This window comes from Arthrobacter yangruifuii (assembly GCF_009192775.1).
In the GTDB taxonomy this organism is placed as follows: Bacteria; Actinomycetota; Actinomycetes; order Actinomycetales; family Micrococcaceae; genus Arthrobacter_B; species Arthrobacter_B yangruifuii.
Genome location: NZ_VTFX01000005.1, coordinates 170137 through 227807, shown reverse-complemented (window position 1 = coordinate 227807; position 57671 = coordinate 170137). Strand labels below are relative to the sequence as shown.

Sequence of the window (57671 nt, the reverse complement as noted above, 5' to 3'; positions counted from 1 at the left end):
CGTGCTGTCGATGCCAGTCCGACCCTGCGCAACAAGAAGGACCTGGTCGAAGCCTTCATTGACCGTGTTTCGATTACCGGGGAAATCGATGAAGAGTGGCGGGCTTTCATCGAGGAGCGCCGCGAAAGTGAGCTCGAGAAGATCATCGAGGCGGAGAACCTGCGCCCGGATGCCACCCGCCTGTTCGTAGGGCGTGCCTTCAGCGACGGGAGCATTCGGGTGGCTGGGCCGGCTATCACCAGGGTGTTGCCTCCGGTGTCACGCTTCAGCCCCACCGGAGGGCTCGGCGAGAAGAAGCAGCGGGTGCTCGAGAGGCTCAGCGAGTACTTCGATCGGTTCTTTGGGCTTAGCTCGGCCAGAAGCGAGTAGCCATGGCGTCGCCCGTGTCCACGGATTGAAGGAGCCCGGCGGTAGTACCGCCGGGCTCCTCTCGCACTAACTGGTTCCGATCGCGGAAACCCAAAGCGCTACGGGGTCTTACGGCTCCCGTCCTACTCGACTCGCAAGGCACCCTCGCCTACGGCGTCAACCACTAAACCCCGAAGTTCCTCGGCCAAGTTGGACGCACGACGGATTTGATCCCGGATGCCGTCAATGCGTGCCACATATTCTTCGATGCTCTTTTGTTCCTCCAAGGTCACCACAGGAACTTCGAAGTCACGAAGATTGGGCCGCTGAACGGTGGTCCCCCGCAGGAAACGCGAGTTGTACCCACTCGCCAGACACACTGCCAAGTACTCCGGCAGGTACGAGCCATCAATAACCCTGATGATTTGGACTTGTGTGCTTGGGACAGCACCGCCATCCGCGAGCACCCTGACCCGAATGGCCTCCCCGGCCATCCACACTGCTACATCGCCCGCTTTGGTTAGCTGTTGATTCGTTTCGGCCCAGGAATCCGCATATTTCTGCCCCGCTGTGTAGCCACTGAGCACCGCAGGGGTAAGCACAGGGATAGTGCCTACGTCCTGTTGCGCACTCGAGGGAAGCGCCCTGGTACGAACGAGTTTGACGGATCGGTTGGATACAAGCTCTCCGACCTTCACCCGAGAACCATCTCGCTCCGCAAGAGATACATGTGGCAGTGGCCCCACGACCGACAACGAGGCAACTGCAGCTTCGACGTCGCGCAATTTCTCCTCGAGTGTTCCCTGGCTGGGAAGTAAGCTCTCAGCCAACCAACGAGACGGAAGCAAATTGGCGCCATCCATGAGAACGTCCAGGCTAGAAACTGCGCGTGCTCGAGGGATGCCAACGGACAATTCGTGCCCGTTCCGGAATTCCCTAACCGTCTCGCTAACCCAGTCCAGTGAGCCGGGATCGCGGTGCTCGACTGACGATGCGTCAATCAGCAGGACGCGGCTCGTTTCCGCCCCCGCCTTTGGCTTGTGCAAAGCCCAGAGCGCCGGAGCGCCTGACCTTCCTGGGTACGAGCCACGGGGCAAGAGGACTACTGCCTCAACCGCAGAACTCTTCAGGAGCTCGGTACGTATCATCTGACCAGCACCTGATGAGAGGTCCGCTTCCGGCAACGCCACAACAGCCCTCCCAGCATCGTTCAGGCGTGCTATCGCGTGCTGAAGCCAGCCAAAGTCGTAGTTCATCGTCGGTGTCCCAAAAACCCAACGCGGGTCACCAACAATGCTGCCCTGATCGCTGATGCGCACGTTGAAAGGGGGGTCAATAAAGACCCTGTCTGCGCGCAGTGAGCTGGCGGGGTCATGATGTAGGGAGTCTCCATGCCGCAGATCCAGGGGCAGCCCTGCGATGAGCGCGCAAAGGGCCGCAGCTCGAAGCTGATTCATATCGATCTCAACTCCGATGCACGTCGCGTCCGGACATATCCGCGCTGCTTGAAGCAGGAAACCTCCCGTCCCGCAGGCGGCATCCAAGACAGTATTCTCGGCATCTATGTCCAGCAGGGCCGTAGCCAAGGAACGAAGACCTGGATCGGTGCGCGCTACCAGGTCTTGGGACCCTGTGCGATCGAGCATGTCGTCCAGGGCATTTTCTAGCTCTCTCGCACTCCCCGGAACAGTCACAACCGAATTTAGAAGAAGCACGAAGAAAGAAGCTGTGTTGTCTGCAATGGCTAGACCACGCCGCCAGCCGAAGTTGCCCGCCCAAGCGGAACATCCTCATGGTAGTGAGGTCACCCCCTTGAGCGCCGGGTCTAGGTGTGCGCGATCCGAAGAGCAGCTATATGAATGATCTACAAGGAAACGGTGCCTCCTAGCAATGGCGGGACCGGAACAGGTAGCCCAGGCGTATAGCAAGAATCCGCAGTTCGTCTCGGCGGGGCGAATTGATGGCCGACGGTGGCGACAACCGACAGCAGAATCGTTCCATCCCGGAGATCAGCATGGTACTGGTTGCCCCACTTGTTACGGCTTGTCCAGTGCACGCCGAACATGGGTTGCAATCGCGTGCGCAAGACCAACGGGTACCGCATTGCCGATTTGCCTAGCTATCTCTATCTTGGTTCCACACCATTCGAACGTCTCGGGGAAGTCCTGTAGAAGCGCCGCCTCAAGATGAGTAATCGGTCGATTCACACGATGGTTTCCAGCCTCGTCCCATTGCGGATGCAGGTAGGAACCCTTCTCAGGCTTGAAAAACTCAGTGCGAATCGTGTGGGAAGGCAAATCCCATCGCATCCTTCCCATGACATCGGTAGTGCCCGTGGTCTTCTCCCTCCAGCACCGAGGCAACAAGTCACGTGGGACATCAAACCGACCCCCACCTGGTGGTACATAGTCGTACCGCTGGAGGGACAGATCCGTAGGGTTTCTACCAATATGAAGATCCTTGGCTTTAAAAGGTCCCGGGATCTGCACTCCGAAGTATTCGGTCTGACTTTCAGGAAGCATAGTTGTCACCGGCTTTTCGGGGAGCCCCCAGATTCTTTCCTTTGTTCCCACCCACGGCAGTAGGTCAGACCCCTCACCAGGATTTCGTGTATGGGTGGGGGTCGGAAGGTCAATCTTCCCTACGCGCGAACCGATAACTATCGTCCTAATTCGGCGCTGCGCAACGCCATAGTCAGCCGCATTCAAATGGCCATAGGACAGTTCATAGTCTTGCAAGCTACCCGATTCAACTTCAGTCAAAAGTAGTTGAAACTCTGACGACTTCATAAACCGGTCTACATTTTCAAGGACAAACACCTTGGGTGATGATGCCTGTACAACGCGAACATACTGTTTCCAAAGCTGGTTTCTGGGGTCGTCAATGTCTTTTGACCCTAGATTCGAGAACCCCTGACACGGAGGACCGCCTATGACCAGGTCCGCTTTAGGTATATCTTCTGTTTTCAGATCGGCGATGTCCCCGTAGAACGTGTGGCTCTCTCCAAAATTAGCGGCGTAGGTCGCAGCGGCCCAGAGATTGAACTCTACGGCCAGCGCCGGCTTGAAGCCGGCTTCTGTGAACCCCTGCGTCATGCCGCCACAGCCAGCGAACAGGTCAATCATCGTATGCATGTAACCATGCTAGGTCCATGAGGTGACATTTTCGGCATCCATGCCGCCATCCGGAGACACTGCCAGTAGGTCCCGCGTTGGGTACAACACGCCAACCACAGTTCACATGAGATTGATTACACATTTTAGTGTGCCGCCATGGAAAACAAGCAATCATTTTCAGTTGCCAGCGCAGTTGCGCGGGTCGCCAATTTCCCGTGCCCAAGTACCTCAACCACCTCTGGTGACACCGGGGCAACCTCACAAACAGCTGACAACACGGCCCGCGAGTCTCCTCTTCTCGGGTTCCAATCTCTCACGTAACTCTGGCTTCACCAGAATGCCAGCGTCTTCGCAAGGTCAGAATACGGTCTCACCCGCCCTTGCTCAGTTACCTCTTCCCAAGCATCCTTCTGATCCCGGGTCAGAAAACCGGCTTCTGCGATAGCTCCGTCCAAGGCATCGTATGCGACATGGTAGACGGCATCTACTTCGCCAGTTCCTCTGGCAATCGCTGCCAGGCGAGTAGGCAACGGTTCCGCAGTAACCGTAACCAGGTGCGGGAGTCGCTCCCTCCGATGCCTGATCATTTGATTGTTTTCATGACGAATATTCTGAACTCGGTCGCTTCGAATCGTCCATTTGCATGAGACCGCAGCATGCAGAAAACGCGGTTCCCATTCGTGCCTGGCAGGAAGGCTTACAGTCACGTCCGGCTTTATTAGATAATCGGTCCCCAAAGTCGTTCTGAGCTCGGCGTACTGAGTTACCAGCTGGTCTACCTTCTCCAAGTGCTTATATTGTAAGAAATCCGAGATCTTTTCTGAGCCAGTGCCGAACATCCAGGTACGGCTCGGGTCGAGTTTCGGCAAGTCATATTCCAGAGAAGCTGCCACTGCCTTTTCGAGGGGGCGGCCAGTGCCGAGACCAATCACGGCGCTATGAGACGAGGCAATGAGGTTGTCGATTACGAGTTCGGACAGCTGACATGAAGGTGAGTTGTCCGAATCTGCAATATTTACTACCCTTCTCCCGCCCCTCAGGGTTTTCCACCCAATTAGTGCACTTGCAAATGGCGCATTTCCATCAGTGCCGTCGTAAGGTCCCGTTCCAACATCCCAAAGCGTCATCTGATAATAATCCTGTTCCTCGAAGAACAAATGAGAGGTCAACGTGAATGCAACGGCCAAGCGCTTTTATGCGTTTGGCCAACTAACAACGATCGATGGGAAAGCGGGAAAGTGACCCTAATCTTCAGGACTATCGGGTTGAATTGCGAACCGCTTTCAGCACGTCTTCCAACAAACCAGGAACCTCGCTGCCACCGAGCACTAACTGACGATCCAGGAGCCGGTTACCCGTCTCACACGAGGTTTCACTGATGAGGGCGCAACCATGGCAGGCAGAGAGGTTAAGCTGCGACGCCCCTTGCCGGTCGCTTTCGATGCAGACGGGATCGTTCGAACACACGTCGGCATCGTCCAGTGCAGCCACCAGCAGAGGGAATAGATGCCGCGGGTTGCCTAATCGTACAAGCCCGCCTAGCGTTCCTTGAGCATCTCCGGCGGCGGTATAGATGAGGATTCCCGCGGTCTTGTCCGATCGTTCGGAGTTGGCGTAGACCCGCTCCTGCAGGGCCGCTGATGAGTAACCGCTAGCGAATGCCAGCCGCCGTACGAGAAGGTGCGCAATGGTATGGAGCGCTACAAACCGAGGTTCCGGAACATCAAGCCGGTGTGCCCACTCAGATTGGGAACGTCGGTCCGCCAGGATCCGGGCGCGAGCTTTCACGGCTGGCTGCGCCTCCCAGTTGGAAAGCACCGACTCGTCGAATCGAAGGAATATACCCTCCCCAAACAATTCCAGGGCAGGATAGACGGGGCGATGCTTAGGGTCGCGGTCTAGATCCGCGCGAACGAAATCCGATTCAGGGGTGTGCCGACGGAATCCCTTGAGCGCTCGCACTTCGCGCACCCGCCGTACCTGCCCGATACCGGACAGAACAGGGTGGATTTCCGTGTGTAAACGTGGGTAATCGTTTGGTGTCCAGCCATCCACGATGAAGTTGCCTTGGGCCAGGTCGCGCCTTTGCTTCATCTTTTTTGTAAATGCGGCCCATTCACCGTCCTTTAGGCTATGGACTTGTGTTTCAGACGCACCATCGTTGGCAAACGCGGCGGCGAGGACGTCGTTGATTCCAGTATCGAGTTCTTCCGCGATCCAGCCGGCGATCTGCTCTGATTTTGGACCACCGTTGTCCTCGACCAGTCGTGTGTATAGATCGTGGGTCCGCACCTGTTCAACTATCTGCAGGGAGCGGGGTCTTTCCTCCGGGATATCTAAGGCCGAAACCCGTTCGGCGATGTAGTTTCCATTGGCTCCTCGTTGCACGGCAATGAGAGAGGCCTCGCAGGGTTTCGTAGTCGCGTCTTCTGACTCCCACGGCTGTCTCCCGTCGCACTTGATACCATCGCGGATGAGCGAGTCGCTGCCCACCAGCTCTGAGAGTGGGCGGGACCTTTTGCATTTCCCGCACTCGACCCGGAGGGATGCAAGACCCTCGCCGCGTTTGCTGGATCTCACGAAGCGGAGTTCCGCGTAGGCCCGGCAGAAGCGAACCTCTTCTGTTACGCCCTTGTCATATCCGCGGTGTGACCATTTAAACCAGGGAACATCCTGTATATGGCTCCCTGTCTTGCACACTGCTACGTATCGCATTGGGACGAGGGCCCCGCCGCAGTCGCATGCGTTGCGGAATTTGCCCTTGTCGATTCCTGTCAGTTTCGACAGCTTCAAACATCTTTCACAGAACCGCCATGCCGGAAAGCGCCAATATAGAAGGCTTGGTGTGTCGTTGCCCGCGGTACCGGAATGTGTCGGGGCCTGTTTGAGGATACCCCCGCCTAGCTGGGCGACCAACCGGTCACAGTGGATCTCCGGCGATATTCTCCGATTCCACCAGGACGTGTCGGGGGCTATCAGCGATTCACCGCGCACGTCCACTATCGCACCGACACCGAACGGCGAAACCGTCTCGGAAAGTCGTAGGTCATGCTTAATGTTTTGCACGTTGCACTTCTCTTTCGGGTTCCTGAACCTCGACCGACACGTTCGGCTCCACCGAACGCATTGAATCACCAACCACCCACTCGTCTCCTGGTTCTCCGTAGCGCTTCACGAGTGCCAGTTGTCCCGCCTTCCGACGCTCATAGCGAAGCGGCTGCCCCTCGGCACGTGCGGCATCCGCCTTGCGGTCCCACTCCCGCAGGATCTTCCACAGTTGATCCGACGCCTCGTCCATCTCTTCAGGGTCTGCGTTGGTGACGTACTTTAGAAAAGTGGCGATCAGTGGGTCGAGCGCTGCCCGGAATCGCGTGTCCGCGAGATTGAAGGCCCCAGCAGCAGCGTCTCCCGCCAGGGCAGGGAAAGAATGGCGGATTAGGGCAATTGTTGCCCCGGCGAGAGACCGGTCGCGAGATGATAAGGACCAGGGTGTGACGCTTGTGGGTTCCACACTTCGGTATAGGGCATCGTGGTATCCGCGGAAGGTTTCGAAGTGCGAGCGGTCCCGGGCCCGGTTCGATCGAAACAAGGTCACAACAATTCCATGAATGTCGCCTCGTCCAACACGGCTGGTTGCCTGGATGTATTCGGCGGTCGTCTTCGGCTGCCCCACCATGAGCATCAGGGCAAGGCGCTGTACGTCGATTCCGACCGACAGCATATTTGAAGACAGCACCACGTCCACCGCTTCGGCCGATTCATCGGCGTCTACTCTGAGCTGCCTCAAGTCTTTAGGAAGTTCCTCCGGTCCGCGCCGACTCGTGAGTTCGAGGATATGTGCCGCCCGAACGGATCGGAGTCGCCGTCCGAGGCGCTCCGCACGCGTTTCCAGCCGCCCATTGATATCGTCCAACAAAAGTGCACCGGTGCGGCCCAGCTCGCGAAGACTGTTGTGGTACGTTACCAGGCTCCAGTATGGGTCGAGGCGCCCACCAACCCCCTCAACGTCGTTCAGTACGTGCGGCAGTTCGAGCATCGGAGATGCTGCCGCTATCAACGCCGTCGCCTGGGACACGCTTTGCGGCATTAGACCAATGTACAGCCTCCCCTCCCCATTGCTTACGGGGCGTGCAAAAAACGTGGTGTCACCGTCTATACTCGCCGGCGGGTAAAGGGCAACTTCTCGTCCATAAAGGCCTCGTACCTGCTCGCCAGACGCCCGGATGGTTGCAGTCGAAGCGACAATTTTTGGTCGTGTACCGGATCGGCTGAGGAGGAGCTGAATAACGGCGTCGAAGACGGCGACAGTTGTTCCAAGTGGTCCGGAGAGAAGATGCAGTTCGTCCTGGATAATCAACGAGGGCTGCTTAAAAATGGTGCCAATCCCGAGCAGACGTCCTGCTTCTTCCTTAAACTGAAGCCGAGCGAATTTATCGACCGTAGCGAGCAGAAAAGTTGGCGGTTCATCGTAGAGAACCTCATCCACTACATTCATGGGAAGTTCCCGCGAGGAAAACTCGCACGAAACATTAACGCACCGGAAAACTACGTCCCTGCCAACTAGCTGAGCACCGTATTCCGTGCTCTTATCACTCTTACGGTCGGGAACAAGCTCTGCCAGGCACCAGGGACATTCGGTGATTTGGAACTTGTTAGCATCCTGGGGATGCTGAGCCTTGTAAAGTCGCTTCAGCGCATATTTAGCGTCCTCACGTGTTCCCGGAGTTACCTCGTTCCCTACCCACAAACCGATAGAAAAACGCGCCATTCCTCGGACACGCTCATCCGTCTGGCGTAGAAGCTCCATCGCACATATCAACGATGCTGACCGTTGGAACTGTTGAGATGTGAGCAGCCGCAGGGTATACCGCGTGATAATAGCTGTGCCACCACCCTTCGTTCCGTATACCAGGCGGCGAAGGAAGATTATGACAGCAGCTAAGGCAAGGTAAGCCTCTGTCTTTCCACCGCCTGTTGGGAACCAGATCAGATCAACGAGTTCGCGGTCGTCGTGGTCTTCATCTACCGTCGATGCAAGCGCAACGAGTAGGAACCCGAGCTGGAAAGGACGCCAGGCCGGTTTTGTCTCTGTTTTGCCGCGGCCCAAGTCAGCTTGACTCATTTGGAGTCTCATTGCCGCCATGCCGAGGGAGAACGCCCGTCGCACCTGTGGCTGAGCAGGATCTGCAAGCAAAGAGACTCCAGCTTTCATCCGCCCCAGTGCAATATCAGAACGGAGTGCAATCCCCTGAGCATCCTCGCCAAGCGGGCACGCCGCCAGCTTTTGGCCATCCACCCACACACCGAAAGACTCTACAAAGGCTTCCAAAGCAGCAACAACTGGCTGAGCGTCCCGGTCAATGCTCTCGAGGAAACCCAGGTCTAGAGACTTTCGTGCAGCCTCACCCAAGTCGTTTCCTCCGGCCTGTTCAATACTGGGAACCACAAAATGGGGCACAGGATCAAGAAACACACGCGTACAGTTGCCGGATTCGTCAACATCCCAGCCTGCAGCCATCCCGTGCCCGATACCGAAGATTTTCCGGTCACGGTACCGCAATCGAAGCTCTCGTGACTCTCGATCGACGTCGATCGCGCTTCCGACGTCGTATTCTACGATCTGTCCCCCTCCGCTAGCTGAGGCTTGGAGTTCCACCTGGAAGAGCATCCGGCTAATGTCCTCGCGGTCGTCGCCAGTTGTATGAGCCAGCAGCCGGACATGTACCGTTACGAGCCACGCATCACCGTACGGGCGCCAACGAGACCCGATCTCCGCCGGCAACCCTCCGACATCAATCGGATGTTGGGAGGTCGCGCCCCGAATGAGTTTGACATCGGGGGCAGCGTGTCCGGTCCGTTGCCAGCGCAGTGGACCCTCATCCAGTACGGCCTCGTAGGTGGCAGCCGAGAAGTCACAGATGATTGCTTCCCCTGTGGTAACGAAGGAGAGAGCCACAGAGGAAGGGCGCCAGTCTTCAGCCAAGGGGGGGGCCGCTGCGATCTCTTCGAGGTCACCCTCACCCACGTCCGCTAGAAGGAAATCCTGTGCGTCGACCGTCTTTGGCGTGCTGTCTGAGCTGTCATCCATCGGGAACAACATGCCAACTGCGTACTGAAGGGAGGGCCTGTTGAAAAGGACTTCATCCGCGCCCTCTTCGGGCCCGACATACGCCCTTCGCAGGTGGCCAAGAGCCTCAGTTTGACGAGGAGTCAGAGTCATGACTCAACCCCAGACATACGCCCCAACGCTTGGAGGCGCTTCTTATCCGCATGAGTTGCCACGATGTGCAACGTCACCCTCGCGCGTGTTACTGCGACGTATAGCGCGGAAAGCTGCTCATCGCCGTACTCGGATGGGAGATCACAAACGATGACGTGCTCGGCTTCCAGCCCCTTCGCAACACGTGGGCTTAGCACGCGGAAGCCGTCTCGAGCCTCATCTAGCGCACGTTCCGCCACCACCGGGATAACCCAGATGTCAGTGGCCCGCGAGCCGCCTTCTTTGAGCTGTTTCGCCAGATTAAGCGCGAAATCGAGTGCTTCGCCCTCCTGCACCCATTTCCACTGGATTCGTTCACCGTTGACGATGCCTGGATCACCAACGTCTGCTCCAAGGTACTCCTGGACGACGTGGACGATCGATCTGGTGTTTCGCACGTTCTTGCTTAGCTCGTACTCCATGGCATCCGAACTGACGAGTTCCAATACTTCGGCGTCGAAGCGCCCGTCGACATGAGCCTGGTTGTTCGGGTCCAGGAACATACGCCAACGTCCCCCCGTGCGGCCGCCCACGACAATCCGGTCAAGAAGATCCATCGCGTCGTCGGACATGAGATCCTGTGCCTCATCAACCAGGACCACATCGAATTGCTTAGTCCCATCCAGCTGATCAAACTCGAGGAGTTCCACGTCAGATCCGCTAAGAAGCGGTTCAAAGAAATTGCGGAGACCAGGTGAACGAAATGTCACCAGCACTGAACGGCCAGCATCTGCCTCCTGTCTGGCTGCCTCGGCAAGAACCACTGATTTGCCAGTGCCCGCACCCCCGAGGACCATAATCCTCCGATTTTTGGCAAGACCTGCGAGAACATTGGCCTGTTGCTCGGTGGCAAGGCTTTGTTCTTCGAGCACCGCACCCCGCTGCGCATCAATAACAGGCATCCGCGAGAACTCCCCAAACAACCGCGCCCGGAGTTCATCAACGCGAGCCTTACGCACTCCGGAACGCGCGGTCGGCGCGGATTTCGCGATCACATCTAATGCACCAGCGAGGGACGCCGCGGACATTGTTTCTTTTGCCAGCCAGTGTGTTGACTTCCACTCTGTTGAGGAAGGAGGTGCATTCGTATCGGGGGTAATTACCCCAGCCTCGGCGGGGAACCAACCGAGTCTGTCCTGTTCGAGGATGTCCTTGAGCGCAAACATCGCTGTCCGTGCCTGCTCCATCGGCGAGGAGCTGAGGCGATGGGAGTCACCAAACCTGTCGGTCGAGTACCAAACCCCTTGAAACTTCTTAACGCCACCACCCTTGACCTCAATGACTATGGCAACTCCCTTCCATAGGATCACGAAATCTGCTTCGGCCATCTGCTTGTACTGGTGAGAGCGAAGTTTTACCGAGTGGAAGGCGACCGCGTCCTCAGAAGGAATCAAGTGGAGCAAGCGTGCCACTCGGCGTTCGGCTTCGCTTTGGGCCGTTTGCGTGATCGTCGGTAGGTCGGGGACAAGAATCATGACTGCTGCTCCTGCCATAGTGCTTCGTATTCACGGAAACCAAGCAACTGATTGATGTCTGCGCTTCCGAAGTTGTCCGCCATATCCACAATCAGACACTTTTCTTTTCCGCCGTTTCGTGGTCCGCGCAGACCACGACCGGCCATTTGGATGTATGCGTTGGGGCTGAACGTCGGACGTGCGATGTAGAGGGAGGTTACTCCGGGTGCGTCGAAACCCTGTGTTAGCAAATCGCAGTTGGTGAGGACCTGGATGTCTCCATCTTTGAATCTCCTGATTAAATCTCGGCGCTCTTGTCGGCCGGTTTGGCCACTAACAGAGGCCGCTTCAATTCCACGGAATCGCAACGTCGCAGCTAACACCTGGGCTGAAAGCACGTTGGGCGTGAACGCGAGAACTGACCTACCCCAATCCGGTTCGAGACCCATGATGCTATTCACAAGAACCGACATACGTGCATGATTTGTTGCAACCCGGTCCAGGACCGAGTTGCTGATGCGGTTGGTTCGTTTTGCCTCACTCTCCTCCGCACCCGTCAACTCGATTTCGGCCCCCTCCAGCACCCGGTGCTCTACCTTGGCGAGGACGCCGAGTGCGACCAACTCCTGATAAGGGTTTTCGGGAAACGCAACCAGCTTCCGCCGACCGAAACGAGCAGCTAGCTGATCCGTGGCTTGCGCGGAGGTGCCCTTGAAGGGGGTTGCTGAAAGGCCGACAAGTGGACGCTCCCAACTTCGGCCATCAACCCCCAGCCAACTTAGGATTCTCGTGTATCGGGTGGAAGTTCCCGCTACATGGCCTTCATCCACGAAGACAGCATTTGCACTGCGGAGCCATTCGTATTCAGTGCGCCCGATAATAACTTCAAGCTTTGCATCAGTCGCAACAACTACGCTCAGGTCTGTATCGGGCTCATGCACCTCATTGCTCTCCCACAGGCGTCCTACAGTGAGTGGGAGGTCGATTCCTTGCTCTGTGCAAAGACCTCTCCATACTTCGCTAAACGTTTGAACCGCTTGTTCGCAAAGTTCCTGAGACTGGGCAATCCACAGAATGGGTCCTTGAAGTTTGCCGTCTACAAAAAGCTGCAGGATTGTCTGCGTCGCTACGCGGGTTTTCCCAGCGCCGGTAGGCAATTCGACCATCGCCTTTGAACGCTTTCCACCTTCACCAACTTCCAGTAACACGGTAGCCAGCTCATCGCTTATTTGCGTCTGGTAGCTGTGCAGGCCGGGAAGGATGGTCGCACCCGGTACGACAAACTCTGCCTCCTGCCGTTGACCTCTCTGCCCTGCGAATTCTGTGCCGAACCCCATCTTCCTCAGCCACGAAATGGTTGCGGCTCCGCCGGCCCACTGAGTCGGTACATCGGGGAACCCTTCTCGACGGAAGAGATCAGCCAGTTTGCTGACAGAGTCCTTACCGTAAACTGACAAGAACAGCTCTGCAATAGATGTATCCCGGTTCACTAACTTCTGAGCTTTAAGTCCATGCCACAGTCCCGTTGGCAGTTCCTCTCGAAGATCATCGGCACCGAAATATACCTCCAACCGATCGACGTCCGTCGGTGCTGCCAGCGCTTCCTGGCGCATCATTTCGAGGCGGTAGTCAACTCCCTGTTTGAGAATGCTTTCGATGTCCGAATTGTTGAGACCCAGATCGAGGGACTTACTGACGATGCGGAGAGTCTCGCGCTCGTCAATGTTCGTCCGTACAGTCAGTTTGAAACCTTCATGGTAATAGTCCAGCGACTGAGTTTCGACCCCATCCTTGGTCGTCACCCATTTGGCGACAGACTCTGCCCGAGCAATGGCCACATTGCTCAGGTCCGTCATCGTCGGCCAACTGCGTAACCCAGTGAACACATCGAGAAGCGGCTCATAGTCCTGCTCGCCGTCAATACGTGTAGAGAACGAGAAGCTGTCTTCGAAACGAAGACAGCCAACTTCGTTCACCAGCCGTTCCGCCTGGGACTCGTCGGCAAACAAAAAGGGTCTCTGATGCGCGGCGAGGTATTGCCGCTGTTCATCGGTGACTGCAACATATACAGCTCCAGCTGGGCAGGACTCCACTATTTGGCCTACACGAGCTGGGATTCTTGATGGCTTGCTGGCCGGGTAGGCACGGCTAGTCGCTTCCAAAATAAATTCGACCAGCAAGTCGTTAGAGAACTTGGGCGGCAGAAGATCGACGTTGAGCGCGTCCCGAAGGACGAAGTCCGGGACCAGTCGAAGCTCGCCAGGGAGCCGAAGGGCATCAACAATTGCCCTAGGGCCCTCGTATAGAGGAAGGAGCTCTCTGTACTGTACGAGAGATGGTGCTACGAGATCGGCAATCGGACGATATCCCCTAGAACTGCGGAGCAGACCGGCACGTTCCACCGCCCACCTGACAGGAGATTTAACCCGATAGGAAACCCCGGTTGCTGTATCCTCACAGTCCCACGGTGTATCTCCAAACTCCAGGAGCTGGCGTGTCCACGACTCTCGCATCTGGTCACTTGCGCCCGACTTCTCAAACAAAAACAACGCTGAAAAGGGACCCGGCGAATGCGAGCCGGTCGGGTACAGAGAAATGCGTTCGATCGGCCTGTCACCATGGGTGAGTCTGCTATTGAGCTCTTCCAAAACCCAATCCTGATAGTCCTGAGCGGCCGATTCGTCCTCAAGCGAGAAGTCAGCAAGGGGGCGATTTGCTACACCCAGCTCATGTGCCAACGTCGGAAGACAACGCTGCCGGTCGAGCAATAGGCCTGGATCAGCCGCCGGAAGTTCGCCATCGACATCCAATACCTGCTGGGGCCAGCGCCATTCGCCATCTTTTGTGGGAACTAGGATACGTGCCGTCGGATTCGCTCTGACGACTCTGACGGCGTCCCGCAGAGTGACCCCAAGAGCCGAATCCCAGAATTTTGATTGCAGTTCATCGCTTGCCATCGAGGTCAAGCGGCTCAAGCGGGCCGTGAAAATAGCCTCCGGATCAAGATCCCGAAATCCAGCGGACTTAAGGATCTTCTCCACATCGGGCAAGCTGAGGAACTCGGGCGTTACGAATACGGCACCATCGATTTCAAGATCATCAACCTTCCGGAGGAACACGACGCTCCGGTCGGTTAAAGATCGCAATCCATCGTTGGTGGGAATGACGCGGGCCTTTTCCGCCTCATCTCGTCCTCGGTTCTTCAGTACAACACGCAAGGCATTCGCCGCTGACCGTGGATCAGAGCCGTCTGCCCATTCTCTCAACCAAGACTGAATACCTCTTTTAGGCACAAGCTCTAATGCACGCTTTTTGCTGCGGCTCTCTTCGTCGTACAGGTTTGGATATACGCTTGCAAGGAAGAGGTCCTCCAGCCTTTTGGCACGCTGACCCGTGCTATAACAACGCCAGTGCGGGACATCTTTCACGGTGTTCGGAGAGATTATCCACCCTTGATGTGCTGCCTCAGGAATGTCCCAGTCGCAGGAAAAATCAAGCGGTCTAAGTTCCCCGGGTTCACAGAGATCTCCGGATCCGTCCGGGATCAACGCCGCGGCAACAGCGAGCGGGGGTACCAGCGCGCCCAGAACCTGATCACCGAAGTAAATCGCTTCGCGTCCTCGCGCAGGAAGGTAGTCAAAATGGGCGGCAGGGTCTTCCTTGGTACTCAGACGAGGGAGAAGTTCAACAAATAATTCGGCTAACGTCGCCAGAATCTCGCGGTTATAACCGTTTTTTAGCAGTGTCGTCCGGTCGTCGTTGACGCTCCAAGGAGCATTGAAAAACCCCGTTGCTGAGGTCTTGTCCTGGAGTGGGAAGTAACTCCAAAATTGACCGACTTGGGTACCGAGATCACCCGTCTCTGCGTTTGCCCTTCGCCGCTTTAAAGGCACAGCAACGCTGACTTTGATTTCATCCCTTGATACCGCTTCCCCCACCTCACGGCGCGCAAGAATACTTGGGGCATGCATACCATTATTGACGAGCCATTCATCGCCAGTACCATCGGGCCGCTCGATTTTGAAGTGACCATCACCCAGATTCCGCGAAACGTGACTGGTCGTGAAACCGTCATCGCCAATAACGCTCAGCCGAACCTCGCGGACCGCCCCGACAAACAGCAGAAACTCAGATGAAAACGTCTCCATTTCTCGACGCAGCCGGTCTAGTCCGGTCACCCTGGGAAGACGTACAATAGTAGTCGCCCATTTCGCCAGGTCCTCCGTGATTGGGTCGGAAGAAATCTCGGCCGCTGCGTCAATGAGGGTAGCGGTCCTAAGCACGGGCAAATGCCTCGTAGGAGCTCCGATTCCCCTAAGCGCAGCGTTCGCTTCCTCTGAGTTGAACTCAAATGCAACGGATCGGCTCAAAACCTGCGGCCTGTCGCTCACGGCGAGAACGGATTTGAACCCCAAACCGAATCGACCGATCTCGTCGCCGCGTTTTCCACTCAAGTGGGCGTGTGTTATTGCCACGAGACCGCTTTTCGAGAACGGGCGCCCCGAGTTTGCACAGTATAGGACCTGGGATACGGGGTCGAGAACAATCTCCACTCTGCCTATGTCGTCAGCGTCTTCACTGCCGGCCATTGCATCTGCCGCGTTTTGAACGAGTTCCAGAAGAGTGCGGCTTGCGTATCCACCTGTGCGAATGGATTCCTCGTGGTTCGCATGCTCAGTTATGAGCGTCGGTCTGGCCGTGTATGCGTTTATCGCACTACGGAACTGTTCTTCGACCTCATGGTTGAGCGCCTTATCCGGCACCCAATCCTCTGTCACCATCGACATTTCTTACCCCCAGCTTTTCTGTGTCCTATGCACCCACCATATCCGCGCACCAGTACATGGGATTGAGGACACACAGGTAGCCCTTTAGGACTTTCACTATTCCCGAGGACATGGCCTAGCTTGTGAACTCTGACCGGGGACTAATTCCGCTGATTCGCACCCGAAGGTTTATCTGGGGCGTTGCCCATCCTGCGGATGGTTACGCTCTCAGGAACTGCGAGGTACAGCGGAATAGTCATACGGCCGCAAGACACAGCTTTCCTCAAGGGACCCTCGGAGGGTATAAAACGCCTGCTTTGGCTTGCCGAACTGGAACAATCTATATAAGTAGTAGTTCGTTGGCTCTTCCCTGCTGAACCTCAACTCGTTGCGGCTCACGAAAAAGGGCCACTCCTTTGACCTGCGAGTTGTCTTGACCTCGATGAACCTGCTGCTTCCGTCGGTATTGAACGAACGAATGTCGTACCCCAGACCGTCTCCTTCAGACAGGGAAACATGCTGAACTTTCTTCGCCAGATCCTTGCGCCCAGCGGCATGTAACCGGAGCTGCTCAAACTCCACCGTTGATTCTTCTCCAGCAAGTCCTAACGCGCGCTTCATCGCTTCAACTCTCGGGAAATCGATCCGTCCAACGGAATGCCCCTGAAAAACTTTTTCGGAGACTTCGATCACCGGCGCTGTTTCCTCTGCCAACACGTAGTCCGTTGGCCCGATCTCCGGTGCATCGATCACCTTCAGCATGAGGGAGTCGAGGTCGTCATTGCTCTGGCGTTCCGCTTGCACGGCATTGCGCAGCGCTTCCTGAACATTACTTCGTGGTTTGTATCCCTCGATATACAGCGAGCCCATTTCACGCAGTACGTGACTTATGTTGCTGTGCTTGAACTCAATAGCTCCAGGGCTTCTGCCGATCTGTTCCTGGAGCTTTCGATTGGCCGCGCGCTTGTTATACGGCTCGCCCTCCAACTCAGAGCGAAGCATCCGGAAATACGCCTCAATGGTCAGAGCGATCTCTGCGTCGCTCCACGATTTACCTGTTTCCCCCAGTGTCATTTACTGAGCATAACCGTGCGATGAAATCCACCCCGTAGGGGCGCAGCGACAAACACTCTCCTCCCGCGGTTCGCCATGCCCCGTCGGTAAGGGACACGTCCGACTACCAGGACTCGTCAGTACCTGCTGGTACGTTGAGTGCACTTAATAACAAGGGGGAGTTCATTGAGTATAGATTCATCCGGTGCTGATTCAGCACCGGGCCCAGACGTTCGGCCGCGGGCGTACGCCAGCACACCGAAGGCGCTGCAGGCCTTAGCCGAGGCCGTCGCCCAGGCCCAGCAGGGCCGGCCGCTGCAGCCGGTCACGGTGATCGCGCCCAGCCATGCCTCCGCCCTGGACCTGGCCCATTATCTGGGCCGAATCCTCAACGACGGCCGCGGCAGCGCCGCCGTCCGCACCACCACGCTGGACGATCTGGCCGAGGAACTAGTAGCCGCCGACTGCCAGTTGTCAGGCCGCGCCCCGCTCCCGGCCATGGTCCGCGAAGGCGCCGTCACCGCAGTGCTGGCCGACACACCCGGACTGTTTGCCGAAGTCGCCGACCAGCCGGCCACCGCACGTGCGATCGCTACGACCTCCGCATCCCTGGAGGCAGCCTGTCCCGAGGACGTAACCGGCCTATCGCCGCTGGTACACGAGGTCGCCCGCGTCCACCAGGCCGCTGCCAGGATCCTAGGGAGCAGCTGGTACACCAAACACGACCTCTACTCCGCTGCCACTGCAGCCCTGCAGATGCCGCGGATCCGCAAGCTCCTCGGCCCGGTGATCGGTTTCCAGCTCGCCGACGGGCAGGACCCGTCCGCCGCAGCGTTCCGTGCCGCTCTCGGACAGCACGCGCGCACCGCCTACCTCACCGCGGCGTCCTCCCCCGCCCTGGGCGAGCAGGTCCTCAGCGCGTCCGACGCCGACGACGAAGCACGCGCCGTCGTCCGCCTGGTCATCAACAAACTGGCAACAGGCACTCCCGGCCATCGCATCGGCATCTTCTATTCCGCCGCCGACCCCTATCGTTCCCTGCTGGCCCAACGCCTCGACCAAGCCGGCATCACCTTCGTCGGCCCGTCAGCGCATGGCCTGGCCGACACAGCGCTGGCCCGCGGGCTGGTGAATCTCCTCAGCCTCGACCCGGCGGACCCCGATGTTCGGGTGATCCTGGACGTGATGGCACAGGGTGTCCTGTACTGGAGCCAGGAAAACCTGCCCAGCAGCGCCGTCTGCGAGCGGCTGCACGCCTCTCCTCCGGCCGAACAGGAGGACGCGGACGAAGGTCAGGAACCAACGGAAGCAGAACAGAAGCGGCAGCAGGACTACGCCCAGTTCACCGGGTTCATCGCGGTCCTGGGCAAACGGCTGGCCGAGGTCTTCGCCGCCCGCACCTGGACCGAGGCCGCAGGCACTCTGGGCGGCTTCATCACGGAGTTCCTTGCCCCGCGAACCGCAACGGAACGCCCGGAACTCGCCACGGCCCGCAAGACGCTCCACGACGTGATCCACGACCTCGAACTGCTGCACGGAATCGCCCCGGCGCCCACCGCCGCGGCGATACGGTCCGCCGTCGCCCGCGGTATCGAGGCCCGCCGGTTCTGGGCCGGCAGCAGCGGCACCGGGGTAATCCTGGGATCCTACGACGACGGCGTGGGCCGGGATCTCGACGTCGTCTTCGTCACCGGCGCGGCGGACGGACTCGCCCCCGCCCGTATCCGGGAAAATCCGCTACTCCCGGACAGCGCCGGCCATCTGCTCGCGGTAAAGCTGCCGACCGTCCACGAACGTGCCGCCGCCCGGAAGGAACAGTTCCAGCGGCTGCTCGCCACCGGCGTCGAACGCACCATCCTGTTTCCCCGCGGCAACCTGCGCGCCGGCGGAACCCTGCAGCCTTCGCGCTGGCTGGCCGGCACAAAGGTGACGGCTCTGCCCTCCTTCGCCCATGACCTGACGCACGGTTCCCCCACGAGTGTGGCAGCCACGGGCCAGGAGTGGCGCGTCCGCCGACTTCTGTCCTCCGGACATTTGGCCGCAGATCCGGTACTCGACACGGTGTTGGAAGTACGGGCCGACCGCCGGAACGGAACCTTTTCCCGCTTCAACGGCAACCTCGCCGGAGTCTCCGGACCGATCATCGATCCCCGGAAGCCCATCTCCCCCACCAACCTGGAGGACTGGGTCGTCAGCCCTCTGGCGTACTTCCTGCGCCGCGTCCTGAAGGCCGAGCTGTTTGAGGACGTGACTCTTGAGGTCCAGATCAGCAGATTGCAGCGCGGGAACCTGATGCACCGGATACTCGAGGACTACGTCCGCGGCCTGACGGATGGCAGCCAGACGGCTTCCTCCGAGCGGTTGCTGGAAATTGCCGAGAACGCGTTTGAGGCCACTACCAATCCGGCCTGGCTGCGGCACACCTGGGACCGGGACAAGTCCCGGATCCGCACCGACTTGCAGAGGGTCCATGACATGGACCAGCAGGCTCGCGACGCCGGCTGGCAGCACGTAGCGGTGGAAGCCGAGTTCGGCGCCGAGGCCGGTGAACCTCCTGTGGAATTGGACCTGCCGAACGGCAGCACCGTCAGGTTCCGCGGCAAGGTCGATCGTGTGGACCGGCACTCCAGCGGAGAGGTGCTGGTGATCGACTACAAGACAGGCAAGGCGGACAAGTATAAGAAGCTGACCCGCGAGAATCCCACCGCAGGCGGAACCCGATTCCAGCTGCCGGTCTATGGAGTGTTCGCCCGGCGTTTAGCCACGGAGCCCGGAGCGGAAGTCCGTGCCGAATATCGGTTCATCACCGCCGCCGGGAAGTATGAACGGGTGGGCTACGAGGTGGGCCCCGACGTCGAGGCCCGGCTCCGCGAGGACGCCGGACTGGTCGTGGCGGCCCTGCAGACAGGGATCTTTCCGCCCCGGCCCGAATCGGACCACTACATCAACCACACCACCCTGATGGGCGCCGCCGGTATGCGGCACACCTGGGAGCGGCTCAAGGACAGCCCCGCCCTGAGCGAGTATTCCCGCTTCTTCGAGGAGGACAAATGAGCCAGCCGAAGACCTCCCCGTTCCCGGCCCAGCCGAACCTGAAGGACGCCGATGACCGGCACGTCATCGGCGATGCCCTGGACACCACCGTGTTCGTCGAGGCGGGCGCCGGAAGCGGCAAGACCCATGCCCTGGTCGGGCGCATCGCCGCCTTGGTGGACGGCGGCGTCGACGTCGGCGCGATTGCCGCCATCACCTTCACCGAGAAAGCCGCCGGTGAGCTCCGCGACCGGCTGCGCGGCGAACTGGCCAAGAGCTACGGGCTGGATGACCTCCGGACCGAGCGGCGGAACACCGCGTTGGATCGCCTCGATGCCGCGCCCATCGGGACCATCCACTCTTTCGCTGCCCGGCTGATCGGCGAATACCCCATCGAGGCCGGGGTGCCGCCGCTAATCACCGTGGTGGATGAGCTTCGCGCCGAGATCGCCTTCGAACACCGGTGGGAAGAGGCACGCCAGGCACTGTTCACCGATCAGGCGGCCGACGCCGCGCTTCGGGTGCTACTCGCCGTCGGCGTGACTCTGGACCAGCTGCGAAGTGTTGCCGCTGCCCTCGACGGCAACTGGGATCGGCTGCGGACCCACCCGCCGCTGCGGCAGAGCGTTCCGGTGCTCGATGTCGGGCCGCTGCTGCGCGCCGCTGATCTGGTCCTCGAGCGGAAGGCTGTCTGCACCGATCCGACGGACAAGCTCTTGGCATGCTTCCCCCTGGTGCAGGAGTGGCGGGACGAGCTCGAGGAGGTTCGCGGATCGGGGGATTTCGGGAGGATTATCGATGTTCTGAACGCCCTGCCCTCCACCGGCTACGCCCGGAAGGGCTCCAAGAAGAACTGGGGCGGCGACGTCAAGAGCGTCCAGCAGCAGTTCCAACTGTTGGTCGAAGAGCGGGACGGGCTGATTGCGCGCCAAGTATCCCCTGCAGTCAACACGGTCAGCGCGGTCCTGGCTGACGTCCTGCTGGCTGCGGCGAAGGTGCGCCAGCGCAGCGGCGAGCTGGAGTACCACGACCTGCTCGTCCACGCCCGCGACCTGCTGGTGGGAGACACCGAAGCCCACGCCCCTGCACGCCTGCCCCTGCATCGGCGCTACACGCACCTCATGCTCGACGAATTCCAGGACACCGATCCGGTCCAGGCCGAGATCGCGGTCCGTCTGGCGGCGGACACCAGCTGCGGACCCGACGGCTGGGAAGACCTTCCGGTGGCACCGGGACGCCTGTTTATGGTCGGTGATCCGAAGCAGTCCATCTACCGCTTCCGCCGGGCTGACATCGCCACCTTCCTCGCCGCCCGTGCCCGCGCCGTCTCGGATCCGGGTTCCGAGGTGGCTACCCTGCAGACCAACTTCCGCTCCGGAACGGCGCTGCTGGACTGGATCAACGCGGTCTTCAATCACCTGATCGTAGGCAACGGGACCATCCAGCCTCCGTACGATCCCTTGGTTCCGGACCCGGCCCGGCCGGCCTGGAACGACGACGACGGTCCCGCCGTCGTCGTGCTCGGACGCAACGGTGCTACTCCCGATGAGAACGGGAAGGTGACCGCGGCGTCCCGGAGCCGGCAGGAAGCTGCCGATATCGCCGCCGCGATCCGCCTGGCTACCGGTACCGGTGGAGCGCCGGCGTGGCAGCACCAGGCTGGGAAGAAGGAAGGGTTTGCCCGGCGGCCGCTCCAGCTGCAGGACGTCTGCATCCTGCTCCCCACCCGCACCGCGCTGCCCTACGTGGAGGACGCCCTGGACGCCGCGGGCATCGAATACCGGGCCGAAGCGTCCTCACTGGTCTACGCCACGCAGGAAGTCACCGACCTGCTGCTGGCGCTGCGGACACTGGCCAACACCGCCGACCAGGCAGCTTTGGTCTTGGCCTTGCGGTCGGCGCTCTTTGCCTGTGGCGACGATGACCTTTTCCGCTGGAAGCAGGCCGGCGGAGCCTGGAACCTGCACGCACCGGCCCCCGAGGGACAGGAGAACTCCCCGGTGCGCGTCGGGCTGGCGTACCTGTCCGGTTTGCATCGGGAACTGCCGCTGCTCTCCCCTGCGGAGCTGATCGAACGCATCGCCGCCGACCGGCGGGTGCTGGAGGCAGCAACTGATACTCCGCGCTACCGCGACGTGTGGCGGCGGATCCGGTTTGTCACCGATCAGGCCCGGGCCTGGACGGAAGCGACCCACGGTGGGCTGCGGGACTATCTGGTGTGGACTGCCGTCCAGCAGGAGGAAAACGCCCGCGTCAAGGAGGCCATGGTGCCCGAGACCGATATGCAGGCGGTTCGGATCATGACCATCCACGCCTCCAAAGGCCTGGAATTCCCGATGGTGATTCTGGCCGGTGCCGGCTCCGCTCCCAAGCACTCACCCGAGCCCGCCCTTTGGGACGAGGCCGGCAACGTGTTCATCCGCTTCCGCAAGGGGGTCTCGACAAACGGCTATGCAGAAGCTGCCGACGTGGAGAAGACGTTCACGGAGGCGGAACGGCGACGGCTGCTTTACGTCGCCTGTACCCGGGCAGAGAGCCATCTAGTCGTCTCGCACTACAGCGGTTCGTCCAGCAGCCTCAGCGCCCTCCTGGGGTCGGTGGACGACGTCGAGCTGGCACCGGATCTGGAGTTGCCGGAGGATTTCCTCCCCCTGCACAAAGACCGAAGCACAGCCCTTCCAGTGCCTGGCTGGGAGGATTGGCTGGCTTCGAGTGCCGGCTGGGCTGCGGAATCGGCGCGTGTGTCACGGACCTCGGTTACCGCGCTGGCGAAGGGCGGCGGTAATGGGGTGACGACGGACTACGGTACCGCGGACGTGTTCCATGCCCCGGCCGGAATCGAGGAAGTGCTTCCCCGGTTTGCCGGCAAGCCGGAGGAACACGGGACGGTATTCGGCACCTCGCTGCACCGTCTGCTCGAACTCACGGATCTGGAGCTGTCGCCGTCGCTTCCCGTTCTGGCGGCCGACGTTGCTGCAAGTGCTGGCCTGCGCAACGCTGCCGATCTGGAAGCGTCGGCGCGGTCAGCGCTGGAGAGTGCCCCTGTCCGGCGGGCTGCCGAACACGAGCACTGGCTGGAGCTGCCAATCGTGGTGCCGGAGTCCGGACACACCGTGGAGGGCATCATCGACCTGATGTACCGGGAGGATGACGGCAGCCTGGTGGTCGCCGATTTCAAGACCGATATCAGCGTCAGCGAGGACCAGCTGGCCGCGTATTGGCGGCAGCTGGGCACCTACGCCAAGATGATCGGCCGGATCACCGGAGAAGACGTCAGCGAATTGGTGTTGATTTTCTGCCGCGCCAGCGGTGCCGAGGTTCTGAGGAGGACGCGTGGTTGACGTGAGTGCATTCAATGAATCGGATCTAAGAAGTCGGGGCTTCGCCGGCTTCAAAGCCTTCGGCGACCTCGATCTGTCGACCGTTCCCCGCGAGCCCGGTGTCTACTCAGTGCTCCGGAGCACGAACAGTACGCACGAAGTGCTCGACACCAGTGTGGGCGGATGGTTCAAGGGCACGGACCCGACGGATGATCCTGCCAAGCTGAAGGGCCGGTTGTGGGACGCCCCAACGATATATATCGGCAAAGCCGATGCGGGTGCGAACGGCACCCGCGGTCTGCGAAAGCGGATCGGCGAGTTCGCTAAGTTCGGTCAGGGTCTAGCCGTCGGCCACAAGGGAGGGCGGTACATATGGCAGCTGTCCAACTCTCGCGACCTGCGTATCGCGTGGCTTCCGGTTACCGATCGGTCCGCCAAGGTCGTCGAGGACGAGCTAATGGAGGAGTTCTTCGTCGCCTACGGCCAGTTACCCTTTGCGAATCTTCGGCGGTAAGTCCCAAAATCAATGCGAGCCAGGCTTCTCGAACACCCCTATGAAAGGAAATACCTTGTCTGAATCTGACATCTCCACCCTCGTTGAATTCATCCAGGCTGAACTTCCACGTGACCTGTGGAAGCCTTGGCCCGGTGGCTGGCCGGAGCAGATCGAAGCTGCCTTGATTGACGCCGTCCTCAGCATCGCCGCACAGTATGGGACACCGGAAAACGGGGTCCGCGGCGCGGTGTCCCGCTATCGAAAGGCAGTTGGCACAGACCGGCCGGATGATCTGGCACGGTTGGCCGCCTACGATCCAGACGAGCTGCAGACGGTTCTCAACGACCAGAAAGTGAGCGGCCGGACCAAGGCATCGGCCATCATTGAAGCCGCTGGGAACCTGCTGGCTCTCGGAGTGAAAACGGCCGCAGACCTCGATGCGCACGATCCGGCCCAGAAACGGGCTTACACATGCGTCCACGGCCTCGGCCCGGTGACCTGGGAATACTTCGGCATGCTGCTCGGCAAACCCGGGGTGAAGGCAGACCGTTGGATCCTTCGCTTCGTGCGCCGAGGGCTGGGCCGGGAACTGGCATCTGCTGAGGCGCGGTCCCTCCTGCATGAGGTTGCGGACCGCCTTGATGCCATGCCCACGGAATTGGACCACGCCATCTGGGCGTACGAACGTGAGCGGCAACCTCCCGAAGGTGAGACGACTGAGTGAAGGACAAAATCTGGGACGCCTTCCACGATCTATTCACGAGGAAATCAAGTGGCTCAAGGACGGGGACTTCGTATCCATTGAGTACGGACAGGAAATCGAAGACGCTGTCTCTCCCTATGCCCAGGTCGCCCGCGAAGACGATTACTACTGGTGCGAGATAGTCTCCAACACTTACCTCCCCGGCGACACATGGCCGCTGCACGGAGACATTCTTCGCGATGCCGGCTGGAACCCGCCGGATGAGGACTGCCCTAACTGGTACAGCGAACGGTCCGGTGCCATGGCTGCCACCGCTGCGGTTATCCATGGTCTGCGGTACGGGCGGGCGTGTTCCGATCCGGACTTTATGGAATGGCACGCCGCCACGGCGCCGCCGGAAGCGGAGTAGACCGCGGCAGAGGATTACGGAAGCAAACCGCCGAACACGTTCATGGTCAGTGCGAAAATGCTCCGATTTAGCTCTTGGTATCTGGCGCTCAGGTCAACGATATTCCCGTCACCTTTGAGGAAACCAAAATTATCGACGATCGCTATGGGTTCCTCATCGCACCGGAGAACCCATCGGGTGTCTTCGTAGTTCTGGAGGCGGGCGAGTACCTCCTTCCGCGGCCCCGCAAGAGGCCCCCCTTCAATCTCGTATACCTGCCAGGAACGGCGGTCGCCCAGCGTCATCTCCAAAATTGATGCAATAAGCCGATACCCGAGAGCTCGTCCACTGGTGGCGGGTGCCTTGGACGGTAGGTGGACACCGGCGGACTCCTCGAGAGCCATCGCGATATCCCGTGCACTACGCATTTGAAGCGCTCTTTCCCAAGGGATCATCAAATGGTCGCCGTGGTTGACGCATGCGGAAAACCCACTGCCCATGCGCCTCGCGGCATAACTGATGCCACCGCCGTTGGTGAGCATGAGAGCATCAGCATGGGATGCACCGCCACCGTATCCCGTTAGTCCTACGAAAACGGAGGGGTCCCTTCTAGCCAGCTCGCTGGCTACCCGCCATGACAAAGCATTGATCTGCGCGTAACCAATGCTTCCCTCTTCTGCCTGTTGCATTACGGCCCTTCATCTCGCTATGCGGAAGTCCTCATTATCCGGGTTACAGCACGGTAGCCTGCTCACAACGCCTGGCGCACCGCCGGCACACGAGGGGGAACCGTGGAGTGCATACCTGACGAGCCGATGTTCGACGACGGCCATCTGGCTGAAAAGGCGGTCTGGGATGCCCTGCGCGCCCAGCTGCCCGACGACGTCGTACTGGCGCACTCCGTCCAGGTGCGCCACGGGCGCGCCGAACACGAAATCGACATTCTGGTGCTCTGGCCGGGCGTGGGACTGGCGGCGATCGAGGTCAAGGGCGGCTTGATCTCCGTCGAGCACGGCCAGTGGTACCAGTCCGACCGGCAGGGACCACACCGGATCGAGAGTCCCATCGCGCAGTCCCAGAGCGCGCAGCATGCCTTCAAAATGTGGGTGACGGGCCAGCTCGGATCACCGTTGGTCAGCAGGTTCGCCTACATGGCGGCGTTCCCCTACAGCCCCGTGCCCCGCGACTGGGAAATGAACGGCGTCCCGCGGCCGCTCGTCTTGGACCCCAATGATCTGGCGGACGTCAGCGAACGCCTGCGTGCCGCCATCGAGACCCAGGCCCAGGGCGGAAGTCCGCTCGCACCCAACTACGCCCGCCGCATCGCCCGGCTGCTGTCCGGGAACCTCGAGGCCGAGGCCACACCGGCACTGACGGCGTTGGAGTTGGAAGACCATCAGCAACAGCTCACTGAACGGCAGAAAGTCCTGCTCGATTCCAGTCGATCCATTGCCCGGGCACGGTTTGTGGGCGGGGCGGGCAGCGGCAAGACGTGGCTGGCCGTTGAGAAAGCGAAGCGGCTGGCCAAGGAGGGGAAGCGGGTAGGGCTGTTCTGCTACAACAAGGGCCTTGCCGCGCACCTGCGCCGGCAGGTCGACGGCTGGCGGCAGGCGAAACCGGTGTTCGTGGGCGAGTTCCACGACTACGCCGTCTCGCTTGGGGTTCCTAACGGATCAGGACAAGCCTACTTCGACGAGGACATGCCGGCCCTCATGAAGGGCCTCGCGGTCGACCTGCCGCCGGAACAGAAGCTGGATGCCATTGTGATCGATGAAGCCCAGGACTTCGCTCCCCTGTGGTGGGAAAGCCTGCTCGCCTGCCTCAAGGATCCCGACCGCGGGGAAATCTACGCGTTCATGGACGAGCGCCAGAACGTGTACGGCCGCTGGGATTCACAGTCGGCCGGTACGGCCTTGGATCCCACCGCTGGCCTGGTCACCCTGCACATTGACGAGAATCTACGGAACACCAAACGCATTGCCCAGACATTCAAGGGCTTCGCGGGCAAGCACTTCGCGCCGCGCGGAGGGGACGGCCTTCCGGTGCGGTTGGTGTCTTGTTCTACCGAGGATGCTCTGGACGTTGCCGGGGACTGCGTTGATGCCCTGCTCGAGGAAGGTTGGACCAACAACCAGATCGCGTTTCTGACCACGAAAAACCGGCACCCCGTCCACAAGGATTTCGAGAACAACCTCTCCGCCTATTGGACGGCGTTTCACGACGACGAGGAGGAGTTCTACGGGCATGTCCTGGGGTTCAAGGGACTGGAACGGTCAGTGGTCATTCTCTGCGTGAACGGATTCAAGGACATGGGCCGGGCAGCCGAACTGCTGTACGTGGGCCTGTCCCGGGCCCGCTGCCTCCTGGTAGTGGTGGGCGACCCCGTTCTCATCGCCGAAGCCGGCGGTCCGGAACTGGAGCGTGCCATGGGCCGGATGCAGGAGTGGCAGCCGCAGCTGGAGCACATCACCGAAACCAGCATCCCCTAGCTACCCACCTAGCTTCTCCGCCGCCACAACCGCGAGGGCCTGCCACGTGTCCCGTCGGACATCTGCCCGGTCCCGGTTAGCTGCGGCTCCATGACCCGGCGGAAGGTGTCGCGCATCAGCGGCCGGCCTGCCACCGCCTCGTGCAGGTCCCGGAGGTCCTTCAAGGTGAAGGGCTCGGGCAGCAGGCCGGCCGGATCGGGGGTCTGCAGATAGTCCTGCCGGAGACGCTCCACCGCCAGGCGCACCATGTCGGCGTGGCCGTAGGGCAGCCCGGCAATCAGATCCGTGTCCGCCGTGACAGAGGCCAGCCGGACGTCGTCGGACTGCAGCGGCGTCTCCAAGTCCCGGAACGGAACCGCGTCCACATGGGCCACGGACAGTGTCCAGCCCCGGTCATCCCGGCCCGGATCATCGAAGACATGGAGCTGCTGCGGAACCCGCCCCTCGATTCCGGCCTTGTCCCGGAGGGAACGCAGGACGGCGCCCGCCAGCGTCTCGCGTTCCCGCAGGAACGTGCCAGGCAGCGCCCACTCCCCCGCATGGTGTTCCTCCCGCCTGCGTACGACCAGGACCATCAGGTCATCCCCGGCCACGGTCAGCGCTGCGGTGTCTGCGGCCACGGAAGGCCGCGGATAAGCCAGGAGGGACAAGGGCGTGCGGGACTCACTCATACCCTCGTTTATCTCAATCTTGCGCAAAAGATGCAACCGGTGCATACTGGTATCACTTAGCGCAGATTTGCGCTAAAGCGAGGAGGTTCGATATGAAGATTCCACAGCTCCACGTCGGCGCCGGCACTGCTGCCGGCCCGCTGACGATCTTTCCCGTTTGGACATCAGGACGCGGGAGGCTCGGCATCAGCACCGGACTCCACGCCGACCTTGCCGTTTCCGAGCTGGCGGCGGGTGCCAGGGTGGGCCAGCTGACGGTCCGGAACAACGGGAAACGCGCGGCCCTGCTGCTTGAAGGGGAGCTGCTCGAGGGCGGCCAGCAGCACCGCACCTGCGCCCGGGACGTACTCGTGGGCCCGGGCGAGGCTCTGGACATTGACGCCTTCTGCGTAGAGGCCGGCCGCTGGCAGGCGGGCCAGAGCCTGCACCGCCGGCAGGCACGGCGCGCGCCGCTGAATGTCCGGGCGGAACTGGCCCGCGCCGGCTCCGGAACAGGCCGGGACAGCCAGTCCCGGATCTGGGAACGGGTGCGGCGTTTCGACGCCGTTCGCGGGCCGTCGGCCACAAGTTCCCTTCCGGAGCATCTGGACCGCTTCGTCGACGGCGTCCTGCATCATCCTGCCCGGACGTTTCCCGCTCCCTTGGAGGGCCAGCGCGGCGTCGTCATCGGAATCGGCGGGCAGCCCCTGCTGCTGGAAGTCTTCGCTACGGCCGCGCTGTTCCAGGGGCACTACCGCCAGCTCATCGAAGCCGTCTTGCTAGACGCGGAGCTTCTGCCTCCCTCCGCGCGGAACGCCGCACCGATGCCCGGCCAGGCGGCCCGCGACTTTGCCGCCATCGCCGGGACCATCGATTTTGGTGACTTTTACAGCCCAGGAGTTGGGCGCCATGACCCTATGCACAGCCGTACCATAAGCGGCAAGCGTGGTCCCGTGACTGGGGTGGGCATCGCCGTCGCCCGCCCCGACAAGGATCCCGACGTCGTTCACGTCAATTATTGGAACACCACCCACCCCCTGATGGAGGCCCTATGAACCTGAACTCCGCACAGAATGACCGCGCCGCCGGCGTCCTTGTCGCCCTCGCCGCCGGAGACGCCCTGGGCGCCGGCTACGAGTTCGGCGGCCCGCTGCCCGACGGCGCCGAGGTCAGCATGTTGGGCGGCGGCCCGTTCGGGTTCGACCCGGCCGAGTGGACCGACGACACTTCCATGGCCATCCCCATCGCAGAAGCGCTCCTCGACGCCGGTCCCACCCCCGCCGCGCTGGACGCCGTCGTCCGCGCCTGGACTGCGTGGGCCGCCGAAGCCAAGGACGTCGGCGCGCAGACCAGCAATGTCATCCATGCCGCACGTCACGCAGCTGCGGCCGCTGGCCGGTCCGACGCCACCGCTGAGGACTTCACCCGCGCTGCACAGGTTTTCCATGACCGGGCAGGCCGGAGCGGCGGCAACGGTTCCCTGATGCGCACCGCTCCCCTGGCCCTGGCGTACCTGGACCGGGAGCCGGCGGAGCTGATGGCGCAGGCAGGTGCGCTCAGCGCGCTGACCCATGTGGAGGCCGACGCCCGGGAAGCCTGCGGCCTGTGGTGCGTCGCCATCAGCGAAGCCGTCCTCACCGGGCAGCTGGACATCCGCACCGGGCTGCCACTGCTGCCGCCGGACCGTGCCGCCCTCTGGCTGGAACGGATCGAAGTTGCCGAGGCTTCCCGACCGCGGGACTTCACGAAGAACGGCTGGGTGGTGGAAGCTCTGCAGGGCGCCTGGAGCGCCATCTCCACCACTCGTGCCGGAAGCAACGGTCCCGACCATCTGCGGGCCGCCCTGGAAGAGGCGGTCCGCGGCGGCAATGACACGGACACGGTGGCCGCCATCGCCGGGTCGCTGCTGGGTGCCGCCTACGGTTTCTCGGCCGTCCCGTTCGAGTGGCGCCGTAACCTGCACGGCTGGCCGGGGCTGAGGTCGCGCGACCTGATGACCCTCGGCGTCGAACTCGCCGGCGGCAACGGGCGGCAGGCCCACAAGTGGCCGCGCACGGCGCACTTTGACTACAGCGGATGGTCCCGGACCGATGTTCTGGTCCAGCACCCGGACGACGACGGCGTCTGGCTCGGCGGCGTCGGCGCCCTGGGCAGGGCCGAGGAGCTCGGCATCGACGCAGTGGTCAGTCTCTGCCGGCTGGGCACGGACGACGTTTCCGGCATGATGCCGGAGAACCAGGCCACGTTCTGGCTGGTGGACTCCGCCTCCCCGGAGTCCAACTCGCATACCGCCTTCGTGCTGCGGGAGGCCGCAGCCGCCGTCGAACGTTTCCGCGCCGAGGGCAAAACGGTGCTGCTGCACTGTGTCCGGGCCGAATCCCGGACCCCGACCGTTGCCGCCCTGTACGGGGCGCGTGCTGCAGGGCTGACGCCGCTGGAATCACTGGAGCACGTGCGCCGGGCGCTGCCGAATGCCCATCCGAATCCCGCGTTCCGGGAAGTGCTGGCTGCGGAGGCCGCAACAGCGGGCTCCACCGAAGGCCGCTAAACCACCTCTATCGACGGCGTATGCCCACATGGGCATACGCCGTCCGGCAGCCGGACATGATACAAATCCCTCATGGGGGAATCACACGTCTTCGTCACCAGAGGCAGCCTGACCAACTTCGCTTGCGACGCCTGGCTGCTGCCCACCGACCGGACCTACAGCATTGCCAGCCACTGGCGTAGCGCTGTGCGCGGCCTCGAGGACGCCGTACAGAAGAGCAAAGACCCCGGCTTCGCCGGTGGAGCGGTGCTCGCGCAGCCGGTCCATGCGTGGCCGGCCAATGAGCCGCTGCCGGTCCTCACCGCCGTGCCGTACTCCGGGATTTCGTCAGTCAATGAGCTCATCCCTCCGCTCAGGGAATTCGTTTGTGTGGCCGCGGACAGCGCCAGGCGACGGCGGAACGAAGCCCGCGGCGAACCGTCCCGGCCCATCCCCCTGCTGGCCATGCCGCTTTTCGGCACGGGCGGCGGCGGCGCAGGACTGGTCAAAGGCGACGTCATTCGCCTGCTCCTCGAAGAGACACGCAGGGCGGCCGCCGAGGCCGGCGTCGACGTCGTACTGGTGCTGGCAAACGAAAAGGACTTTGCCCTCGCCCAGGAACTCCGGAAGCGCGACCCTGAATGGTGGTCGCCCCTCGACCGCGAGCATCAAGGGCAAGCCGCACGGTTGGCCGGCCATGCCCGCGACGGCAAGCTCGTTCCTTTTATGGGTGCGGGTGTCAGCATGAGTGCCGGGGCACCAAGCTGGACGGATCTGCTTTCGGCTTTAGCCACGGCTGCTCATCTCTCGGACTCTGAGCGTGAGTCGCTGGAACACCGGGGGCATCTGGACCAGGCGAGCATTCTGCGCTCCATCTACGAGGAACGCGCCGGGCGGGGCGCACTGACCTTCAACCAGGCCATCGCGGAACTGGTGGAATTGAAACGCTACGGTCTGGCCCCTGCACTTCTGGCCAGCCTAGGCAGCCGTGAGGCGATCACCCTGAATTACGACGAACTCTTTGAGATTGCCTCGGGTGACGCCGGCGTCCCGCGCTCGGTGATTCCCGACGGCGCCGGCGAACACGACGATTGGTTGCTCAAGCTCCATGGATCGGTGACGGACCCGGAATCGATAGTGCTCACCAGGGACGACTATCTCGGTTTCAGCACGTCCCGCAACGCGCTTTCCGCTCTGGTGAAAGCAACCCTCATGACGCAGCACCTCCTCTTCGTGGGTTTCGGCCTGACCGATGACCACTTCCACGAGATCCTGCACGATGTAAAACAGGCATTGCCCAAGGAAAGCAGGACCGGGGAAGGACCCGCGACGGCACTGATGCTCTCCACCGATCCGTTGGACGAGCGGATGTGGTCCGACCAGTTGAATCTGGTGCCGATGAGCACGGAATCCCGAAAGGAATTTATCCCCTCTTCCGGGCGAACACTTGAGATTTTCCTGGATCTCTTGGTCGCCCTATCCACGGACAGCCATTCGTACCTATTGGCCGAAGGATATGAAGGGGCTCTGACCGAGCCCGAGAAGTCTCTCCGAGAGGCGCTGCTGGATATTGGCAAACGCCTCACCGACGGAGAAGCTCAAAGCAGCGGCGGCACCCGCCTGCGGGAGATGCTGGCTGAGCTGGGAGCTCCGACTCCCCGTTCATAATCCGCTAACGGGCTAATGCTGCGAGCAGACGGCTGTGGGCTGTGTTTCGCCCTAGTTCTTGGTCGCCCCGAAAAGACGGTGCCCCATCCGGGTGCCGGCTCTCAGCATGGCGGTCACCGCCTGCCCCGCCTTCTCAGGAACGTCGGAGATGTGCGGGGTGACCGGCTCCGACGGTTGGAATCCGTTGATTACGCCAACGGGTGACGGCTGCGAGCCGTATTGGCCGTCCTGGTCCTCGTGCTGCCGGACGGGCGCAGGAACCGGGCTTATGACACTTTCGGCCGTCTGCGGGGCGGGATGGCGGTCTTCGCTGGTGCCGCCGCCGGTCCGGAGCTCGTCCGTGACCGTAGGTGCGAATACGGCCTTGGGTTTCAGGGCAGCCGGGCTCCTCTTGCCTACCAGCTTCAGGAAATCCGGCTCCGTAAGGACGGTTAGATCCTGGCCGGCGGCCATGTACGCCGCTGCCTTCTTCTCTTTGGTCGTGCCGTTTTCCAAGTCGATGCTGGCATGGGTTTTGCCGTCGCCGATCAGCAGGAATGCGGTCTTCTTGGTTACGCCTTTCCCGTTGATGCCACCCAGGCTCGCGATCTTTTCCATCGCGTCCCACCGGTCGTAGGACTCCATGTCCCCGGTCATGATGACCTGCCTCCCAAAGAACGGATGTGACGGGTCCGCGGCGGGATTCGGCTGGGGAAGCTCAGCTATCGGGCTCTTGTTGCCCCGGCTGAAGGCACTGGGCTTCAAGGACGCTTCGCTCCGGTCGATCCGCGCGGGGGCCCAGAGGGCGGAGACCTCCCGCAGATCATGCCGTTCGGAGAGGGCCAGAACGATTTGTGCGCAGGCGGCGGCGTCGCTGCCGGCGTCGTGATGGGTGAAGGGTGCAATCCCGAGATGCTCGGCGACGAGGGGCAGCCGGTACTTTTCCAGCGTGAGGTGGCGTTTGGCCAGCGCCAATGCACAGTGGAAGTCGTTCGCCGGAGGTGTCAGTCCGCTGAGGCGGCTGGACTCGTGGATCACTGATTTGTCGAAGGGGGCGTTGTAGGCAACCAGGGGGAAATCGCCGGCCAGCGTTTGAATAGCCTCCAGGGAGTCAGCCCATGTGTTGTCCGCAGCCTGGACCATCTCCGGCGTGATGCCGTGAATGGCAATGTTCCGGGGATGGAACGAGTCCAGTCCGGTGGGCGGTGTGACGTGCCATTCAAAAGTCTCGGAGACCTGTCCGTTGCGGACCTGAACAATGCCCACTGCACAGACGGACGCGCGCTGGCTGTTGGCCGTTTCAACATCGATGGCTGTGAAATTCAAACCGCTCATCGGCTTCCTCCATAGTTCGGCCCGCGCATGGGACCGTCACTGGCTGGAGGTACTCGTTGATACGTTGGCTGGTTCAGTTTACGCCCGCGGTCATCTGCCCAAGATGCAGCTGATTTCAAACCCCCACAGACGCACGGACGGCGGGGCCGTAAAGCTTCCCCGCCGTCCATCCCCGCCCCTGAAGAGTCGGTTTTTTCCTACATGGTGTCGCTGAACACCAGGTCCGGGCGGTTACTGAGCAAGTCCGTCTTCGCGTCGACGAGCTCATTGTTCACCGAGTCGATGAGGTAGGGCGCCCGGCCGTCATCCGGCGTCGGGTTCGGCACGAAGGTGAGGTTCAGCTTCAGGACTGCGCTCATGTATCCCTCTGCGTTGTCCTGCTCAGTCAGGGACACGGGCAGGATGACGTCGTAGGAACTCAGGAACTGGTTCGGCCCTGCGGCCGGGGCCTCGGAGTAGATCGGGTTATCGACCGTGGACATGCGCCCGTCCTTATTCGAGAGGAACCAGCAGGTCGCCATGCCGGGTTTGCAGGCCGCGGATGCCTTGACGGGATCCGAACTGTCATTGGGAGCAACTGCCAGCAGTGCCCAATTGGCAACCCCGGTGAGGTCCGAACCGGGTTCAGCCGCCCGGAGCTTTTCCATCAGGCTGTCGCTGAAGTAGTTTTCCCACAGCTGGGCAATGTGGGCCGGGTCGTTTCCATCGGTCGTCCACTGGCCGGAGAGGCCGTACGAGTTACCCACCAGACCCCAGAAAAATGCGCTGGCGATATACGCCTGGTCGTTCGACGGGTTACCGTCCGATGCGCGGGTCTCATAGGCCACAGGCGTGGGCCCCGCCGCCTCGGCGGGGGCAGTGGTTTCCTGCGCAGGTGCCGTGTCCGCGGCAGGCTGCGGATCCTCCCCCGGGTCTGCCGAGCATCCTGAAAGCAGAAGCGTTCCGGCCAGCGCCGCCAACGCGATCCTGTGTTTGAAGTCCCCCATGTAAAGCATCCTGACTGTAGTTGATGGTTCAGGGGGCAAACAGAAAGACCTGCACTGTCCGGCATCCGGCAGAAACCCCCGGCCGACAGCCTACAGGGGACATACTCGTATTGCCCGTCAAGACCCGGTCCGCGCGGTGGTATGTCCCGGACGTGGACGACAGTTGAGTGCTGGCGCTAGCGTGGCCGCGGCTGCAGGAATCGCGGGGTCATACCCGGTTAGCTGGTGCACCCTGGCACGCCGGTGAAGAACTGAGTTCCGGTAGCAGTAGAGCCGCTGGGCCGCTAGAGAAACGGACCCGGTTCCCACATAGGCAAGGACGGTCTCGATAAGGCGGCGCCGCGAAAGAGCAAAAAGAAAGGTGCGGCCCGAACCACATGGTTCCGGCCGCACCCTCAGGTTGCGGTATCCGCCGCGCGAAAACAGTCGCCTATTTGTCGGCTACGGGTACTGCTGCCTTGTCCGCTGCCTTGCGGGCCTTCTCGGCGTCGAGCTGTGCTTTCTCGTCGGCTTTGATACCGGCGATCCACTTGTCCCGGTTGGCACCGGGAACCCAGCCGGTATCCACCACCTTGCGCTGGTAGATGCTTGCGGAGGTCACCAGCACCACGGCAATCAGGATGGTGAGGATAATTCCACCGGCAGTTCCGGTGCGGAGACTCAGCCCAACAATCGTGCCGAACCAGCCGAAGTCCGCGTCACCGAAGGTGCTGTTGGCGAAGCCGAACTGGCCCAGCACCTGAAGCAGGATGGCCGGCAGGATGGTGATAATGACACCGTTGACAAATCCGCCGATCACCGCGCCGCGGCGTCCGCCGGTCGCATTGCCGTACACGCCGGCGCCGCCACCCGTGAAGAAGTGGGGCACCATCCCCGGAAGGATCAGGGCGAGGCCGAACACGGGGTTCAGCCACACGGCCAGGACAGCGAGGGCAATCAGGCCGCCGGCAAAGGAGCTGAGGAACCCGATCAGGACGGCGTTCGGGCCGAACGGGAACACGATGGGGATGTCCAGTGCGGGCTTGGCACCGGGCACGACCTTTTCGGCGATGCCCTGGAAGGCAGGGACCAGTTCACCCAGGACGGTGCGGACACCGTAGAGGATGATGGCGACGCCGACGCCGAACTGCAGCGCCAGGCCTACGCCGGCCATGATGAAGGCACCGGCGTCAGCAGCGTCGAAGATGGCCAGGGCTTCCTCGAGCGGAAGCGCGATCAAACCCCAGATCGCAAAGACCAGATAGATCAGGACCATGGACAGCGCGGTGGCGACCATGGAATCGCGCAGGAACTTCAGGCCCTGCGGGAATTTGATGTCTTCGGTTGACTTGCTTCGGCGACCCGCCGCCTGGCCGGCGGCACCGGCGGCAATGTAGCCGAGCGTGCCGAAGTGGCCGATGGCGATGGTGTCATTGCCGGTGATTTTCTTGGTCCAGGGATGGGCGAACGCGGGCATGACCACCATAATGACGCCGAGGAGTACGGCACCGATGATCACTACAAGCCAGCTGAGGCTGTCCCCGAATCCGACCGACAGCACCACCGTGAGCATGGTGGCCATAAAGACCATGTGGTGTCCGGTGAGGAAGACATATTTAAGCGGTGTAAACCGGGCTAGGGCCAGCATCACCAGGAAGCCGAGGGTCAGGACATAGGCGCTCTGGGCGCCGAAGTCGTCCTGCGCCATTGCGGTGATGACTTCGTTGGTGGGGATAACGCCCTGCGCACCGGTGACTGCCAGGATCAGGTTGCCGAGCGGATCCAGGGAACCCGTCACGACTGTTGCGCCCGCTCCGAGGATCAGGAAGCCCAGAGCGGCTTTTAGGGCTCCACCCACAACCTGACCCACGTTGCGGCGAAGGGCGATGAGCCCCACCGCAGTGATGATAGCGATGAGATAGGCGGGAACATTGAGAATCTGCTGCCCGATAAATTGCAGGATGACGACGAGCCAGTCCATTGCAGGCGCTCCTTTTCTAGAGGGGAATCGACGTCGTTATTGGACGGCTGCGGTGAGCTTCTCGGTGATCTCGTCGAGATCGAAGAAGTTATCGATGATGATGACCTCGGCCGGAACGTCACCGATTTCCGAGGCAAGCTCATCGCTGGTGAGAACGATGTCCGCGGTCTGCGCCGCACCGCGGGCCACACCGATGTCTGCCGCTTCGACGTCGCCGTCGACGCCGAGGTCCGCGAGAACTTTTTCAGCGTTCATTTTCAAGAGCACGGAGGTTCCAATGCCCATTCCGCATACTGCAACGATTTTCATGTGGTGCCTTTCAAGCCGGGAGAAGATTATTAGTTGTTGATACGTTTCAGGATGGACCGCACTTCGTCGGCCGTCTCTGCTGCTTCGAGTTCCGCGCGGGCTTCCTTGTTGGAGAGGACCCCGGCGACTGCCTTGAGCACGTCAATGTGGGCGGTGTGATCCACCGCAGCCAGCCCGATTACCAGCGTCACCGGGTCATTCTTGGAGTGGCCGAAGCTGACCGGCGCATCGAGGCTGACCCAGCTCAGGCCGCCCTTCAAGACCGCTTCGGAGGGCCGGGCATGCGCGAGGGCAATGCCGGGAGCGATCACGATATATGGACCATGCTCCTCGACCGCCGAAATCATCTGGTCGGTGTATTCGCCGGTGGTGCTGCCGGCCTCAACCAGCCCATTACCCGCCAGGCGAATTGCTTCCCTCCAGTCAGCGGCAGCCGCCTTGATAGTGATGGATGAGAGTTCTTCGGCGAGGTTTATAGCCACAGGAAATCCTTCAGAAATTGCGGGTACTAGGCAGTATGATGCGGTTCACAGTGTAGCCGCGGCAGGTCCCATTTCCTTGCTGGCCTCCGCAACATGACGTGTGCAGTTCACACAACTCCGTGCAGGTAATTTATCCTTGGTCCCCACGTGTTTAGTCTTCATTTCTCCCTGTTTGACATCCAATTGACTTATCTCCAACTGCCTACCAAAGTGGCCGTGTGACCACAGACCATATGATTTCGCTTTCCCTGCCCGCCGCTTCCCTGGACGCAAAAGCTGTTGCCGCGGCCCAGGCCATTCCGGCTCATTTGGTTGAGACAAAGGGTCATGGGCACGCAGGAACTGCCATGGCCTTGGCGCCTTTGTCCCACGTCTTGTTTTCGCGGGTCCTCCGCCACTCCCCCGGTCATCCGGAATGGCCGGCGCGGGACCGCTTCGTCCTGTCGGCAGGGCATGCGAGTCTCCTGCTCTACACCCAGCTGTTCCTGACCGGCTACGGCCTGACGCTGGAGGACCTGGCCGGTAGCCGCTCCCTGGGGTCCAGGACTCCCGGGCACCCCGAACTGCACCACACGGTCGGCGTCGAAATGAGCACCGGCCCACTGGGGCAGGGAGTTGCCTCGGCCGTGGGCATGGCCATGGCGGCGCTTCATGAACAGGCCGTGTTTACCCCGGGCTCCTCAATCCTGGAACACACCATCTGGGCGCTTGCCGGTGACGGCTGCCTGCAGGAGGGTGTTTCGGCCGAAGCTTCGAGCCTCGCCGGAACCATGGGCTTGGACAATCTCGTGGTGATCTGGGACGACAACGGCATCACTATCGACGCCGGCACGGACCAGACGTTCTCCGAAGACGTCCGCGCCCGCTACGTTGCCTATGGCTGGCGGGTGCTCGACATTGAGGACGCCACCGATCTGGCTGCCGTGGAAGCGGTGCTTCGCCAGGCTGCCGACAGGTCCGGCCAGCCCACGCTGGTCGCCGTCAAAACCGTCATCGGTACTCCCTCCGCTAAATTCGGCGGCACGTCGGCCGCCCATTCCGGCGGATTTGGTGCTGACGAGCTGGCGAAGGTGAAGGAGTCCCTCGGGTATGCCCCCGGCGCGCAGCTGGAGGACCTGGTCGACGACGAGCTGCTGCAGCACACCCGCAAGGCAACCGCGCGGGGCGCCGACCTGCATGATCAGTGGGAGCGGGACTTCGCGGCCTGGCAGACCGAGCGGGCAGACGACGCCGCACGCTGGGCAGCCTTCCGCACCGGCGCCGCCGATCACTCCCTCCTCACCAGGGTGGCAACGGGAATGCCGGATGACCTCATCGCGACCCGCAAGACGAACGGCGCCGTGCTCGCAGCGCTTCAAGCCGATCCCCGGTTCTGGGGAGGCTCAGCGGATCTGAGTGGATCCACCAATGTGGGTGTGCCCGGTGCACAGTTCTCGGCCGGCAACCCGGCCGGCGAGTTCATCCGGTTCGGCATCAGGGAACACGCCATGGCCGCCATCCTCAGCGGCATCGCCCTGCATGGACCGTGGAGGCCTTTCGGCTCCACGTATCTGGTTTTCAGCGACTACATGCGCCCCAGCATTCGCCTGGCAGCGCTCATGGGGTTAGGGGTGATTTATGTTTTCACCCATGACTCTGTAGCTGTCGGTGAAGACGGGCCCACGCACCAACCGGTTGAGCAGCTTGCCTCCTTGCGGACCGTCCCGGGAGTGGACGTGGTCCGGCCGGCAGACTCCGTGGAAGTGGCGGCTGTTTGGAAGCGCATCCTTGAAACCCCGGACCGGCCGGTGGCACTTGCCCTGAGCCGGCAGGACCTGCCCGTTTTGCCGTTTGACCGCGAAACCGGAGAAGGTGCCCGGAAGGGCGGGTATGTCCGGTGGCAAAGCGGCGCCGGAGACGATCTGGCGCTGATTGCCACGGGCAGCGAAGTTTCCCTGGCCATCGAAGCCGCACGCATTCTTGAGACGGACGGAATCCACACGCGTGTGGTGTCGATGCCCTGCGTCGAATGGTTCAGCGAGCAGGACCAGTCCTACCAGCAAGCGGTCCTTCCGGACCCCCTGGCCGCCCGCGTCGCGGTCGAAGCCGGGCGCGGGGACGCCTGGTACCGCTGGGTGGGCAGCAACGGCGAAGTGGTGTCCATCGAGGAATTCGGCGAGTCCGGTTCGGGCAGCGAGATTATGCAGCTCCGCGGACTCGATCTGGACCATGTCCTGGCGGCCGCCCGGAAAGTCCTCGCGGCATAGTTCAGCCGCGCTGAGCGAACGGCCCCTCCCCCGCAAACGCATACTTGGCAAACCGCTCGCCGATCAGCCGGTGCGTGGCACTGTCCGGATGCAGCGCGTCGGGCAGCGGATGCACCACCTGCGCAGTAAACGGATCCACCAAGGCGCTGCCGCCCAGTCCCAGGTTGTGCAGCCCACGTGGCCGGGGTAACTCCATTGGAAGCCCTGGAACGGGTGCGCCGCGTGCTGCCCAATGCCCATCCGAATCCGGCGTTCCGGGAGGTGCTGGCTGGGCAGACAATCGCGGAAAGTTACCCCGGAAACCTTTGGTCCAAGTATCCGGACCCCTCACCCCCATTGCCGACGGTCAAGCCGGCAACTGACCACCAGGTATCGGTACGGCCATCGTCTTATTCAGCGATCTTTGTCCATGTTCCGCAGTTCGATGCCTCGAACCCTTCGCCTTCAAAGACCGAGACTGTTGCGCCGGTAGGAGCAAATCCAATGAAGTCATTGGCGATAATGTCCCCACTGCCGGTTGTCCGGGCCCAATAACAGTCCTTTACACCGGGCTGGGTTTGGTAGGTTCCGCCCTCCATCTCCTGGCCAACAACGAAGGTGCCGTCCTGGATGGTAACCCTGACCGAGGCTTCCTGAAGAAGAGCGGCATGCGGCGCATCGGGGCACAGCGTTCGGGCCGCCTGCGCCAGCGCCTGCGTGTTTCGGGAAGACCTCGCATTGATGTTTGGATAGTCGAAGGGCGGCTTCGCGCACAGCGACAGTGCATTCGCGAATGCACTCGCGGGGGTGCTGGCATCGCCGCCATTGTCGCTCACGATATTTGCAATGGTCTGTTCCTCGGCGCGGAGTTCCGTATCTTTCGACGGAGACTCTCCGGCAATGCGGACGTAGCAGGTATCTATATCCGCGTAGTTGGGAGCGGACCAGACGGCCGAATAGGAATGATATTCCTCAGTTTTGCGGTCCGCACCGTAGCCTCGGGTGCTGCACGAGAAGGTGTATCGGGTCTCGAGGACCTTGGCTTCCGCTTCAGCCTTCATCTTCTCCGAAGCTGAGCTTTCCGTCATATTCAGGGTGATCTCAACGACGGTACCCGTTTCCACGCTTGTACCAGCTGACGGGTCCGTGGAAAGAGCTTCAGCATACGCAGCTAACTTTTCGTCGGTCCAGCGTTCACCATCCTGAGTTCGGAGCACCGGTCGCAGGCCCTGAGCAATCAGAGCGATTTTGGCATCCGAAGCAGAAGTTCCGAGAACGTCGGGCACTTCCCGCGGAGTCTTGGTGGTAGACGGCGACGGACTGGGTAAGTCCTCCACCGGTGCTTCACTGCAGGCGGCCATTCCTACCATTAGGACCACTGCCAGTGCGGCGGAGACGAATCGATTCATTGCTGGTTTACTACTCACTCTTAACACCGTCCTGTGGAAATAACCGCTGATCACCGAGGTGAAACGTGGTCGTTCCAAAGACTCCGATTACTGTTTTGCGACATCTAAGTATAGGGCGTGTGCTGCCGAGTGGGATTGAGGGGTCCTTGCCTCGGTGGGTGACACTCGGAGGCTGGCCTTATTGCCATCCCCTGTCCACGCATTTAGAGCGATTTGCGCGTTTGAACCGTTTCCCCGAACGGCCCCTCCCCCGCAAACGCATACATGGCGAACCGCTCGCCGATCAGCCGGTGCGTGGCGCTGTCCGGATGCAGCGCGTCCGGCAGCGGATGCACCTCGGCGTCCGCTGCCCCGTACAGCTCCGTCCCGTCGAGGTAGTACAGGTTCGGATCCTCCGCCCGGCGTGCCACCAGGGACTCCAGCGCCTCGCGGATCACCCGCAGTGTCAGCTGGCCCGCCGCCACGCCCTCCGACGCACCGGTCGCCACAAACCGGACCTGCCCGGTCCCGAACGACGCCGGATCAAAGGCTCCTGGACCCGGAGTGTCTTCATGGATGCCGCAGAAAATCGGGGAAATCAGCACCAGCGGGGTCTCCGGATGCCCCTCGCGAAGGGTGTCCAGGAAGCCGTGCACCGCCGGCACAAACGCCCGCAGCCGCATGGAATCCATGTTCACCACGTTGATGCCCAGCTTCACGCTGATCAGGTCCGCCGGGGTATCCCGCATCACCTGCGCCGTGAACGGATCCACCAGGGCACTGCCGCCCAGTCCCAGGTTGTGCAGCTCGACGCCGCCGATCCGTGCTGCCACCGCAGGCCAGATGCCCGACGGCGTTGCGGCGTTGGAGCCGTGGCTGATGGAGCTGCCGTGGTGCAGCCAGACCGGCCGGCCCGAAGAAAACGGTTCCACCGGAGCGTCAGAGTGCAGTTCCACCAATTCCACGGACTCGTTGTGCGGCAACCACACCTCCACAGTCTTGGACCCTGCCGGCAGCCGGGGAAATCCGCTGGTGTGTGACGCGCCGTCCACCTGCCGGGCCGCGCCGGTGGACATGTTGACTTCGGTGTAGGAGCCCCCGGTGAGCTCGTCGCTGTGCAGCAGCTCGCCGTCGACCAGCAGGTCCACGCGGCCCCGCGGCCGGTCCGCGCCCAGGTAGACCACGCGTGTTGGATGCGTGACCACCTCCAGCTGCTCCGCCGTCGTTGAAAACACCAGGCGGACGCCGGAGGGCTGGGACTCGGCCATCATCAGCTGCGGATCGGGAAACCGTTCCCGCACCGAGGCGGGCAGCCGGTGCGGGCGCAGCCCGCGGACGGTGGTTTCGAGTTCAGCAGCTCCGCGGACCAGCGGCGGCGTGATGGGTGTGGTGATCATGAAAGGGAGGCCTCCTAATGCCGGAGTCCATTAAACCCCCACCCGCGCAGAACCTTCAGTTCGGACTAGGACCAGGTGGTGTAGAGGATTTCGCGGGCGGGGTTCAGGACCACCAGCATTCCGGGCCGCACGGTGCCCCAGACGGCGGTGCTCCAGGGGTCGCGGCCGGCGGTGTAGAGCACCACACGGGTCTCCGAGCCGGACGGGCTCGCCTGGTTCACGAACCAGACGTCGGTTCCGTTCATGGCAGCCACGTTTTCGGCGGCCTGCCAGCGTTTGGTGCTGCTGAACCGGCGCTCCTCTTCGCCCCAGTAGATCCAGAGGCCGCTGTAAACCGTGAGCAGAATCAGCATCCAGGCTGTTGCTCCCTGGTTCGAGACCCCGGAGACCGCCGTGGCGGCCTGCCCCAGCACCAGTGCGCAGGAAATGATCAGCCAACGGCGTCCGGAACGGACCTTGTACGCGCGAATCAGGCAGAATGCCGGAACCATCAGGAAAATGAAAACCACGGTGAACAGGCCACCGTTGAGAGCACCGGGCACCACCAGGAGCACCGTCAGGGCCGCCACCACCATCGTGAGGATCTTGTGCCGTTGGGACCGCACGGGAACAGGCGGTGTGGAGAGTTTTTCCTGCTGGGTCATCGAACTTCTTTCATTTCATGATTAATGGTGTGGAGCTGCGCGAACCGGCAGCGACAGGGGGTCCGAATGGAGTCCGTGAAACGGTATTCCCCGGATTCGTACCTGATAATGCCATACCGGGTGCCAAAACAAAGAGAATTGTTGTGGCCCCGGCGAAAACGGGAAAGACAATACTTTTTATGCGGTTGCCTTTCGCAATTAATCAGCAAGGTGACTATTCCGCACCGAATACCTGCCCGCCGCAAAACGACGGCGGCGGTCCCTCCACCGGGAGGGACCGCCGCCGTCGTTTGCTGAAGGAAACCTACCGGGCGTTGCGCTTCCGGCTGAGCCCGAACACGACCGCCGCCAGCAGCACCAGACCCTTGATGATCTGCTGCCATGCGGCGTCCACGGACAGGATGGACAGGCCCTGGTTCAGCACGCCCATGACCAGGCCGCCGATCACGGCTCCCACCACGGTGCCCACGCCGCCCTGCACCGAGGCACCGCCGATGAAGACCGCGGCAATGGCATCCAGTTCGAAGCCCTGCCCGGCCGAAGCCACCGCGCCGCCGGCGCGTGCCGTGCTGACCACCGCGGCCAGTCCGGCGAGGAAACCCATGTTCACGAAGACCAGGAAGTTCACCCACTGCGTTTTCACACCGGACATCATGGCCGCGTTGAGGTTCCCGCCCATGGCGTAGATGTGCCGGCCGAAGACCGTGCGGCCCAGCAGGAAGGAGTAGGCCATCACCAGCACCGCCAGGATGATCAGGATGATCGGCAGGCCGCGGCTGTAGGCCAGCAGGTAGCAGAGGTACATGATGGCGAACACGGCAACCACGTTCTTGAACACGAACGACGCCGTCCGCTCCCGCGGCAGGTCCAGCCGGCGCAGGTCCGCCCGGGTCTTGAGCTGCTGCACCACCAGGGCAATCGACGCCAGGGCGCCGATGCCGAGGGTGAGCAGGTCAGGGGTGCCGGTGGAGGGCAGGGCGCCGGAGCCGATGGCGTTGAACGGGCGCGGCAGGCCGCTGACCGTGCCGCCGGTGAGCAGGACCAGGGCCACGCCGCGGAAGACGAGCATCCCGGCGAGGGTCACAATGAAGGCGGGTATCCCCACAAACGCCACCCAGAAGCCCTGCCAGGCTCCGATCAGCGCACCGACCACCAGCGACAGCACGACGGCGGCCCACCAGGGCATTCCCCAGTCATTCATGGCGAGGGCGGCAATGGCTCCCACCGCGGCCACCACGGAGCCGACGGACAGGTCAATGTGTCCGGCAATGATGACCATGACCATGCCGATAGCCAGGATCAGCACGTACGCGTTCTGCTGGATGAGGTTGCTGACGTTGCCCGGATAGAGCAGCCGGCCGCCGGTGAGCGCCTGGAACAGCAGGATGATCACAACAAGGGCGGCCAGGATGCCGTATTGGCGCAGGTCTATCCGGCGGCGCTTCTTCGCCGGGGCCTGAGGCGGCAGCGCCGGCTTCGCCTGTTCGGGGGTGGTGGTGGTCACGGGGCTTGCACTCCTTGGGTCCTGGCAGCGGTCATGTGGCGCATCAGTTCTTCCTGGGTGGCGTCGGCACGGTCCACTTCGGCGGTGAGCCGGCCTTCGGCGATGGTGTAGATGCGGTCACAGAGCCCGATCAGTTCGGGCAGTTCGCTGGAGATGACGATCACGGCTTTGCCCTGGGCCGCCATCTCGTTGATGATTCCGTAAATTTCGTATTTGGCGCCGACGTCGATCCCGCGGGTGGGCTCGTCGAGGATCAGCACGTCCGGGCCGGAGTAGATCCATTTGCTGAGGACTACTTTTTGCTGGTTTCCGCCGGACAGGTTGCCCACGGTCGAGGCGACGCTCGGGGTGCGGATGTTCATCTGCTGCCGGTAGTCGTCCGCCACGGCGTATTCGCGGTGCCGGTCGATCACTCCCAGCCGGGCGAGTTTGCCCAGCGCGGCGGCGGAGACGTTGACGGTCACGCTGCCGATGAGGTTCAACCCGTAACGCTTGCGGTCCTCGCTGACGTAGGCGAGGCCCTGCCGGATGGCCTCACCCACGGTGCGGGTGCGGATTTCCACCCCGTCCTTATAGACGCGGCCGGAAATGTTGCTGCCATAGGAACGGCCGAAAATGCTCATGGCCAGTTCCGTGCGCCCGGCACCCATCAGCCCGGCGAACCCGATGATTTCCCCGGCCCGGACGTTGAAATTCGCGTCCTTCACCACCACGCGGGAGGTGTCCACGGGGTGATGAACCGTCCAGTCCTCCACCCGGAACTTCTCCGCGCCGATATCCGGGTCCCGGGGCGGGAACTGGTGGTCCAGCGGCCGGCCGACCATGGCCCGGATGATCCGGGTTTCAATCCCGTCGGTGTCCTCCACCGGAAAGTCCTCGATGGTGCGCCCGTCACGGATGACGGTGACGGTATCGGCGATCGAGCGGATTTCCGTGAGCTTGTGGGAAATGATGATGGAGGTGATCCCCTGGCCGCGCAGCTGGTCGATCAGGCCCAGCAGGTGCGCGGAGTCGTCGTCGTTCAGCGCTGCGGTGGGCTCGTCGAGGATCAGGATCTTCACCTCTTTGGACAGCGCCTTGGCAATCTCCACCAGCTGCTGTTTGCCGACGCCGAGCTCCAGGACCTTGGTGGCCGGGTTTTCGTTCAGCCCCACGCGCTTCAGCAGTGCCGCGGCCTGCAGGTTGGTCTGGTTCCAGTCGATCACCCCGCCGCGGGCCACCTCATTGCCGAGGAAAATATTCTCGGCGATGGACAGGAACGGGCTCAGCGCCAGTTCCTGATGGATGATCACGATGCCGTCGCGCTCGCTGTCGTTGATCGAGTTGTAGTTGACAGGCTTGCCGTCGAGGGTGATGGTCCCGGCAAAGCTGTTGTGCGGATAGACCCCGCTGAGCACCTTCATCAGGGTGGATTTGCCGGCGCCGTTTTCGCCGCAGATCGCGTGCACTTCGCCGCGTTCAACACTTACCGAGACCTCGTCGAGGGCCCGGATGCCGTTGAACTCCTTCACTATGCCGTCCATGGACAGGATGACGTCAGTCATGTGGTTCTCGCTTCAGTAGCTTCAATACAGGCGGCAGCGGCGTGCGGCGGTTTTTCCGCCGTCGCACGCCGCTGTTTTTGCCCGTCGAAAGTGACGCCGGGGATCAGAGACCGACGTCGCCGGCTTCGAGGAAGCCGGAGTCCACCAGGGCGGACTGGACGGTGTCCTTGGTGACCACCTGCGGATCGAGGATGTAGGTGGGGACCACCTTGACCTCATTGTTGTAGGTGTCCGTGTCGTTGACCTCCACGTCCTCCTCGTTAACAAGGGCCATGATCATGGTCTCCACCTGGGCGCCGAGCTCGCGGGTGTCCTTCCAGACGGTCATGGACTGCTGGTCTGCCAGCATGGCCTTGACGTTCGCGACGTCGGCGTCCTGGCCGGTGATGAGCGGCCAGTCCGAGCCGGGCTTGTACCCGGCGGAATCCAGCGAGGCCTCGATGCCCAGCGCCAGGCTGTCATTCGGGGAGAGCACGACGTCGACCTTCTCGCCTCCGGTGTAGAAGGACTGCAGCCGGTTGTCCATCTCGGCCTGAGCGTCGGCGGACTGCCAGCCGAGGATGCCGATGGACGTCCATGCGTCGTTGTTCGCCGGGGACTTGCCGGAGGGAACCACCAGCTGGCCGCTTTCCACGTAGGGAAGCAGGACGTCCCATGCGCCGGAGAAGAAGAACGAGGCGTTGTTGTCATCGGGGCTGCCGGCGAAGGGCTCGAGGTTGAACGGGCCCTTGCCCTCGGCCAGGCCGAGCTGCTTTTCGATGAACTCGCCCTGGAGCTGGCCCACCTTGTAGTTGTCGAACGTGGCGTAGTAATCCACGGCTTCGGTGCCGTTGATCAGGCGGTCATAGGCGATGACCTGTACGTCCTGGTCCTTCGCGTCCTCGAGCGTCGGGCCGAGGGTTTCCCCGTCGATGGCCGCGACCACAAGGATCTTGGCGCCGCCGGCCACCTGGTTCTGGATCTGGCTGATCTGCTGGTCCGTCTTGTCATCCGCGTACTGGAGGTCAACGGTGCAGTCCTGGGCTTCAAGTTTTTCCTTGAGCCCCTCACCGTCATTGATCCAGCGTTCGAGGCTGCGCGTGGGCATGGAGATGCCGACGTTGCAGGAAACGCCGTCGGCCTCATCGCTGGATGATCCGGCCGGTGCGCAGGCGGACATCCCTGCAGCCAGGCCTGCCGCCAGAAGGACGGCAGAGAGGTTCTTGATTCTGGTCATACTGCAAAACCTTCGAAAAGGATCCTGCCGGTGCGCCGGGCCTTCCATCCGCTGTCCGGCGGGGGTGGCCTCGGGTCCGCCATGGGCTGGATCGAGCGGATACAACGCTGTAACGCCCAGCCGACGCGTAGCATCGACAATTTGTAGGCGAAGACAACATATCCCCGAAGTGGCCTGAATCACAAGAGATTTGGGGAACGTTACACGATCGATATCGGGATGTGGGAACCCGGTGTGCCCGCCTAATCTTTGGGCTGGACCGCGCTGTTCCGTGGGATCGGTTCGACGGCGGAACGCGGCGCCGGTTCGACGGCGAAACGTGGCGCCGGTTCGGCGGCGGAGCGCCGATATCCGCTCGGTGTATAGCCCAGGACCTCCTTGAACGCCGTGGCCAGGTGAGCCTGGTCGGCATAGCCGAGCGCGGCCGCGATATCCGCAATGGGAGTGCCCGGCTCCCGCCGCAGCCGTTCGGCGGCTTCCTGCAGCCGGTAGCGGCGGATCATCACCAGCGGCGGGAGCCCCACAAACCGGAGGGCAAGCCGCTGCAGGGTCCGGACCGAGACGCCCAGCTGCGCCGCTGCCTGGTCAACGCGGATCAGCGCCCTGTCGGCCTGGATCAGTTCCTCGAACCGGTTCGCCAGAGCGGCGTCGGCCGCGGATACCGGGACGTGGGTTTCCAGCCAGTGCGCGGCGGCCGATGCTGCGCGCTCCCGGCGGCACGCACCGCCGTCGGCCTCCCCCATGGCTGCGGCAACCGCCTCCTGCAGATCCGGGGCCGCGAACGGGATCTCCCTGTCCCTGAGGCGACCGGGATCGTCCGTGAAGACCGGCACGGCTGCTGGCCGCAGCAGCACACCCACCGCCCATCCGGTGCCTTCCAGATCGCGGAACGAACGCCGGGTGGAGGGACCCACGAGGCTGACACCGTCCGGTTCCACCACCAGGTTCAGGGCGGGAAACGGCAGGACCTCCTGGCGGGATACCCGCTCCGGGGCCAGCTGCCATTCCGGGATCCAGGTCCAGCGCATCCGGTCCCTCAGCGCATGCGGCGGCGGCAGCCGGTGGAAGGTAGGCAGCCGGGACGGATACAACGCTCCGCGCCACTGCTCCTCCACAACGCCGTCCCTTCCCCCGGCGGCGGTTCCCAGCCGGGGCTGTCGCGAATCTTCAAGCCTTCCCGGGTCGGGCCTGCCTAGCCTTGCAGCATGACTACGAACCTGCCTGCAACCAGCACTATCGATTCTGCATCCGCGGCGGCGTCCGGCACTGCCGGCCTGACCGGGAAATATACCACCGGCGGCATCCCCCACGGCGTCACCACTTTGACGCCGTTCCTGGCCGTACCGGATGCCCGCGGAGCCATCGACTTCTACCGGAACGTTTTCGGCGCCCGGGTGGTGGACGTCGTCGAGATGGACGGCGTAGTTGTGCACGCCGATCTCGATTTCGGCACCGGCAGGCTGCAGCTGGGTGAGCCGAACCCTGCGTATGGCCTGGTTTCACCGCCCGAAGGTGACAGCGACTGTTACTCGCTGGGTCTCTACTGCGCGGATGCGGACCAGACCGTGGCGAAGGCCGAGGCAGCCGGAGCCGTGATTCGGGAGCCGCTGGGCACCTTCGTCTCCGGAGACCGTTTTGCCAGCATCCGTGACCCTTTCGGCGTCCGCTGGTCGGTCATGTCCCGGGTGGAGGACCTCTCCGAGGAAGAGAGCGCCCGCCGGGTCTCCGAGTGGGCTGCCGGGCAATCCTCCTAGGAGTCCTCGGTCTCGATGCTGATCATCCAGCTGGTTCCAAACCGGTCGGTCAGCATGCCGAACATGTCTCCCCACGGTGCCTTTTCCAGCGGCATCGTCATCTGGCCGCCGTCGAGCAGTTTGTCCCAGTAACCGCGGAGCTCCTCACCGTTGTCCCCGCTGAGGGAGATGGAGTAGCTGCTGCCTTCGTCCATATTCATGCTGTTCGGCGTGTCCGAAGCCATCAGAACCAGACCGTTGTCGGTGGTCAGTGAGGAGTGCATGATCTTGTTCGCCTCGGACGGGTCCTCGGCCATGTTCATGTCGCCGAAGGTGGAGCTTTCCAGCGTTCCTCCGAAAACGTCCTGGTAGAAAGCCATGGCTTCGGCGGCGTTGTCCCGGAAGCTGAGGTAGGGGTTCATCAGGGTGGACATGGTTGTCTCCTTCAGGGGTAGGACCGGATGCACCCGAGTATGCGCCGGGCAGCGGCCGGACGGAAGCCATCCGGGAAACTACCCGTACGCCTTTTCAAAGCCTGTGGTACGAATCCTCCATCACTGCCGCAGACGCACGAGCAGGTGTCGGGACGGCACGGACATGAGCCGGAGGAGAACCGGGATGGGCCTTTTTGGTAAGAAGGATCGTGCGCAGGCCGCACCAGCGGAGAATCGGCCGCCGCAGCCGCAGGTTGAGGAGGAAACAGTCCCCCTTCGAGATCCCGGGCTGAGGCCCACGGACCCCCGGCAATTGCTCTACTCATTGGTATCCGCCTCCGGCCTGAGCGTGGTGTTGAGCGGGCCGGTTGCGGTGGAAGACCTTGTCGACGAAGCGGCCCGGATTGCACCGGTATTGATGAATTCCCACCACATGAACTTCGGGTTTTTCCAAGTGAACCAAGATCCCGGCATCACCTGGTGCGCGGTGGAGAGCACCCTGGGGTCAGCAATTCTGGTTATCTGCTCACCGGACGCGGACTCCGGTTTCCTTATGCATCACCTGCTTGATCCCTTCGGATCTGCGAGTGCTCCACTGACCCGGGACGTGGTCCATTTAGGCTCTGCCCCGCGAACGGTGGCAGACCTGGTAGGAGGAGCCGACGCCGTTCCCGTCTGGGAAATTCCGGGCTATGCCCGGCTCCGGCCGGAACAGGGTGCGGCTTCCCTGTTACCCGTGTGGGCCCGCCGGGCGGCGCGTTCCTGGGAACGGTTAGACACGGACCTGTACCGGCGAGTGGTGCGGGACGCCGCCGGGGACACGGTGATAGTCCTGTTCGGCCTGATCGAAGGCGGGGTCCGATTGCTGATCAGCATCGACGCTCCTCCGGACGCACTCACCGGCGATGATGCGTGGAAGTACAGGGCGCTTGCCGCCAGAGGTCCCTATTCCCTCACGACTGTTGCAGACCAGCTGGCGCTGGTGGCCGATGTCCCCGCGGGGACGGATGCCGCCGGCCTTGAAGCGCTCAGCCAAGGGCTCGGGGATGCTTTCCTCGCCGGGCCTCCTGCTTCGGCGGACCCCGATTCAGGGGCCTCCGCCGCCGGTGCGGACCTCGTGCCGGACTCTGGGCTGCCGGTCTCGGAGCTACCCGTGCCGGATAACCGTTTGCTCTGGGACCGACTGGAGGCAGCTTCGGAGGAGAATCTTGCGGGCAGGCCGTTCCACTGGCCGGCCCTGGCACGTTACACCACAGCTGAACGCATCCGTGAGTCCGTGCCCGACTCAACCTTCGACTCGACAAACGCCCTGGCCTTGAACCTGCGCGCCCGCCGGGGCGGATCGGGATTCGAATACACGTGGCGTGCCTCCGGCGATTCACCGATCTCACCCTCATGGGTAACCCTGCAATCCGCCTGCCTTGACCCGCAGACGGGACGGGCCGTCGCCGGCGGCCGCCTGACCCACGAAGTGTGGGGCCTGCCGCCGGCCTACGATCTGGGCGCCATCGACGGGCGCAACACCTTCACCTTTCCTGAGGAGGGGAAACCCTTCGGCCTCCGCATGCCGTCATCCTCGCTGTACGTCGGGTCCTCCCGCAGCGGCGTTTTCCTTCCCCTCGATTCGAGGGCGAACGTGACGTCGGTGGATCTGCACGGAGCCACAGGCATGATTGCCACGCTGGAGTTCCTGGGCGGCTCCGCCGGAGTAGTTGCCGTCTATGACCCCGCGGGGCAGCGGCGGGTGCTGACGGTGGTCGAAACCGTCGTCGGGAATGAACCGATCCGTTTCAGCGGTGATGGAAACTGGCTGCTGCTGACCGGCACCGCGAAATGCCTGTTGATTGAGGTCGACGGGGGCCGGTTCCTCGAGCTGGGCATGGCGAATGCGGCATGGTGGCCGCTGGCTGAAAGTAGCCTGCTCACCATTGACCATGACCAGGGCCGGGCTGTGCCCCGGCTCTTCAGCCTGGCCGGGAATTCCTACGGCAGGTCTTTCCCGGCGGTCACCCTCGACGCCCAGGTGCCGAGAGACTTCCCCTACTTTTGGGCTCCGGCGGTGTCGCCCGATGGAACGGAGCTGTTGGCCCTGGTAGCCGCAGGGGTGTCGCGCGAGTACCAGCAGCAGTTCGGGACGGGGCAGCGCGCTGCCAAAATCACTTTGGCAACAGGGAAGGCTGCCCTCCTCCACACGGCTTTCCTCGGAAAGGACCAGATTCTTGAGCGTGACGTCCGGGAGGTCCGCTGGACGCAGCGTCCACCGCAGAACCGGATCCGGCTTCACCCCGCCCTTGCCGCGGGCCTGGCCCAGCCGGTAACCCAACATGCCTATTTGTCCCCCGGCCGGTGGGCGGACGAGGCCGAGGCCGTTCTGGTCCACAGCCTCAACCGCGCACTCGAACTAACCGAAGCGGGGATCCCCGTGGCCCACCTGATGCCCGAGATCCTTGCTTCCCTCGGACCCGTCGCTGCGGGCACGGAAGACTGGGAACGCCGGTCCGCCTGGCTTGTCGATATCCGGAATCTCACCGCTCGGGAAAGTGCCGCCGGTGCATTCACCGGGGATCAGGCGCTCGCGTGGCGGCACTACGGCGCAGCGATTGCCGCTATCCAGGCCGGACGCCCTGAACTTATCGATCCTCTGGCCACGCTCAAGACATAATCCAAGGCGGCCCCGGCTGCCCGGCGAACCTTCCACCATCACCAGTCCACCCCCACTAAGGAGAACGAAAATGGCCGCAAAATGTCCGGATTGCACGAAGAAAACCGGAATGGATATCGGAGACCCGGACCGCCAGGGCTGGTACACGTACGTATGCCAGTCCTGCGGCTTTAAGTGGAAGAGCCCCGATAAGCCGTACTAGCCCTCCAGCTCCGGCGGACGCGTCAACCTGCAAGGCACCAAGAATCATTAAAAGGGAAGGAACTTCAATGGCATATACCGCATCAGCGAGCCGCACCGGAGACTATAGCCAGGTGCATACCTGCCGTTCCTGCAGGAAGGAATTCTGGGCCAAGAGCTCATGGAACGGCGTCACGGTCCAGTGTCCGCACTGCTCCTCCGACAACTAGACAACTAGTTGCCCCGGGCCGGCAGCTCCGCCCTAGCTCTCCGCAGGCCGTCCGTGCACGGCAGACCATTCAGCACTGAGCTTGGCGTCGCCCACCGGTTCCCAGCTGTTCGCCTCGAACAGGGACGCCACCGTGTCCCGGTTCAGGTCCGGGGCGCCGCCGTCGACGTCCGCCGTGGGATAGCAGACCCACAGGGATCCACCGGGTTCGACGGCGGCAGCCGCGGTGGCCAGCTCATGGGCCAGATCCGCCGCCGTTGCCACGAAGAGGAGGACGACGTCGGCCGGGAAGCGCCCGTCATCCTCAGCCAGGAACGCCGAATCCGGCAGCATCGCCTCCACCCCCGGGAAATCCTTGGCACCGTACGCGGTGACACGGTCCGTTGCGGAAAGATCGAACGGCTGGGCTGATTCGGAAAACACTTGGGGCTCCATTCCTGGGCACGAGACTCTGGTGATACGGGCAGCCTCCGGAATGGCAAGCCACCTTCTCTATTATTTCAGCCGCATGCCCCGGTTTGATCCGGTTTGGGCTGTCCGGAAGCACCAACTCTGTAACGACACGGCAACGGCGCCTCCAGCCGCCTCCCCCTGGCGTGACCTACCCGACTCCACGCCGCTGCCCGGGCGCCTACCCGCCCGGAGAAACCTGCCGATAGTTCCTCCGGATATTTCAATAGATGGGGACCATTTTGCATCGCACTACCGGCGGAGTTCACCGCTCCGCGTTGAGAAGAAGGGCAGCAGCCGTCGGGGCCGCCGCCGTCGTTGTTCTTGCAGCGACCTCCTGTTCCGAACCCGCCGCGGCCGAGCCGGAGGTCCAACCCCGCGACGGGGCGACCGTGGTCCGGGTGATCGACGGCGACACCCTGGTGGTGGACCTCGCCGGCGAGGACGTCACCGTCCGGCTGCTGAATGTGGACACTCCCGAGACCAAGGATCCGAACGAGCCCGTGCAGTGCCTGGGCCCGGAGGCCACCGTGTTCCTCGAGGAGGCGCTGCCGCCCGGCAGCTCCGTGGAGCTGGAGTACGACGTCGAGCGGGAAGACCGCTACGGCCGCACCCTGGCCGGGGTGTACGACGACGAGGACCGGCTGATGAACGCGGAGGTCGCCCGGCACGGTTTCGGGATTCCCGTGACCTACGAACCGAACGCCAAATTCCGCCCTCCCGTGGACGAAGCGTACGAAGAAGCACGGGATCAGCAAGCAGGACTGTTCAGCACCGCGATTGAATGCACCCTGCCGGGCATGGTCACCACCGCGGAACAGGCAGCCGCGGCGGCAGCTGCCGAAGGTACCGGGTCTGCAGCCGACGAGGCCGCAGCCGCTGCCGCCGTGGTCTATGCCCTGGTTAAGACCGTGGACGAAACCGTCGACGCCCTGGAAAAGGCAGCAAAAACAGGCAACAACGCAATGTGGAAGACGCTGTCCGAAGCGGAGAAAACCTCCCTGAAGGACCGGGCCGACGCAGCCAGGACTCGGATCAACACCCGGCATGAGCAGCTGACCACCCTGCGGGACCAGCGCCGGAGCGCCGAGGATGAGGCCGCCCGCGTGGCGGCGGAGGCTGAAGCCGAGGCGCAGCGCGTAGCCGCCGAAGCCGCCGCGGCCGAGGCAAACCGCGTCGCCGCGGAACAGGCTGAAGCCAACCGGCAGGCTGCAGCAGCGGAAGCGGCGCGTGCCGCAGCCGCCCAGGCCGAAGCCGACCGCCAGGCACAGCAGTACATTCCGCCGGCGTACGAACCGCCGGTGCAGAGCAACCCGTACCCGGGATACAACGGCCCCCGTTGCTACGCGCCCGGCGGCAAGTCCTGGCGTCCCTGTTAGACCGTTAGGCCCTTAGACCGTTAGACCCTGCAAGACCCTGCAAGACGACACGCGATGGCTGCCGCTCCCCTAAGAGAGGCAGCCATCGCTGTTTTCGATAGCAGCCGCCTTCGGAAATCCCTTGCGCCGCCCTCGCCGCAGGCGAAGAATTTCTCTCAAGAGCGGCGGACAGGCCGTAGAACCGGGCACCATCCGGGCGCCTGGCGGTTGCCGCCCCAGGTGGTGAATCCGATGGACCCCCAGCTCCCCGGCGACGCGGTGGAGGACCTCCGCGCAAAGCTGTCCGGCACCGTCATCCTGCCCCGGGACGAGGAGTATGACGACGCCCGGCGGATCTGGAACGGCATGATCGATGTGCTGCCCGCGGTGGTGGTCCGCGCCGGCTCCCCCGCGGACATCGCCCCGGTGCTGGCGTTCGCGCAGCGGTGGAACCTGCCGCTGGCGGTCCGCGGCGGCGGGCACAACGTGGCAGGCAACGGCACCGTGGCCGACGGTCTGGTGCTGGATCTGGGCAGCCTCAACGACGTTGCGGTGGACCCGGAGGCCGGGACCGTCACGGTGCAGGCGGGCGCCACCCTGGGCGACATCGATGCCGCCACCGAACCGTACGGGCTGGCCGTGCCGCTGGGCGTGGTTTCCGGGACGGGGGTGGCGGGGTTGACGTTGGGCGGAGGCGTCGGCTGGCTGACCCGCGCGTACGGGCTGAGCATCGACAACCTGCTGGCCGCCGACGTCGTGACCTCCGATGGAGAGGCCGTGCACGCCAGCGCCGAGGACCATCCCGAGCTGTTCTGGGGGCTGCGCGGCGGCGGCGGAAACTTCGGCGTGGTGTCCTCGTTTACCTTCGCCGCCCATCCGCTGCCCGATCAGGTGTATGCCGGAAACCTGGTCTACGCGAACATGCACTGGTACCATGCCCTTCGCGAGTACGACAGGTGGGGTTCCAACCTGCCCGAGGAAATGACCACGATCATCACGTTCCTCACTCCGCCGCCGGAGTGGGAGCTGGGTGACCAGCCGCTGATGGTGATCGGGTTTGCCTGGGCGGGGGCGGACGCCGAGGCCGGGGCCGGCGTGGTACGGCGGCTTACCGCGGCGGCGCCTCCGGATGCGGAGGACATCGCCGCCGTGACGTGGCGGGACTGGCAGTCGGCCGTGGACTCGATGTTTCCCTCCGGGGTGCGGGCCTATTGGAAGAACACCTCGATTGACCGGCTGGATGAGGCCGCCATCGATGCCCTGGTCCGGGCCGGCTGCGAGCAGACCTGGCGCGGCACGGGGTTTGACCTGCATCATCTGGACGGCGCCTACGGCCGCGTGCCGGAAGAGGACACTGCGTTCCCCACACGGTCCGCCCCGTACTGGCTGAACGTCTACGGATACTGGACGGACGCGGCCGACGACGACGCACGCACGGCTTTCGTGCGGCAGGTCACGGCCAGCCTGGCGCCGTCGTCCTCCGGGGCACAGTACGTGAACTTCATGGGCGCCGAGGACCCGGCGGCACAGGGCACCGTCCCGTCCGTCTACGGCCCGGACAAGCTCCTCCGCCTCACGGCCCTGAAGCAGGCCTACGATCCGCACAACCTCTTCCGTCGCAACCACAACATCGTCCCCGCCGGCTAGGGGCCGGTACGCGAGGCATCCGCCGCCGCTGGGCGTCCTGCTCCGAATTCATGGACAGCAGCACCACGGGGACGTCTGCTGTTTAATGACCTATCCAACACCGGCGGGCAGACTAGAGGCACACCGTTTCCATCAGCGCAGCGCGGAGGTTCCACCATGCCGGCCATCGACCTGAACAGCGACGTCGGAGAGTCCTTCGGCAACTGGACCATGGGCGACGACGCCGCCATCTTCGAGTCTGTTTCCAGCGCCAACGTGGCCTGCGGCTTCCATGCCGGCGATCCCTCCACCATCGCGCAGACCTGCCGCAGCGCCGTCGCCGCCGGCGTCACCATCGGCGCCCACGTGGCCTACCGGGATCTGGCCGGCTTCGGGCGCCGGTTCCTGGACTGCTCCTATACCGAACTGCTTGACGACGTGCTCTACCAGCTCGGAGCCCTGCAGTCCCTGGCCCGCGCGGCGGGGTCCGAGGTCCGCTACGTGAAGCCGCACGGCGCGCTGTACAACACGATCGTCCACCACGAGGTCCACGCCCGCGCCGTCGTCGACGCCGTCCGCACCTTTGACAAGGACCTGCCGATGCTGCTGCTCCCAGGTGCCGTCGCCCTGGATATGGCAGCCGACGCCGGGCTGCGCGGAGTGGCCGAAGCGTTCGCGGACCGCAACTACAACCCCGACGGCACCCTCGTCTCCCGCCGCGAGCCCAACGCGGTCATCCACGACGCCGGTACGGTCACCGCCAACATGGTCCGGCTGGCCACGGAGGGCGTCATCACCGCCGTCGACGGCACCGACATCCCGATGTCCGCCGAATCCATCTGCGTCCACGGGGACACCTCCGGCGCCGTCGCCATGGCTCGGGCCGTTCGGACCGGGCTGCAGGACGCAGGCGTGAGCATCTCGAGCTTCGTGTGAGCCGGTCCGTCAACGCCGTCGAGTCCATCCGGCCTGCCGGGACGCGCTCCCTGCTGGTGGAACTGGGGTCCCTGGCCGACGTCGTCGCCCTCCACGCCGAGCTCCGGGCACGGCCGCTGCCGGGCCAACTGGATGTGCTGGCCGCCGCCGCCACCGTCCTGGTGCGGTTCAGCGGCCGGCGGGAAACCGTGGCCGCCGCAGGGCTCCTTGAGGCACTGGACTATCGTCACGGCGAGGTTCCGGAGGCGCGGACGGTCACCATCGAAACCGTGTACGACGGCGCGGACCTCGCCGACGTCGCCCGCCTCACGGGACTGTCCGAAGACGCGGTGATAGCGGCTCACAGCGGCACTTCGTGGACCGGCGGGTTCGGCGGCTTTGCGCCCGGGTTCACCTATCTGGTGGGCGGCGACCCGGTGCTGAAGGTGCCCCGGCGGGACACTCCCCGCACGGCCGTCCCGGCGGGATCGGTGGCGCTGGCCGGCGACTACTCGGCGGTGTATCCCCGCGAATCCCCCGGCGGCTGGCAGCTGATCGGCCGCACGGGCGCCGTCATGTGGGATTTGGCCCGGGAATCTCCGGCGCTGGTCCGTCCCGGGGATGCGGTCTGGTTTAAACCGGTTCGGGACCTTGTCGAGGTGCCGGTTGGCCGGGGAGCCGCGGCTGGGAATCCGGCGGCTGACAATCCGGCGGCTGATGTCGCTGTCCGGGATGCTGCCCGGGATGCTGACGCTGCTGGATCAAGGGCAGACGGAGCCGCACTGGAGATCCGCAGCCCCGGACTGCAGTCCCTGATCGAGGACCTGGGCCGTCCCGGCTTTGCC

At 62.7% G+C, this 57671-nt stretch carries 43 protein-coding genes and 1 pseudogene (2 of these 44 only partly in view); 17 read left to right on the top strand and 27 right to left on the bottom strand.

From position 1 onward, the window contains the following. On the top strand, positions 1–369 hold the end of the coding sequence (locus GD627_RS11960; RefSeq protein WP_152272694.1) for a type I restriction endonuclease subunit R. 2673 nt of this gene lie to the left of the window's left edge; only the last 369 of its 3042 coding nucleotides appear in the window; its start codon lies beyond the left edge, outside the window; the stop codon is at positions 367–369. A gap of 122 nt (positions 370–491) precedes the next feature. Here GD627_RS11960 and GD627_RS16975 read toward each other — a convergent pair whose 3' ends face one another. From GD627_RS16975 to GD627_RS11920, 9 genes and pseudogenes are all read right to left on the bottom strand, one after another. Continuing rightward, positions 492–950, bottom strand: coding sequence for a restriction endonuclease subunit S domain-containing protein (locus tag GD627_RS16975; protein WP_246165472.1), 459 nt, complete (start codon positions 948–950; stop codon positions 492–494). A 432-nt stretch (positions 951–1382) separates the two neighbouring features. Continuing rightward, positions 1383–1994: pseudogene (locus GD627_RS17045) on the bottom strand (HsdM family class I SAM-dependent methyltransferase); the annotation flags it as partial. 390 nt (positions 1995–2384) lie between these two features. Beyond that, on the bottom strand, positions 2385–3482 hold the full coding sequence (locus GD627_RS11950) for a DNA cytosine methyltransferase (RefSeq protein WP_152272692.1): 1098 nt from the start codon (positions 3480–3482) through the stop codon (positions 2385–2387). A 311-nt stretch (positions 3483–3793) separates the two neighbouring features. Further along, positions 3794–4651: an NgoMIV family type II restriction endonuclease gene (locus GD627_RS11945; RefSeq protein WP_210250500.1), complete on the bottom strand. Its 858-nt coding sequence runs from the start codon at positions 4649–4651 to the stop codon at positions 3794–3796. A 70-nt stretch (positions 4652–4721) separates the two neighbouring features. Beyond that, on the bottom strand, positions 4722–6530 hold the full coding sequence (gene drmB, locus GD627_RS11940; protein WP_152272691.1) for a DUF1998 domain-containing protein: 1809 nt from the start codon (positions 6528–6530) through the stop codon (positions 4722–4724). Next, on the bottom strand, positions 6517–9684 hold the full coding sequence (locus GD627_RS11935) for a helicase-related protein (RefSeq protein WP_152272690.1): 3168 nt from the start codon (positions 9682–9684) through the stop codon (positions 6517–6519). Before GD627_RS11935 ends, drmB begins: the two co-directional genes overlap by 14 nt. Beyond that, positions 9681–11198 (bottom strand): nuclease-related domain-containing DEAD/DEAH box helicase, encoded by a 1518-nt coding sequence (locus tag GD627_RS11930; RefSeq protein WP_152272689.1) that lies wholly within the window; start codon positions 11196–11198, stop codon positions 9681–9683. The genes GD627_RS11935 and GD627_RS11930 overlap by 4 nt, the downstream gene beginning before the upstream one ends. Continuing rightward, positions 11195–15958 (bottom strand): sacsin N-terminal ATP-binding-like domain-containing protein, encoded by a 4764-nt coding sequence (locus tag GD627_RS11925; protein WP_152272688.1) that lies wholly within the window; start codon positions 15956–15958, stop codon positions 11195–11197. Before GD627_RS11925 ends, GD627_RS11930 begins: the two co-directional genes overlap by 4 nt. 213 nt (positions 15959–16171) lie before the next feature. Continuing rightward, positions 16172–17017 (bottom strand): protein NO VEIN domain-containing protein, encoded by an 846-nt coding sequence (locus GD627_RS11920; RefSeq protein ID WP_152272687.1) that lies wholly within the window; start codon positions 17015–17017, stop codon positions 16172–16174. Between the two features lie 165 nt (positions 17018–17182). On the opposite strand from GD627_RS11920, the gene GD627_RS11915 reads away from it, so the two are divergent. From GD627_RS11915 to GD627_RS11895, 5 genes are read left to right on the top strand one after another with little or no spacing between them, the layout of a single operon-like run. After that, entirely contained in the window at positions 17183–20050 is a 2868-nt protein-coding gene (locus GD627_RS11915) for a PD-(D/E)XK nuclease family protein (protein WP_152272686.1), read from the top strand. Continuing rightward, positions 20047–23370 (top strand): UvrD-helicase domain-containing protein, encoded by a 3324-nt coding sequence (locus GD627_RS11910; RefSeq protein ID WP_152272685.1) that lies wholly within the window; start codon positions 20047–20049, stop codon positions 23368–23370. Before GD627_RS11915 ends, GD627_RS11910 begins: the two co-directional genes overlap by 4 nt. Beyond that, positions 23363–23863, top strand: coding sequence for a hypothetical protein (locus GD627_RS11905; RefSeq protein ID WP_152272684.1), 501 nt, complete (start codon positions 23363–23365; stop codon positions 23861–23863). Before GD627_RS11910 ends, GD627_RS11905 begins: the two co-directional genes overlap by 8 nt. A 55-nt stretch (positions 23864–23918) precedes the next feature. Then, positions 23919–24569, top strand: coding sequence for a hypothetical protein (locus GD627_RS11900; protein WP_152272683.1), 651 nt, complete (start codon positions 23919–23921; stop codon positions 24567–24569). Next, on the top strand, positions 24553–24957 hold the full coding sequence (locus tag GD627_RS11895) for a TY-Chap domain-containing protein (protein ID WP_152272682.1): 405 nt from the start codon (positions 24553–24555) through the stop codon (positions 24955–24957). Before GD627_RS11900 ends, GD627_RS11895 begins: the two co-directional genes overlap by 17 nt. 14 nt (positions 24958–24971) lie before the next feature. Here GD627_RS11895 and GD627_RS11890 read toward each other — a convergent pair whose 3' ends face one another. Continuing rightward, positions 24972–25625 (bottom strand): TY-Chap2 family putative peptide chaperone, encoded by a 654-nt coding sequence (locus tag GD627_RS11890; RefSeq protein WP_152272681.1) that lies wholly within the window; start codon positions 25623–25625, stop codon positions 24972–24974. 102 nt (positions 25626–25727) lie between these two features. Here GD627_RS11890 and GD627_RS11885 point away from each other — a divergent pair, with 102 nt between their 5' ends. Beyond that, positions 25728–27425, top strand: coding sequence for an NERD domain-containing protein (locus GD627_RS11885; RefSeq protein WP_152272680.1), 1698 nt, complete (start codon positions 25728–25730; stop codon positions 27423–27425). 8 nt (positions 27426–27433) lie between these two features. On the opposite strand, the gene GD627_RS11880 is transcribed toward GD627_RS11885, so the two are convergent. Next, positions 27434–28096: an NUDIX hydrolase gene (locus GD627_RS11880; protein WP_152272679.1), complete on the bottom strand. Its 663-nt coding sequence runs from the start codon at positions 28094–28096 to the stop codon at positions 27434–27436. 92 nt (positions 28097–28188) lie between these two features. Here GD627_RS11880 and GD627_RS11875 point away from each other — a divergent pair, with 92 nt between their 5' ends. The 3 genes from GD627_RS11875 to GD627_RS11865 all read left to right on the top strand — a co-directional run bounded on the left by GD627_RS11875 (position 28189) and on the right by GD627_RS11865 (position 32270). Beyond that, complete coding sequence (locus GD627_RS11875) at positions 28189–29130, top strand: ARPP-1 family domain-containing protein (protein ID WP_152272678.1); 942 nt, start codon at positions 28189–28191, stop codon at positions 29128–29130. After that, a complete protein-coding gene (locus tag GD627_RS11870) occupies positions 29127–30623 on the top strand; it encodes an ADP-ribosylglycohydrolase family protein (RefSeq protein WP_152272677.1) in 1497 nt (498 codons plus the stop codon). Before GD627_RS11875 ends, GD627_RS11870 begins: the two co-directional genes overlap by 4 nt. Before the next feature lie 72 nt (positions 30624–30695). Beyond that, a complete protein-coding gene (locus GD627_RS11865) occupies positions 30696–32270 on the top strand; it encodes an SIR2 family NAD-dependent protein deacylase (RefSeq protein ID WP_152272676.1) in 1575 nt (524 codons plus the stop codon). A 51-nt stretch (positions 32271–32321) separates the two neighbouring features. Here GD627_RS11865 and GD627_RS11860 read toward each other — a convergent pair whose 3' ends face one another. The 6 genes from GD627_RS11860 to GD627_RS11835 form a co-directional block, all read right to left on the bottom strand. Next, entirely contained in the window at positions 32322–33584 is a 1263-nt protein-coding gene (locus GD627_RS11860) for an exonuclease domain-containing protein (RefSeq protein WP_152272675.1), read from the bottom strand. A 197-nt stretch (positions 33585–33781) separates the two neighbouring features. Beyond that, positions 33782–34570, bottom strand: coding sequence for a hypothetical protein (locus GD627_RS11855; protein WP_152272674.1), 789 nt, complete (start codon positions 34568–34570; stop codon positions 33782–33784). Between the two features lie 117 nt (positions 34571–34687). Next, the gene (locus GD627_RS17040) at positions 34688–34963 is read right to left on the bottom strand and encodes a helix-turn-helix domain-containing protein (protein WP_425481916.1); all 276 of its coding nucleotides are present in this window, start codon (positions 34961–34963) and stop codon (positions 34688–34690) included. 37 nt (positions 34964–35000) lie between these two features. Next, positions 35001–36530, bottom strand: a complete 1530-nt coding sequence (gene ulaA, locus GD627_RS11845; RefSeq protein WP_152272673.1) for a PTS ascorbate transporter subunit IIC — start codon at positions 36528–36530, stop codon at positions 35001–35003. Between the two features lie 36 nt (positions 36531–36566). Further along, positions 36567–36839 (bottom strand): PTS sugar transporter subunit IIB, encoded by a 273-nt coding sequence (locus GD627_RS11840; RefSeq protein ID WP_152272672.1) that lies wholly within the window; start codon positions 36837–36839, stop codon positions 36567–36569. Between the two features lie 29 nt (positions 36840–36868). Further along, positions 36869–37321 carry a PTS sugar transporter subunit IIA gene (locus GD627_RS11835; protein ID WP_152272671.1) on the bottom strand — a complete coding sequence of 151 codons (453 nt, stop codon included), beginning with the start codon at positions 37319–37321 and terminating at the stop codon, positions 36869–36871. Positions 37322–37539: 218 nt separating this feature from the next. Between GD627_RS11835 and tkt the strand changes: the two genes are divergently transcribed. Continuing rightward, positions 37540–39567, top strand: a complete 2028-nt coding sequence (tkt, locus tag GD627_RS11830) for a transketolase (protein ID WP_246165470.1) — start codon at positions 37540–37542, stop codon at positions 39565–39567. A 1-nt stretch (position 39568) separates the two neighbouring features. Here tkt and GD627_RS11825 read toward each other — a convergent pair whose 3' ends face one another. From GD627_RS11825 to GD627_RS11790, 8 genes are all read right to left on the bottom strand, one after another. Next, positions 39569–39763: a hypothetical protein gene (locus GD627_RS11825; protein ID WP_152272670.1), complete on the bottom strand. Its 195-nt coding sequence runs from the start codon at positions 39761–39763 to the stop codon at positions 39569–39571. Positions 39764–39956: 193 nt separating this feature from the next. Then, a complete protein-coding gene (locus tag GD627_RS11820) occupies positions 39957–40955 on the bottom strand; it encodes a Stk1 family PASTA domain-containing Ser/Thr kinase (RefSeq protein WP_152272669.1) in 999 nt (332 codons plus the stop codon). A gap of 203 nt (positions 40956–41158) precedes the next feature. Next, positions 41159–42331, bottom strand: a complete 1173-nt coding sequence (locus GD627_RS11815) for a GDSL-type esterase/lipase family protein (RefSeq protein ID WP_152272668.1) — start codon at positions 42329–42331, stop codon at positions 41159–41161. Positions 42332–42396: 65 nt separating this feature from the next. Further along, complete coding sequence (locus GD627_RS11810) at positions 42397–42975, bottom strand: hypothetical protein (RefSeq protein WP_152272667.1); 579 nt, start codon at positions 42973–42975, stop codon at positions 42397–42399. A gap of 304 nt (positions 42976–43279) precedes the next feature. Continuing rightward, entirely contained in the window at positions 43280–44479 is a 1200-nt protein-coding gene (gene mmsB / locus GD627_RS11805) for a multiple monosaccharide ABC transporter permease (RefSeq protein ID WP_152272666.1), read from the bottom strand. Then, positions 44476–46023, bottom strand: coding sequence for a multiple monosaccharide ABC transporter ATP-binding protein (gene mmsA, locus GD627_RS11800; protein ID WP_146362840.1), 1548 nt, complete (start codon positions 46021–46023; stop codon positions 44476–44478). The genes mmsB and mmsA overlap by 4 nt, the downstream gene beginning before the upstream one ends. A 103-nt stretch (positions 46024–46126) precedes the next feature. Then, the gene (gene chvE / locus GD627_RS11795) at positions 46127–47239 is read right to left on the bottom strand and encodes a multiple monosaccharide ABC transporter substrate-binding protein (RefSeq protein ID WP_152272665.1); all 1113 of its coding nucleotides are present in this window, start codon (positions 47237–47239) and stop codon (positions 46127–46129) included. A gap of 242 nt (positions 47240–47481) precedes the next feature. Beyond that, a complete protein-coding gene (locus tag GD627_RS11790) occupies positions 47482–48354 on the bottom strand; it encodes a helix-turn-helix domain-containing protein (RefSeq protein ID WP_210250499.1) in 873 nt (290 codons plus the stop codon). A 90-nt stretch (positions 48355–48444) separates the two neighbouring features. Between GD627_RS11790 and GD627_RS11785 the strand changes: the two genes are divergently transcribed. Further along, a complete protein-coding gene (locus tag GD627_RS11785; RefSeq protein WP_152272664.1) occupies positions 48445–48993 on the top strand; it encodes a VOC family protein in 549 nt (182 codons plus the stop codon). Here the strand turns inward: GD627_RS11785 and GD627_RS11780 are convergent. Beyond that, entirely contained in the window at positions 48990–49406 is a 417-nt protein-coding gene (locus GD627_RS11780; protein ID WP_152272663.1) for a VOC family protein, read from the bottom strand. The two genes, GD627_RS11785 and GD627_RS11780, sit on opposite strands and share 4 nt — an antisense overlap. A gap of 313 nt (positions 49407–49719) precedes the next feature. Between GD627_RS11780 and GD627_RS11775 the strand changes: the two genes are divergently transcribed. Continuing rightward, on the top strand, positions 49720–52068 hold the full coding sequence (locus GD627_RS11775) for a hypothetical protein (RefSeq protein WP_152272662.1): 2349 nt from the start codon (positions 49720–49722) through the stop codon (positions 52066–52068). Between the two features lie 442 nt (positions 52069–52510). Here GD627_RS11775 and GD627_RS11770 read toward each other — a convergent pair whose 3' ends face one another. Then, complete coding sequence (locus tag GD627_RS11770; RefSeq protein ID WP_152272661.1) at positions 52511–52900, bottom strand: hypothetical protein; 390 nt, start codon at positions 52898–52900, stop codon at positions 52511–52513. A gap of 269 nt (positions 52901–53169) precedes the next feature. Here GD627_RS11770 and GD627_RS11765 point away from each other — a divergent pair, with 269 nt between their 5' ends. From GD627_RS11765 to GD627_RS11750, 4 genes are all read left to right on the top strand, one after another. Then, positions 53170–54306, top strand: a complete 1137-nt coding sequence (locus tag GD627_RS11765; RefSeq protein WP_246165469.1) for a thermonuclease family protein — start codon at positions 53170–53172, stop codon at positions 54304–54306. A 231-nt stretch (positions 54307–54537) separates the two neighbouring features. Beyond that, on the top strand, positions 54538–55932 hold the full coding sequence (locus GD627_RS11760; RefSeq protein WP_152272659.1) for an FAD-binding oxidoreductase: 1395 nt from the start codon (positions 54538–54540) through the stop codon (positions 55930–55932). A gap of 156 nt (positions 55933–56088) precedes the next feature. Next, on the top strand, positions 56089–56847 hold the full coding sequence (locus GD627_RS11755) for a LamB/YcsF family protein (RefSeq protein ID WP_152272658.1): 759 nt from the start codon (positions 56089–56091) through the stop codon (positions 56845–56847). Then, a protein-coding gene (locus GD627_RS11750; RefSeq protein WP_152272657.1) for a 5-oxoprolinase subunit B/C family protein crosses the window boundary here: on the top strand, positions 56844–57671 show its start. It continues 1020 nt past the right edge of the window; only the first 828 of its 1848 coding nucleotides appear in the window; it begins with the start codon at positions 56844–56846; the stop codon falls past the right edge of the window. The genes GD627_RS11755 and GD627_RS11750 overlap by 4 nt, the downstream gene beginning before the upstream one ends.

What these genes read in the sequence shown, in the direction of transcription:
- GD627_RS11950 (WP_152272692.1), bottom strand. Translation starts at nt 3,482, where the DNA reads ATGCATACGATGATTGACCTGTTCGCTGGCTGTGGCGGCATGACGCAG.
- GD627_RS11935 (WP_152272690.1), bottom strand. Translation starts at nt 9,684, where the DNA reads ATGACTCTGACTCCTCGTCAAACTGAGGCTCTTGGCCACCTGCGAAGG.
- GD627_RS11930 (WP_152272689.1), bottom strand. Translation starts at nt 11,198, where the DNA reads ATGATTCTTGTCCCCGACCTACCGACGATCACGCAAACGGCCCAAAGC.
- GD627_RS11925 (WP_152272688.1), bottom strand. Translation starts at nt 15,958, where the DNA reads ATGGTGACAGAGGATTGGGTGCCGGATAAGGCGCTCAACCATGAGGTC.
- GD627_RS11920 (WP_152272687.1), bottom strand. Translation starts at nt 17,017, where the DNA reads ATGACACTGGGGGAAACAGGTAAATCGTGGAGCGACGCAGAGATCGCT.
- GD627_RS11910 (WP_152272685.1), top strand. Translation starts at nt 20,047, where the DNA reads ATGAGCCAGCCGAAGACCTCCCCGTTCCCGGCCCAGCCGAACCTGAAG.
- GD627_RS11890 (WP_152272681.1), bottom strand. Translation starts at nt 25,625, where the DNA reads ATGCAACAGGCAGAAGAGGGAAGCATTGGTTACGCGCAGATCAATGCT.
- GD627_RS11880 (WP_152272679.1), bottom strand. Translation starts at nt 28,096, where the DNA reads ATGAGTGAGTCCCGCACGCCCTTGTCCCTCCTGGCTTATCCGCGGCCT.
- GD627_RS11875 (WP_152272678.1), top strand. Translation starts at nt 28,189, where the DNA reads ATGAAGATTCCACAGCTCCACGTCGGCGCCGGCACTGCTGCCGGCCCG.
- GD627_RS11870 (WP_152272677.1), top strand. Translation starts at nt 29,127, where the DNA reads ATGAACCTGAACTCCGCACAGAATGACCGCGCCGCCGGCGTCCTTGTC.
- GD627_RS11865 (WP_152272676.1), top strand. Translation starts at nt 30,696, where the DNA reads ATGGGGGAATCACACGTCTTCGTCACCAGAGGCAGCCTGACCAACTTC.
- GD627_RS11860 (WP_152272675.1), bottom strand. Translation starts at nt 33,584, where the DNA reads ATGAGCGGTTTGAATTTCACAGCCATCGATGTTGAAACGGCCAACAGC.
- GD627_RS11855 (WP_152272674.1), bottom strand. Translation starts at nt 34,570, where the DNA reads ATGGGGGACTTCAAACACAGGATCGCGTTGGCGGCGCTGGCCGGAACG.
- ulaA (WP_152272673.1), bottom strand. Translation starts at nt 36,530, where the DNA reads ATGGACTGGCTCGTCGTCATCCTGCAATTTATCGGGCAGCAGATTCTC.
- GD627_RS11840 (WP_152272672.1), bottom strand. Translation starts at nt 36,839, where the DNA reads ATGAAAATCGTTGCAGTATGCGGAATGGGCATTGGAACCTCCGTGCTC.
- GD627_RS11825 (WP_152272670.1), bottom strand. Translation starts at nt 39,763, where the DNA reads ATGGAGTTACCCCGGCCACGTGGGCTGCACAACCTGGGACTGGGCGGC.
- GD627_RS11820 (WP_152272669.1), bottom strand. Translation starts at nt 40,955, where the DNA reads ATGAATCGATTCGTCTCCGCCGCACTGGCAGTGGTCCTAATGGTAGGA.
- GD627_RS11815 (WP_152272668.1), bottom strand. Translation starts at nt 42,331, where the DNA reads ATGATCACCACACCCATCACGCCGCCGCTGGTCCGCGGAGCTGCTGAA.
- GD627_RS11810 (WP_152272667.1), bottom strand. Translation starts at nt 42,975, where the DNA reads ATGACCCAGCAGGAAAAACTCTCCACACCGCCTGTTCCCGTGCGGTCC.
- mmsA (WP_146362840.1), bottom strand. Translation starts at nt 46,023, where the DNA reads ATGACTGACGTCATCCTGTCCATGGACGGCATAGTGAAGGAGTTCAAC.
- chvE (WP_152272665.1), bottom strand. Translation starts at nt 47,239, where the DNA reads ATGACCAGAATCAAGAACCTCTCTGCCGTCCTTCTGGCGGCAGGCCTG.
- GD627_RS11785 (WP_152272664.1), top strand. Translation starts at nt 48,445, where the DNA reads ATGACTACGAACCTGCCTGCAACCAGCACTATCGATTCTGCATCCGCG.
- GD627_RS11780 (WP_152272663.1), bottom strand. Translation starts at nt 49,406, where the DNA reads ATGTCCACCCTGATGAACCCCTACCTCAGCTTCCGGGACAACGCCGCC.
- GD627_RS11760 (WP_152272659.1), top strand. Translation starts at nt 54,538, where the DNA reads ATGGACCCCCAGCTCCCCGGCGACGCGGTGGAGGACCTCCGCGCAAAG.
- GD627_RS11755 (WP_152272658.1), top strand. Translation starts at nt 56,089, where the DNA reads ATGCCGGCCATCGACCTGAACAGCGACGTCGGAGAGTCCTTCGGCAAC.